This window comes from Bacillus sp. EB106-04-02-XG92, assembly GCF_058791995.1.
This window is the reverse complement of sequence record NZ_JBYTEA010000013.1, coordinates 46,466-89,962: the sequence shown is the minus strand read 5'-3', so window position 1 is coordinate 89,962 and position 43,497 is coordinate 46,466. Positions and strand designations below refer to the sequence as shown.

Here is a 43,497-nt window from a genome sequence, read left to right as displayed (position 1 = left end):
CTCTTTCTCTTACCTATCTCTCTTTACTTACATTCCTTTTGCGCTTTATTTACCTTATATTTCTCAACTTGCAACACGTTTGCGGTATCCTTGCCCTATTTCTTTCAACTTGCAACAGTATAATTTATTTCTCAACCAAGTAATTCTTAAAAAATCATGTCATTTTAAAGTTTTTAAGCTATTTTTCTCATATTTTGAATAAGTTACATACATAAAATGCAACATGTTTGCGGTATCCTTTCCCTAACTTCCCTACCATTTTCACTCTAATCCTTTATATACCAAGGGTTTAGGTACTTTTTCACTTACTTTTATACCTATCACACAACTTGCAACACGTTTGCGGTATGCATACCCTTATTTTTCTCACAAGATGCAACACTGTTTGCGGTATCCTCTCCCTACTTTCAATCTATAAATGCCAACAAGTCCTTCTATATCAAGGTTAATCCTTGTAATTCATTTTTTATGATTGTGTTCACCAACTTGCAACACGTTTGCGGTATCCTCTCCCTAACTTCCCTACAGATTTTAATATAATTCTTTATATACCAAGGGTTTAGGTACCTTTCCACTTACTTTTATACCTATCACACAACTTGCAACACGTTTGCGGTATCCTTAACACAAAAAAAATTTATGAAATTCTCCTATCCCTTGATACAACTAGCTTCATGAGCTGTTGCAAGTTGCTATTTTTCTTCTTAAAGGAGCACCTTTTGCCAAATTTCGATTTGCTATAATCAAAATTGGTATATTTTATAGTATTCTGGCATACATTTCGAATTTTGCAGAACGGAGGTGAAAAAGATGGGGAAATCATTTGTGATACGTAATCAACGTAGCTTAAATGGTGAAAAGACAAACGCAGTTTTAGTCACACTAAAATCTTGGCAAAAGCTTGTGGAAACATTTGAGGAGAAATACTACAGCTATAAAGATACATATTTAGAAGATATTCTGCAGCACATGACATACGAAGAACGTATTGCTGACGTAGAAGGCTTTGTCGAAAAAGCCAAGCCATCTTTTTCACGTCGCGCAATGTCTGCAATTGCAGAAAAAACCGGAAGAAAACATAAATTATACGGTATTACGAATGCAGATCTTGAAGTATTCTTGTACCTACATAAAAAATGCTATACAAATGGTGTCATTCCAAATGTAACAATACATATGATGTGGGAAGATTACAAGCAATATAAAGAAGAATTTGCTTATATCCAACACTCTCAATTCTATATCGCATTAAAAAAATTAAACTTACATAACATTATCTCCATTGAAAATGGCGTAGATGGCCGATATACAATTAAACTGACTCATTTTATGAATGAGGAAACAGAAAAAGCAAATCCGTACGTATATATTAGTCCGGTTGTATTTACAAAGGATTTCTTTAAGCTATCTGTAGCGGCTAAGAAGCTATTCTTAGATATGGCAATGCAACAACATACAGAAACAACTTTAAAACGTTCTTTGGACAAGCAAGATGAAAGAGGCAACAAAACTCACTTTGGTGGGATGTATCGTTTCTTACATAAAAAATATCCGCATCAGATCCGTGCGGTTATCGAAGAATTAACAACTGCATTACCATGTACGGGGAATCCCCTATTCAAAATTTGCAAAATGCAAAAAGGTGTCAAGCATACAAAACGATATACAACATTATATCTGTCTATCCATTCAGACTTCTTATGTTCGAAAGAAACTGGAGAAGAACAACACAGGGATCCATTTACACCAAAAGCTACCTATGCTCGTAAAGCGAAGTTCATTGAGTCAGTCCTACAAGAAATGAACATCGGTGAACTGTCTGCAGATATGAATAAATTCATTCATGTCTTAAAGCATACTTGTCACCGTCAAATTCGCAGTGTAATTCGCGGACTACGTGACATGGTTGATCGAAAAGAAGGATATCCAACGAAAATTGTATATACATTGAAGAAACTATTGCATCAAACATCTCAATATCAAATTCTCGATACAGCAGCAAAAGAAGGTATCTACCCTCTTATTGCCCAGCACATACCAAAAGAGAGAAATAGTGACCGTGAGCAAGCTGTCTTTAATTTTGGGCTACATTATTCTATGTACTCTCTTCATAACATTAAGAAGATGTTTAAAAATGTGCATGCACTACTGAAGCAGAAGTTTGCAGTACCAGTTACGGAAGAGTCTTATCACCGTAATTATCTAAAATACCAGGAAGAAACGTTATTTAGAAAATATGCATATGATCAGGGTGTGAATCTCCATGCATATATCGCTTTAGAAATTGAAATGCGTGAAAAGCTAAAAGTTCGCGGTCATAAAGAACGCACAATTCCAAGTGATGTGCGCGAATGGTTTATCGAGGCAATTGATAAGCTGCCACAAGAAAAACTTCGTGTTATTGAGCTACCAAAGCAATTTAATTTACTAGAGTTTATGCGTACCTTCGAACGTTTAGTACGTGCTGGTGTAACAATAACAGCTCCAGATCAGGTGCTAAATGCAATGGAAATAAAATAATAGCAACAAGCTCTCTATTTTTGAAAAAATCAAAAGTGGAGAGCTATTCGTGTTTGTTTCATTAACATCCCCTTTCTACTTCTCTATTTATAAATACCAAATCAGAAGGACTTCATGTAAAATGGAGTCTTTTTTTATGCATTTCTATACAAGTTCTCTTCTAGCTATACAAGAATCTCCACACTCCACATTGGGTATTCTTCACGTATAGTAAAACATTCGATTTTATATCTACAAAAAATCAGAAGGATATTTATAAAAATAGTGGATATGAGGACAAATATGATCAAATGTGAATAAAATTTTCACAACATCCTTGATAATACTAGTGTTATTCATTTTATCTAATAAAAATCATCAACAATAATGTGAGTTATGTGTAAATACTGAGTTATGTTAACAAATCGCTACATTTTCTGAACAAAATGTGGACAAGTTGAGGCTAGACACTGCTTTATTTACCAAACTAAAGAAAATAAAGCCTATTTCCATAGTTGGATAAATATAAAGTGATTTGTATTAATTTCTTTCCGATTTCATGTAGAAACATATGATTTTCTTTCTGTTTTTTTGTAGAATTGAAAGTCTGATAATTATTGAATCTACGGATACATTTTTTACTATTTATGATTTTTTAGGTTCTAACATCAAATTTTCCCTTGTGGGAGTAGATCTTTCCCCTATTTTTGATGACCTATAATAGTTTTATCTTTATTTCTTTTTAATATATAAGATATATATTTATAATAGATTTTATTATTACTAGTATGCTTGTTAATAAGATGTCTGACCTAATTGAAAATATTTGTAAATTCCGTTATAATAATGGTAATTAAACATATCATTACCCACATACAAAAGGACAAACCTACGTATCCCTACAAGGACGAGGTTTGTCCTTTTTTCATTTTAGGAAACAATTATCATTGGGAGGATTAAATATGACTGTACTAAAAGATACAACTTATATAGAAACGAATACACATAACGAGATTAGATTTTTTAAAGGGATTATTTGGGGATTAGTTTTTGTAGTGCCTTTTTGGAGTATTATGATAGCCCTATTTATTTTGCTTTATAAATAATAATCAACATATCCAAAACGCAAAGGGTTGTTTGTCCGTTTGTGTTTTAGATATGCCAGCAACCGTGCGTAGCAAAGGGCGGTAGCGGGTCTTTAACATACTTTCTGTTATAATATACCCAAAGAAATTAAGTGATTATATTGAACGAGGCAATTAGCATAGAAGAAACCTTAGAAGCTTTTTCTGTTTATTTAACAGAAAAAGGTCGAAAACACTCTACTATCCAACGTTATTCATACGATGTTAAGGATTTTCATAGATGGTTAGAAGTAAATGAAGTACTTTCACATATCAAATTATGGCATGAACTATCTGGAGAAGATTATCAAGCATATTTTTCGGAGTTAGAAAACAAACGTAAGTATTCTCTTAAAACAAGGCACAGAATATGGGTGGTTTTAAAGAAATTGCACATGTTTTTAGGGATAGATAGCCCATTAGATGATATTCACCTCTCCTTAATTCCGGATCAATCACTAAGTGATAATGATTTTATTACCGAAGTGGAAGAAAAGCTTTTAAAACAAACTATACTTTCAACAAAAGGGTTAACAGAACGACAAGCTAAATATCGACCCCTAATTATGGATAGAAACGCTTGTATAATAAATTTAGTAGTAAACTATGGTTTATCCTTGCAAGAGCTTGTATCGCTTAATATGAGCCATATACAGTTTGCTAGAAACACTTTAATTGTTCCAGGGGAAAATGGTATGACTAGATCTATCTCTTTAACGGGAGAGGATACAAAACAACTATATAAATATTATAAAACGATACCGGAACCAGTAAGACCACGACAATATACTGATAATCCTTTGTTCATAGCATTTGATTTTAATCTGGGAACGTATCGATGGCTGTACGAAAAGGATGCGCCAAAAGCTTTGTCTGAGGTTGCTATACAAAAGATGATACGACTTGAAGTGAAACGAGCGGAGTTAAATAGGCGTATTTCTGCCCAGCAGATGAGGAATACATTTATTCTCCGTCTTATTAAGCTAGGGATATCGGAAGATGAATTGGTAAGCAGGATGGGGTTCAAAACTAAGATATCTTTAAAGAGATATTATCAATATTTGCAGTGATTTATAAAAACACAAAAATAAAAAGGCGTATTCTAGGTATAGAACACGTCCTTTTATTTATTTATTTATTTGTTACCTTCTGTTTACTTCTTATTTTTTCTCATCTATCTTTTTAATCATAAGTTCGTTCTTGCAGATTATATCTTGAAAATGTTCTTCTTTATTTTCTTCTATATACTTCATAAGTAGTTCTTCGAATTGCACTATTATCACCTATTCTCCTTAACTTTTATTAATCCTTCTAATTCGGATACAGACAGTACATCAATGTTTAGAAAGTTTTTTAGAGCATTCCAAAACTCCCCACGATCATTTAATGATACCTGGAGAATACTTTCCCAAACATCAATCCCAACCTCGTTATACTGAGGATTTCCTTTTACAAGGCATGCTTCATGTATAGTAAACGAGAGCGGATTTGGTTTTACAGCTTGATTAAGTTCAAGCGAAGGAACCCAATCAATCGGAGCATGTAAGTGCATAAGATTCTCTAAACATTTCTTTAAAATGCTATTGTCTCCTATACAATGTATTTCACCGGTTATTGCATCCATTATGATTTTTTCACTAGGGTGAACTTCTCTAACATGAAAAGGTACTTGTTCTGCATATTGTTTATATATTCCCTGAAATGTTTCTATGGCCGTTTCTGTAGATGTCGCATTAAGAAAGCTTATTTTGTGAGCTGTAATAATTTCTAATATGTATAGGCGCAAAATTAATCATCCCCTATATATTTTCTATATTGATAGATATAATGTGTCCCCTTGCTGTTAAAATGAAGAAAGTACCTTAGGTAGTATAGGTACTTTCTTTAAATATATCCTCTATTTACTTATTAGGCTATTGAAAATGCCTCGTTTCTTAGTTTCTTAAGTATTTTTACAAAGAGATGGTTTGTCTCTTCAGATAGCAACTCCTCTGTTTCTAGTAATCGAGAAAGTCTATTTGTAAACTCTGCAGCATACAACAGCTTCGTACTCTCTAATTCATCCTGCTTAAAAAGTGGTTCATTCTTCATGGATTGAATTAAGAGCTGAATAAGCATTTGTTTGTGCTATTCTTCTCTCTTTCCATGGTACATATCCATCCCTAACTAATGACGCACAATCCGTTCAGCATCCCTTGCACCTGTTATATCTGCTCTAGATACAACAAAGGTTAGTTTGTTCCATGTTAGTTTTGCAGATTCATTTGAATAATTTGAAGGGAAAAAGAAAAAGCTCTGGTGCGTAATTTTTTGCCGCTCTTTAATCCAACGAAATAGATCCTGCTTCCCTAAATGAGTATCTATTTCTACGAAAAATACGAGGAATGGGGACGTCGTTTTTTCCTCGTTTATTGTACAATCGGGCTTGAACACCAATTCACCAAGTAATACGTGGTGTATAGGCTCCAATTCATCACGATATACTCTAATCCGATCCGTTTCATACCAGGCTTGTAATATTGCTTCGATCTCTTCTTCAGATATAAGAGTCGTATTCATCTCTTGTTGCGTATAAAGTAGATACTCTAAAAGCATTCTTCTACCTTCTACTGTAAGTCCTCCTGGTGCATAATCTCCTTTTTCTGTACGATTAAACATAATATAATCATATTCTGCATCATTATGAATTGAAAATAAATCTGAATCCCTTTTATTTTCGTTTCTAAGGAGTGTTTGCAGACTACGCCTATTCCATTACATTCCGATATCGAATATCGTTTCGAATGGAGCGTAAGAAGCTTTTCCATGATTGTAGATACGTGTATTCTGTATATCCCTCATTTATTAATTGAGCTAGCATTTTATCCTCACCACTCATCATAAGGCAAGTTCAACATCCGCTACGTGAATGTGCGGCACCACAAGCATTTCCTTGTTGTATTCCACCTGTTTTAATCCCGCATTCAAACATAGCCTGTCTATACTGTATGCTCATTTCTTCCACATCTACCCCAAAAGGTAGAATCCCTCTATCTAAAAGCAACATCCATACTTCATCACCAGTTAAGAATTTGACCAGATTAAAGCAGAATATATTTTTCATATCATTATGACGTGAAAATAAAGAATCGTTACTAACTTCATATTTTTGAATACTATGTCTTCTACGTGCACTTTCTTCATTACGAACTGCCAACGCAAGGACTCCATCATATTCTTCAAAGCAGTCTACTACATTTTTAGTTTGGGAATCTATGAGTATTTCTTTCATCTTACGTTGCATGGGTTTAACTTTAACGTATTCCCCGAAAGAATTCTCCTTCCTCAAGCGTGTGAAGGGCGTAGCCCAACGATAGGTGGGAGATGAATTTCGGTTTGGCATAGCCAAAAACTTTTGATAAACTAACTATATGAAGTTCTTTGATAACTTGATATACAAGGTTGCAGGAAGAAAATAGAGTGCGAAAACCAAGCCATTCGGTTCCTGCGTAAAATATCAACCGTACCAAAAGAGCATCCATGCGTTGGACATCTAGGGGGGGAACACCCCGAAGTAACGCTCAGGGAGACGAAAGGTTACTTTCGTCGTGGAACTGAGAAGCTCCCACTTCAAGCTTTCTAAGTGGCGAGTAGTTCACGGGAATCAGTACACCATCGTAGTCTTCTATTTCCTGTTGGTGGAAGTACACCTCTACCTATTAGTTTATACCAATATGAATCTTTTATTAATGGTCGTACACTATGTACTACAAACGGCAGGTTTTGCTTATCCGCAGTTTTTTGGATTTTCTTTAATGTACGTGAGATATAAGCAGTCATAACAGGTGTTTCCACTCCAACCTCAGAAGTTAAGATATGAATAGGTTTTGTACGTTCCTCTAGCGGCAACTCAGCAATCGCATCCCATAGCAATGTCAACGTAGCAGAACTATCTTTTCCTCCACTGTAACCTACAAAACAACAATCTCGAGATAAATAGACTTTTTTCATTTCCTCTTTAATTTCTTTTGAAATCTTTGATGATTATAAAAGTACATATATTTACGCACGGCAAGTTTGACCTCATTCGCTTTACGGAAGGAGTGTAAATGAAAACACTCCTTCCGTAAAGCGAATGAAGAAGTTTTCCATACAAGCATTATCCCAACAGTTGCCTCTTCGAGACATACTTGCCTTCATCTGATATTTTTTAAGTAATTGATTATATTGACGAGATGTATACTGGGACCCTTGATCACTATGTAAGAGGATTCCCTTCACATTTCGTTTTTTCTTTGCCTTTTTAAGTGTATCTAACACAAGTTTTAAGTCGTTTCTACGACTGGTTTCATAGGCAACAATTTCATTATTATATAAATCCTTAATAGCGGATAAGTACAAGCGCTGTCCATTGAAAATCAAATAGGTAATATCGGTTACCCATTTCTCGTTCGGTTTTAAAGCTTGAAACTCCCTATTTAGATGGTTCTCTGAAATCACATAAGCTTCTTTTTTTCCGTAATAAGGTCGTTTTTTCCTAATTACGGCTTTGATACCTAGTTCACTCATCAATCTTTGGATGCGCTTAGGATTCAAATGAAGGTTATATGTGGCTTTCAGCCACACTTGTATTCTTCTATATCCATAAATTCCTCTTAATTTTTTATGACACTTCAATATCTTTTTCTTAATTTCGATATCCTCGGATTGTTTTATTGAAGGCGTCGTATGCCGTTTTATCCATTTGTAGTATCCACTTCTGGTTACACCAGCAATATTGCATAGAATGGTTACTGTATAACCTGTTTTTTTTTATTTCATGGATGACTTCGAATTTTTTCGTTTTGGATACGACTTTCATTCCTCCTTTTACATCCCTAAGAGCTTTTTTAACATTTCATTTTCCGCTTCTAATCTTCGGATCTTAGCTTCAGAATCTTCGGGTCTAAGCCTTGGTCTACCTAAACCTGGTCCTTTCGCTTTACCGCGTTTTTCTTCTAGTCCTTTGATTCCTTCAGCTTCAAAGTATTTCACCCAACGACTTACAACCGAGTGATGAATACCTAATTCTTTCGCAATGGTTTTATAGCTCATGCCTTCTTTTAAGTATAAATCTATAGCTTTTTTCTTAAATTCTACATCGTAAGTGACTCTAATTTTTCCCATAAAAAAATCCCCTCCATAGTAAACAGGTTAGTGTTCTTTCATTTTCCTATCTACTATAAGGGGATCATATCAGTGTGAGTTGGCTCTTTCTCTACTTACCAATACAGATAGATTTTCTCCTCTTATGTTATAAGCTTTCAAATGTTTCTCTACTTCTATTTCGTCACCTAAATGGCAATAACATCACTATTTTTTAGAATTATGCATGTTTGTATTTGAAATCATTCGAAATACTTTTACATAGAAAACCGCACTAACAAGGGCACAAAGTAATATAATGCCACACACAACAATTGGAGATAACCATGTAGAAAATACAATCATAATAGGTGCAATAAAGCGCCCAATGGTAAATTGTAAATTAGATGCTGCCATATATTGTCCTCTAGCATTTTCAGGTGCATATTTACTGACAAAACTATGTACAACTGGCGAACGAATCAATTCTCCAATTGTTAATATTGCCATAAACCCGAACAGTAGCCATATATTCGTTGTAAGCCCTATTAAAAACATACCGATTCCAAATAAAACATTAGAGATAATTAAAACGTTTCGGTCGCTCCAATTCTCAAAGTATTTTGTAACAGGTAGAGAACATAAAACAAATAAAGTCCCATTCAACCCCATCATCCATCCGAAAATTTCAGTATTACTTAGAGAGAATGAACCAGTACTCCATGAGAAAAGAGATTGTGTTGGTACAAATTCTTTTACATATAACGCAAGGTAAAGATCGAGTTGCATGAAAGCTATCATAATGAATATTCCAGCAACTATATAAAGAGCGAAAATTTTATCACTAAAGATTTTCGTATAATTATTCCATTGTTCTTTAAAGATTTTCGATATTTTGTTTTTGTCCCCATTATTTTTAGAAGCTTCTGGCAACGTTTCTCTAATTATGAAATAGATTGCTATAAAATAAATAAATGTAACAATTGTACAAGTCCATAACAATTCACTTCGATAATGAAAGAAGAAAAATGAACCTAACACCGGTCCAAATACAGCACCGATATTATTAGCTGTAACAAAAGTGGCAAAGACTACTCTTCTATCCTTTTCTGGTACTATATCAGCTATCATTGCAGAACTTGCTGGACTGTATATTGCCCCGCTAATTCCAATACCGATATAGGCTAAATAATTAATCCAATGTGAATGAGATAAAGCAAAAACCGCAAACATTGCTACTTGTATGATTGTGCCTAATAGCATGACAGGTCGACGCCCTAATCGATCAGCTAAATATCCACCTAACAAATTACCTATTATGCCTACAAGAGGTATAATTGCCATTAAAATTCCGCCAATTGCTTTACCAAAAGCATCGCTATAGTATATTGCCATAAACGGAAAATACATCCAAAACAATGTATTGAACATAGTTTCGCCAATTAACCTAGTTTTTAAATTTCGGTCCCATGATAACCATTTCAACGTAATACATCCCCTATTTTAACTTGTAAAATATTTACTATACATACTATAAACTTTCAGTCCAAGGAAAATATAATAACATAAAGGGAATTTATTTTACAAATTAATATAGGAATCTAAACTTTGCGCGCGAGAAAACCTGTTTCATGTCCAGCTATATTGTGCTGCAGTTGGAAACTAGCACTCCTACCAATAAACTCAACGTTCTTAATGCGTAAAACTTTTGGTTATCAAACCCCGGATAGATAAAACAGGCATAGTCCATATGCATTGATAATGGGCCAATGAAGTCTTTTTAGGGGACTATTAAGCGCGAGAAATATTACTTTAAATACGATGCGTTTGAGGAACTAAGTCAAGCGATAGACGAGTACATTCAGTTTTATAATTATGACATTCCAAAAACGACTAAACAGCCTCAGCCCAATGGAATATTGAGGAAATTTCTCTTGTGATTTTCCCATGACTAAATTCATGATGTTTCCCCCTAATTAATAAAATAATTGCCTAAAGTGCTGGCGATACAATAACTCCAAACTTGAAGACAACACAAAAAGGGCTTCTTCAAGTCGATTAAAAATTTGTATAGCAAAATAAGCTATATATACACTAATCGGCTCAAAGAAGCCCTTTCATTATTGAAACAAGACGCAACTTGCTTCTACAACTCAACCACAACACAAAAAAGGTGTGGGAATAAACGTAATCAATTAAACAATTAAACAATTAAACAATTAAACAATTAAACAATTAAACAATAAGTATATCTGTATATCAAACTATCCTTATTTTTAATGCGAGCAAATGTAATTTATATGATAAAATATTAAAAATGAAGCTATTAATTTTAATATATAGATTAAAATTTGTTATTCAAATAAGATTATTGTAGATTAGGTGGTAATTGTTTTGAAGAATTTTGAGATATCATTATGGCAATCTCTTATTTTATTATTCGTAGTATTGTTGATAGGAGTACTATTAAGAGTAAATAATATGCCGCATTATGGTACATTATATTTTGAAAATTTATTTTTGAATTAAAAAACAACTGGTATGCAATAGTTGTTTCTTAATTGGACATTGCTAAAAACATCTCCTATATTGAAATGTCTAGAGAATCGTTTCTATTTCAGGTAAATATTCATTATATATCCCCTCTGCAGATTAATAAAAAAGACATTGAACAAATACGTCCAATGTCTTTTTCCCTCTTATATACTTGTCTTGTTTATCTTGTATTTATATATCAAGCAACTGCTTCTTTTTGGCGTTAAACTCATCTTCTGTAATAACACCCATGTCGAACAGCTCTTTGAATTTCTTTAATTCGTCTGCTATTGATATTGGAGCAGATACTGCTTGTGGTTGAGCTTCATTAGGTTTGCTTTTTAAAGCATCTAGAACTTGATGGATATGATTATTAATGGATTTTGCTGAATCTTTATCTAACGCAACTTTGAACTTTTCTTGCGGAGTATCAATTGTTATGAAGCCGAACAACATCCCTGTTTCAAAAGATATATAATTTATCTTTTTATGATCTACTGCTTTGAATTTTTCACCAGTCATTGTTTTTTGTCCGAACATAATGCGTTTATTAGTTATGGCGTAGGCATAATTACCATCATGCTTTGTTGTAGATTGATAATCATGCATTCCGATATAAGTCATATGAATTTTTTCGCCATTCATCAAGTTATCTTCTAGTACCTTGAAGTGTTTTACACCCGACTTTTCATTAAAGCCAGAACCGAATTTATTATCTATACAGAATTGATACATTCCTTCAGCGCATGACAATGGATCCTCAGCAAGTTTTGCTACCTTTGCATCGATTGTAACTTTCAATTCTTCGATAGTGTCCGTACTTACACTTACAACACCCAAGCCACCTGCTTTATGAAAGCATTCTGGGCATAGCCATGCATCAGATTGTAGTATTTTATAACGATTTAAACCAACTTTTTTATTACAAACACCACATACTACCTTTTAAAAAAAAACCATAATTCTTCCTCTAGTTATATATATTGAATAGTAGCAAACAAACCTAACATTATACGAAATATTATAATTTACAAATGTAAGTATAACACACCTAAAACACTATAGGATGCGAAACAAAGCCTTAACCCCTTGGTCCTCTATAGTTTAAAAAGAAAAAAGACATTGAAACAAACTGTTCAATGTCTTTTTTCTTTTTAAATGTTTGTATACTCAAAGTATAATTTTTCTGGTTTTCCATACATGTTAATTTCATTTTGATACACGACAGCTAATGGCTGGGACATCTCAATGTTTTCCATATAGGATAATGAAGCAGCTGCCTCTATTTTTTCTTTAATTTCATTAGGAATAACTGTATAAGATAAACTCCTCATCTTACTTCCTAACTTAGTATCGGTAGCAGCTTCATAATAAATTTCGGTAATTAAGACCTCATTATCATCTGGATTATACATATATCCTCGGTTAACTGTAATCATATTATAGTGCTCCTCTCACATTTCGTTTTCTAATTCCTTGTGCTTTTAGCATTGCAACGAGTACCTTATTTCTATATAAATTCCCTAGTGCATAATTTGTATATTCCATCATTTCTCTACTCTACTATAAATTAGTATTAAATATCTTTTTTCGTTTTGAATTCAAAAAATCTTAACAATACTAAAAAGTTAAGCTATGAATTCATTCTTTATTGTACTATTCCTACAAGAGTATAAGGACTGCCAGTAATTTTTATCTCATTACAGGTATCCTGTAGTAATCTTAATGTTTCATATCCATTATGAATGATTTTAGTTTGTTCGGTTAAACTTAATTTTTGATAGTTTAGCTATTCCACACAATCGCAATTATGTACGCTTCCTTTAAATAAAACTTACTGCTCCATAAGAAATACGAGCACATATTACTCTCACATTCTTTTTCTTAAGCCATACTTTGTAAAGTTCCATATGATACCTCCTCTAATTTAAACAAAAAAGCACAATATATGTGCTTTTTTCATTTAGCATATTATTAGCCCAAAAGGTCTATTTACAAGTGATTCCTAACTTAAAAACAACATAAAAAGGGCTTCTTTAAGTCGATTGAAAATGTGCATAGCAAAATAAGCTATATACATTAATCGGCTCAAAGAAGCCCTTTCATAATTGAAACAAGAATACAACCTGCTTCTACAACTCAACCACAACTCATAAGGCGTGGGAATAAACGGAATCAATTAAACAATAAACATACGTTTATATTAAACTATTTTTATATTGTATTCAATTGTTTTAATTGAACGAATATAAGAAGAGGTTTTATATGCAGTTGTTATATGTATTGAATAATAATGTCCCTACTTCCCCTGCTATAAATCCCCTCTTATTTTCGGTTCTCGGTGTTACTTCATGTACTGCATTTCAAAATAAAGTTTTTCTGGTTTTTGATTTTGGTCTAAATAAAAAAGTATTTCTCTAATAGTTTCTTTTTTAACTTCAATATTTTCTATATAGGACTTACTTTCATTTTCTTGAACCTTTCGGAAAATAGCAGTAGGTAGTTTTACTGCACCAAATACCCCCATTTTACTTCCTAGCTTTTTAGCTGAAGCAGCATCGTAGAAAATTTCATTTACAATTACTTCATTATCATCTGGATCGTACATGTACCCTCTTTGTATGCGTAGCAATGTATTACTCCTTTCTTGTATATTTTATTTTAATAATAACAACATCTATATATCATTGTTGTTAAAACAGGCATCAAGTAGTATTATTTCGTAAAATCTGTACTTTGTATAGAGGTAGACATGGGATAATTAGCTCTCTTAAGTTGTTTATAAATATTTCATGCTTTTTATACAATAAACAAGCCACCCTCTAAAAGAAAGCAATAGCTTGTAAGGGTGGCTTAGTTTATTGTGAATAGCTTTGTATTTAATTGCTTAATCTTTCCTTCTGCAAGAGGTTGATAAAAGGCATGTTGTAATCCTTCTACATGTAACGTTTCTCCTATACATAGTAATACTTTACCAGGAATTAGATCGAGTAGTAGTTCATTATTAATTTGCTTTGCTTGTTTTTCAGTAGAAATATAAATAACTAGGATTGTAGGGTTATTCCCTAAATCGTTCATAATAACATCCTTACCTGACTCTACGAAATCTCTCCATCTAGCGATAATTTGTCTTAAGCGATCTTTTTTATCTGTTAATAAGGTAGAGTATACAACAAAATTAAATTCTTGATTTACTCCTCCCTGCACAGCAAAACTTAAAGGAGGGGTAAAAACCCCTTTACTAATAGATGGATGCATAATATGCCCTATAAAGGAAGGAGCATAACGCAGGTGGCAAAGTAGGTCTATATCATGCCAATAGCGTAGATGAACATATTTACCGTGATTATCAAGACGCTCTGGAGCAAAGAAGAACATATTACCTTTCCAGTATTTTAAGATCTTGTAACCATTATCGGATAATGTATATGTTTCTTCAAAGATTTCCAAATCAAAACTCTTAACCCGCCATTTTTCAATTAGACGATAGTAAAGTAATCCTTGAAGTGCATCATTTATTTTCTTACGTGAGTATTTGTTCTTGAATAAATATAGTAAATGATTGAATCGAACAGATGTATGAACACCAATGAAAGTGAGTATGGCATACTGTTCCTCTGTCAAACGCTGCTTAAACTTAACCAATTCTTCATAAGAATGGAATACATAGAATTTATCCAGTCCATGTATTCGATATATTTGAAGTCCCTGTACATCCTCATTTGATAAATGAGGAATAGATGGTACATAAGTAGGCAATTGTTTCTCTATTGTACGCATAATCATTCATTAAAATTGGTAAATTGATGAATTAGATTTTTTACTCTGCCCTTGGGGATAATTTAGGATACGTACAGTTCCTTTTCTATTTTTGGCATCAATATTAAGCAGCTCGCATGTAACAATCGTTTGGTTTATTGCATCTTCTGTAGTTGGGTTGGCAAGATTACGGCTCTTTAGTCCTTTAAACTGAATACCTGGTGCAACTTCTACGAAAATACCAGCAATTGCATCTACCCCTACTATTTTACCTACAAAGCGGTCACGGCGTTTTTTTAGCTCTAATAGCTTATCCATTGGGTCTGTTTCTAGTTTCTTTTTATTTCCTCTAAATTCATAACGACCATTCTTTTCTACTACTTTATCAATGATAAGTTCTACAACATCACCAATCACAATATTCTCTGGACGTACAAAGGAGTGTGACCATTGGGAATACCTCACTCCTACGGTTACACCATGAACCTCAACTAAAACAGTTTGTGCAGATGGAATATGTCCAGAGATAGTTCCTGTGTATACTTTATTCCCCTCTTGTGCAGTTGCTTCTTCATACAACCTCTTTTGAAGTGCTAGTTCTCCCGCGGTAATAGATACGACGGCGAAGTTACCTTCTTCAGTTCTTTGGAAGTGCTCAATAATAACAGGCTTCGTCCTTCCTACTAGCCACTGAGGGTTTTTAGGAATATTGATTCCAGCCTCTGTAATGGGACAGTATGCAGTCGTATGAGTACCGATTTCAATTGTAAGTACTTGTATACGCTCTGATGTACCATTTTTAGTTGGAAATAGTTTTTCAGAAACGACAGTAATTAATCCTTTCCCTACAACACGCTCACGTTTCATACGAGCTAATTCTTCTAATTCATGCTCTCGTACTCGTTCAAATTGATTAAAGGTTATTTCTACATGCATTTCCTCTATATTGTTGTTCTCTGGTTCAAAAGCCATCCCTAGTTCTTCTGTAATTTGAGTGTTTACTTTACCTTCTGCCATCATATTTTCCTCCTAGAACGTAAAAAAGGACACACCTGTACCGTTGGAATGGTACGTAAGGTGTGTCCTTCACGTAAGTTATGCTTTATTTATATAGTTATTAATTTAAATATAATGGTATTATATAATTTTTGCAAGTATAAAATTAGTATGAGTTTAATAGAAAAATTGTAAGTAGAAATATTATTAAATCTATAATACAAGTTACATGTAATAGTGACACAAAATATCTGCCAGAAGGGTTTCGTCTAACAGTGGCATTTACAATACGTCCCTCTACTTCACGACTTTTGGCAAATCGAACAAGGCCTAGTTTCGGCAACTTTATTTTGTTCCCTACAACAGCAATATTTTCATTTGTTTGTTTTGTGGTATAAGATTGTACGTTGTTCTTCTTAGATTTAAAGCGCGTATACGCATCCGCAAGGTTGCGAACAGACGACTGAATCGCAATACTATCCACTTCTTTGAGCCAAACAAAATCTTTCTTCATAGCAGGGAGTTTGGCAGAGCATGTACCATAGGTCAAGCCTTTTCCTGTCTCTTTGTATGTGTGATCCCATAAGGATAGAAAATGATTGAATACAAAGCGGGAACAACCAATCGTTTTGTTTATTAGAATTGCTTGTGCTTGATTTGGATAGATACGAAACTTATAGGCTTTATTGACCATCATTTCATTCACCTTCATTTCGGTATATAACTATTATACACCAAACATACATTCGACGAATAGTAAAGTAATACCTTCTGTATGTCGAACAAGGGATGGCTTCCTGCCATCCCTTGTTCGAAGCCAATTCATCTCCCACCTACTCACTTGGCTGTGACCCTTCACGCTCCTTGAGGAAGGAGTCTTCTTGGCTAAAATGATAAATTCTTAGATTTTTTGATATCTACCAACCTACATTCTATTTATTTCTATTTGTGTATATTTTTTACATAATAATTAGTTTTATTTTATCATATTTTAGGTAAGATTATTGTTTTAAAAATTATATAAATTTATTGAGATGTAGGGTTTGAATATTAATAGACTAGTTTTCGATATTACCAAATATATCATCCAGACTTTTACTCATAACATTGGATATATTGGTCTTTGGTTGCTCATTTTTGTTAAGCTGTGATTGCGTATTGTTATACTTATTTTTTTGTTGGGATTTCAAGCGATTTTGTTGTTCTTTATAGCTCATGTATTTATATTCACGCTGTTCCTCATCATTTCTAATGGTCCCTATCATGTTTTTTTCTAAGTTTTGATGAACAGTAAGGCTAATGGATTCGTAAACTTTTGCAACTTCCTCTTCAAGCATATTCTCTTCAATGTGATTAACCGTTTTTGTAACTGGAATCGTACTGATCTCTACATTTTCTTTTTTTTCTTTTAAAATTGGGGTAGATTCTATATTTGTTTTTGCATCCCCTGTTATTGAAATTGAAAGTCCATTTTCTGGGGATTCTTCTATATGAGGTAATTCTACACTTATGACTTCCTCAATATGTTCCTCCGGGACTGTATTAGTTATTTCAGGACTTACACTTTCTATTGATATTTCTTCTAATACTGGCAACTCGCCATTTCGTTGTAAGGCGTCTATTAATCTCGATGCACGTGTATAAGTTATTTTAAAATTGTCCTGCAGTAAAGATATAGACGTGGTACCAGCTTTTTTTACAAAAGTTAAAACATCGTCATATAGAATATCTTTAAAGAAACTTGTCTCTCCTTGCGTAACCTCGTTGTCTTCGCCTGAAAGGGCTACTTTTTGTGAATTAGTATTCTCTATACTTTTATCAAGTAATTGGGTAGTATTAATATCTGATTCTCTTGGTAATATTGGTATACTATTATCATTTGAAATTAGAACTGTACGAGGGCCATTCCCTGCATAAGAACTTACAACTTGATTTTGTTCTAACTTCTCAATAAATCGAGCAGCTTTCATATAGCTAATTTTAAATTTTCTTTGCAGAAAGGCTGGAGAGACTTGTTGTGATTCAATTACGAATCCTTTAATTTCTTTATACAATGTATTTTCAGCCTCTTCTTTATCAACCTCGATCTGTTCGCTGACAACTGCAGAATCGTTTGATGAGATTGTACTTTCGGATTTATGTCCCCTATAATTCTCCAATGATACAATGTATTGTTGCTCACCTTGTAATTTTATTGGTATATCTTTCTCCATTTCCTCATCTTGCATAGGGAATAAAGGGACAAATTCTTTCATCTTCTCTGCATCTACATGCTTCATAGGATTTGCTTTGACGATAGATTCATTAATAAGACGGAGACGTTCATTTTCCCAATATCGTCCTATTTCCATATCTACCTGAATAACCGCTTGAATAAATTCTTCTTTTGGTACAAAGTTACTCGTAATTTGTTGTACGGGTTGGACATGATTGTCTTGTACAATACGGGCAGCACAGATGAATGCACCTTGTGCCATGATATCTCCTGGTGACATAATAACTTCTTTTGTTTTCTGATAGGTTGATCCTAATCGACTAACAGGATTCTCTTGCATAGGAGAAATACCTTGTTCGGATTCCGCCTCTTTAAATTCCTCTTTTTCACCAAACATGTCAGAGAAGATTTTTGCATCATATGGCGTTACATCTCCAAATATCATTTTGTTACGGAATGAGCCCAGTAAGGTAAACATGTATTGCTCTGTGAAGTCGAGAGCTAATTGAGATAGTGTTTGGCTAGCAATTGTTAGAATTACTTTATATTTACGAGATTGTGCGGGGAATTCTTTAAATGGCCGCACCACATAATCCGGAAACTCATCGACAATAATGTGATGGTAAGGTGAGATATTTGGCGCTCTACGGAATACTGCATTCTGCATACTTAACAATATAAATTTTCCTAATACGTTTGAAAGGTCTGCTAACTCCCCTTTCGCTGTATTAACAAGTAAAATGCCCCCCTGCTCTAAATGAACATCGAAATCAAAATCGGATGTTCCAAATAAAACGCGTCGTATTAAAACGTTAGAAGCCAAATCTTTTAAGATATTACGTAAACCTTTAACATATTCTTCTTCTCTGTCATAATGCATTGGTTGTCCGCGATATTTCCCTGATTTATAAACTGCTGGTTCTCCTTGGAAGCCTGTTTTTTCACGAATGGTATTATCAAACCATTCATCAATACCTTTTATAATTTTATATTCATTTTTTTGGTCACGTGAAGCATCCCCGCTTTGAACAAAATCATATAACTTCTCTACTTGTACCTTTAAAAGTTTATGCATACTATGGACACGTTCTACATCATCATACATCTCAATTAAGTCGTCGAAGGTAACATCTTTTTGTGGGTTGTGTAGTTTTAGTAAATAGATATGTTGTTTAAGGTGGTTACGCTGGGCCTGTTCAAAGAACGCATTGTTAGATTCAGACAAACCTTGAATAACCATTGCGAAAACCTCTGCTACTTTATCAACTGGTCCTCGCAGAATGTTTATATTTTTGGTATCAGGATTAGTTGGATCGATATAGTAAACAGAACTTGCAGGGATCTTATGTGCTTGTACCAACTTAAATACTTTTTGACATAAATCATTACTAGGTTCAATAACAGTCACACCATTTAAATATGTTCCTTTTACTTCTTCTGTATCATAATCATTCTTTTTATACGCTGTTTCAAACTTATTTATGAAACGTACCATCCAGTGTAAATCTTGATTTAACATAGGAATAATTAAACTTGATGTTTTACCAGAACCAATCGGACCAATAATAATTCCATTTAGCGTTCTATCTTTCCCCTTAATACGAACCATCTCTTTATGCTCAATATGAGGCCCAATTTCTACATCAGGATATATTTGTTCTTCTTGGCTATTAAACCATTTTTGCAACTTGTGATTTTTATATTCGTATTGTTGTGCCCACTTTAATATCTCCCCTCGGTAACGAACAATATGGCCACTATACCAAAGTGTAAACAAAATCATAAATACTGTGGGTAAAAATACAAAAATCAAAGTGAGTGTGTGAAAATTGCCTGTTAAAACCTGGCCTATTGCCTCATATTCACCAAAATTAATATGTTTTGATTTATCCGTGAGATAAGGAATAACCTTTGCATGGATCGGAGCAGTTGCAAACCATAAAAATTGGATATCAACTGCAATGTGAGAGGTAATTAAGATTAACAAATTTCCATTTTTGACATGTAAAGCAGGAATGCGGCTGTAAAACCTAAAGCTAAATTCTCCTAATAGTAAAGAGAAGAACATTAAAATAAGCGGTATATATGTAATTTCTATAGGATAAGACGGTGGTTCAAATGCATAGTAAAGTAACTTTATGTAGTTTACTAGACCGAATCCAAATGAAAAAATAAATCCACTAATTAAGGTGATTGTAGTAAATAACGGTAACCGTTGTTTAAGTGTCCCCATAGAAAATCACCTACATTTTACAGGTATATTTGAATTTTATGATGGAATGTGAAGCGATTATTGAATTCAGGTTTAAATTGCTCTTTTGATTTTTCTAAAAAGAATTTCGCCGCATCTTCGGTTTGTTTTAAATATAAATCAATACTACTTCTTTCACATAGTTGGTCATATTCTTCTTGAGAAAGTACTGCAATATTCACCTCTATTTTCTTATTTGTTGCTGTTTCAATTATGACATCGTACCAAAAGTAATTTGGCTTTCCAGGAACTTGGATATCTTGTAAAGAAACATTAAACGTTGCACCCTCTTCTGTAATATGTTTAAGTACAAGTTCTGGGTTCTTAAATGCTTCTCTTGCAGAGAGCACTCCCCCATTCGTTGTTGTTGCAAATTGTAAATTCATTATCATTTTCCACCTTTCTCCATATAAAAAAAGGCAAGCGACACCCACTGTAAAAACAGCGTGTGTCGCTTGCCTTAATTTCATATGTTCTGATTTGATTGTAGTTTTCATTATATGTTCAAACGCTATTCTAACACTTTAAATAATAAAAAACAATAAAATTATATAGTTTTATATAGAAAATAATAGATTAATATAATTCTACAAGCTTACGTCTTTTCGGATGAATGTTATTTGCGGTACGTACCAGGATCTGTTCATCCGCTTCTATAGTCACACTTTCATTTTGTAAGGATAGCAGTAGAACGTTGTGATAAGCGTTCATTAAAAGAATATCTCTAGGTTTTTCACGTTTCGGATAAATAACAACAAGTGGAACGCCTTCGACTCCTTCTTTTCTTGAAAATATGACATCGTCTAGTCTAGCAATCATCCGGTAATCATTTTCATTTCCGAAAATAAAGAAGAAATCTTGGATAACATCTTTATCTCTCTTATACGTTCGTCGAAGGCCTCCATCTATTGGTTCTTTGAACGCTTGAACCCTTTCAACAAATGCGTAACGCCAATCGGCATCTCCTACTGAACGTTGAGATAAAGATAAAAGAATATCTTGTTCAAAGTTATGATTATCATCTTTTCCAAGGATGATATCTGAAATTACATCTCCAGCATTTTTAAGTGAGCAGACGTGTATATGTAGATTGGGTAGATTCATTAACATTTCATGATATTTCCGTATGGAAAATAATAGATTTTTCATACGCACGTATGGTGGTTCAGCATCTTCGGCAAGGAACATAGATTTGTCGTACATAACAAAAACAACGGTTATATTCTCATTCATTTTTTGTGAAAATTCTATGTACTTACCTACTTTTTCAACTAAGGTAGCATTTGTCTCTTTACACATATCCATCTCGATATAGATATTTTTATCTAGATATGAAATATGTTCATCAGGAATCAAAGGCAACTGGTCATCCTCAATTGTCATATTTTGTTTCTGGTAAAAAGAACGAATATCCATTTTATATAATACCTCATTGGTTTGAGCTTTCTTTGTAGTCGCTAGAAGAGTACGGATAATGACTTCGCGTGAACATACTGTGTGAAAAGAAGTTGCTCGTGAGTACCTTCTTTTGGAACTTTTTTTAGGAATTCTCCCTATCTCCATTAAAAATTCAATTGTTTTTTCTTTTAAGGCAAATAAGGCGCGTTTCGTAATGCTGTCATCCCTTTTATCTATTTTTTTAGTTAGCAAAGCTCCGTATTGTGAGTATCGATCAAGCTTTGTAAATATGCTAGCTTCAGAACATTCTCTTCCCTCAAATGCACTATATAACATTGTGATTTGTCGTGTTGTAAGAGCTCTTTTGTAATATAAAACTGTTAACATAAAAACGTCTGCTTCTTTTAAGTGAAAATGTTTTTTGGTACCTGGACGTTTATATTTATACACTTCTCCGGACAAAGTATACACCTCTTATATTAAATTAGACTTAAAATAAATACCTATCATTTTTAATATACTATTACATCGATATAGTGGTTGTAAAATAAGAAAACATGAATAAGAGGTTTTGCTTTTCAGAGATACCCAATTTTGTACACCAGAGTTGGGATGGTAATTACACTTATAAATCTCTTATAGATTATGGGTTTATGTGGATCTATTAAACCTTTCGTATTGTTAGGCCGGTATACTACTAGACATCTAACAATAGTTCTAATGAAATTTCGTTAATAAAATAATGTTATGGCGTCCTAACATTTATTAGATAGGAATAATAACATTTTAATTGATTACAATTATTCAAAAATTATAATGAGACTTTTAATAGCAAAAAGTAGCTTTCCCTATATTTTTTAGAAAGTAAGCTTTTTGTTGGAGTGCTCTCTCTTACGTTTGTTACAGATTCAGTGTGAAAATTTAACTTATTCTTTTACGTGTTCTATCTTATAAAATATTTAGATAAAAAATTAATGAGTATGTCTACATGTGCTTAACAAAAAGGTTCCATTCACATGAAATTAATTAGTTGTTAATTTTATGTGAAGTTCTAATTGCTATCATTATTTCTACTAAATTAATAATACTTTTAGTGTAATGTAAGTATCACTTTGCTGTTAATAAGATAAGAACTTATTGTTAATAATTCAATTTACAGAAATGTTCCTTTTTCATAGCGATGATACAAATTTTTAGCATTATACTATTTGAATGTCTTAGTATAAGAGATTATTTACAGGAATTTTAAGGACTATTGCATTAGTCAGCTTAACCGCTGGCTCTCTTTTTTACATGTTAATTATAATCTGAGATGATTTCTGTTGTTCATATGAAATTAACAGCCTCTTCTAATGGCTTTCTAAGAGTGACTGAAATTGACATGGAATTGTATTCAAATGAGGCACAGAGCATATTTTTTTCTGTCAACATATACATTCATGTGAACTAACAAGTACTAGGTAAAGAACAGCGCATTAACATAACATTAACAATTATCGTCCTTATAAGAGATAAATCCCTTCAAACCAATTAAGTAATAAAAAAACTTAGTGTGAATTGTTATAAGATCTTCATGAAATCCCTTTAGTAAAATATATACACGCGTATGATAGTAGGTGCTTGGATATTGAATATTTTAGATGCGATTTATATAAGTTGTATAAATAAGATTTATATATAAAACCTATTTATACAGCTTATATAAGGTGATATTAATTAATTGTTATAAATAAAATTTGATATATCATTGTTATAACAGTGTTTATATATACGACTTATATATAAAACTTATATATAAGTCGTATATATATTTTTGTAAGTTTCATGTTAATAAAAATGAGTGATTTTTCAAGTGTTTTTATCAGTTTTTTCTATAGTGATTTATTACAATTAATTAAAATGTAAATCACATGAAATTTAAGATTGATATAACATGTATACGCGTTATATATACGCTGTATATGAAAAGCCTTATAAATCATAGATTCTTTATATGTTTATTGATACAAGTCTTATATATAAGACCTATATATAAGTTTTATTTATAATGACTTGATATACGACGTGTAATGATGTACTATGTTCCTAGGAATAATTAACCAATGTTTTAAGGGGGGGACAACTTGAACGAGGTTTTAAGTGAAAAATATCAAACAATCAAGTTTGCAGATGAAGTAGTAAACATGTTTGCTGATATACTTGAACAAGATGAAATACTCTACAGTGTATTTCTATACATAGGAAACGTAGTAAATAAACAATTTCAAGAGACAAAGTACATGAGGGGCATATCGATTAATGAAATAGTGGAAAATGTAGTTATTGATAGGAGAGTAAAGAAGAAAAAAGGTAAATCCTATTCATTAGAAGTTGAACGTACGAATATATCTAGACGTTCAGCCGAAATAAGTGTAAGTACACTATCATCAATGTCTTTAATCTATGAAAAGACTATGCACCCATATAAATTTTTAATCTCAACTTATAGAGGGCAACAAGTACTTATTGAGTTAGGGAAAAGAAAAAAGGTAAATAAGGAGAGATAAAATAATGGCAAAAAACTTCTTGAAAAATGAAGTAGCAGTTAAAATGACAATGGTTGGATTTGGTCAAGCTGGTACTAGAATGGTAGATAAATTTGCGGAATATACACATACAGATGGCACGGCAGTATATAATTGCTTAGCACTAAATAGTAATGATGGAGATTTAGCTGAATTAAAAAATGTACCAAAAAGTAATCAAGTTTCACTTAAATTAGGTGGTTTAGGTAAGAACCCTGAGCGTGCGGTAAAGGTTCTTGATTCAAATGAGGAAGCAAAAGAAAAATTAAAAGAATTTATTACTGAACGTGTAAGACCTTCTGATGAACTTGTTCTATTCTTTGCCGGTTTAGGTGGAGGAACAGGAACTTCTACAATTATTAAAGCTATTGAAGAATTTTCGGCTTTTCATAACAAACCAGTAATCAGACAAGAATTACAAAAAGTTGCGAAGCAATATCCAATGTCTGAAATCAAAGCAAATCAAGCAAAGTTTGCGAGAATTGCCTTTGAAAATGCTATTGAGCGCAAAGATTTTATTAAAATGGGGATTGTCGTAACACTTCCCGTTCGAGCAGATGGGCCCGATGTATTACGACAAGTAAATAAATTTTCACAGGAGATTTGGAAATTAGCAAATGATAAATCCAAAGGTGTAGCCTTTGTAGTATTTGCTGATAATCAGCACTTCTACGATGAATTTAAGGGATTAAATGAAAATGAGAAAAAAGGTATCGCCAATTCACGGGATTATGCAAATCAACGCATTAGTGAAATTATTCATGAGCTAAATACCGCTGCCAATGGATCTGGTACATCTGTAATACTCGATTCTCAAGACTTTAAGCGTATTTTACTTGAGAAAACAGGCTGTTTAGTAATTAATAAGGTTTCACGTAATATGAACCAGATAGAAAATAGCCATGCAATTATAGAGATGTTCCAAGAATCATTAAGAGGTAGCTCTTTCCATCCTCCAATTGATTTGATGAAGAAGAATAACGACGGTTCTGTAGAAGCATCAAAAGTACATCATTTTGGTATGCTTGCTATCTTAGATGAGCAAAAAAATATTAATGATTCCTTTATGGATGATGCTAAGGTAGAAGTTTCAAATAATCTACCTATAAACGGTACAGTTTTTAACGGATATTTGGTAAGTAAAAATGATTTCTTAGGAAGTGTATATACGTTCTATAAAACTGATGCATTACCATCGAGACTATCTAAAGGATTAGTTGAAGAATTTAATGAGTTTAAAGAAAGACAAAGCCAGATTCAGTTTACAAAGTCTCAAATTAGTACTATTGAGAGTATTGATGAGGATGAGGAGTTAGGTTTTGCATTTGGAGATTTTATCGATATGGGTAGTGACGAAGAAAATAATGCTGGAGCAAATGAAGATGAAGATTTATCAGATTTTCTAGATCCAGATAAGATGTTTGGTACTACAAAATAATAAAAAAGTCTGGACTAAGTTCCAGACTTTTTTTGTTATTCCACAGAATTCATAAGAGATTTTATATAATCAATTATATTATCCTGTATATACTGTTCAATGAAAAGTTGTTTTTTACCCAAATCTTCCTCTTTTTTAAACCATCCTACCTTTCTGGTACGTTCATCTTCAGCTTTACTATTCCACAGGCCTTCTGCTTGTTTTCTTAATTCCTGTCGTGCTCTGTGTTCAATAATAAAGTTATCAAGTCTTTCTTGACGTTGACGTAATTTTAGAGTTTCAGCATCCTCTGGTTGCGGTAATTGTTTAAGTATACTGTCTACCCTCTCTTCATAACGAGACTCAATATGTTTTATTTTTTCCTCTAACTGTTTAGTTACCATTTTTTCAATGATTTCTGCAGTGGCCTGAAGGTTTAATTCAGTAGACACTTCATTTGATTGATTTTCTGGTGATACAGGTCTCAAATCGAATTGATGTGGTAATAGGTCAATAATTGCATCTAAAGACCATTTCTCATCCCTTTTTTGTTTAATAAATAGAGCAATTTCAAGATCTAATGCATTATAGAGTTTTTCATTTGTATTTTGGGTTCTTAACGTTTCGTGGAGCCCTTTTTCTTCTAAAATATTGAACCAATTATAAACGGTATTGTGATGACGTCCAACTAGTTTAGAGAATTCAGTTATTCGCCATGCTTTTTCAAAAATATTATCATCTAATATGTCATCATCGTTAATTTGATGGTCTTGTGATTCTTTTTTTTGTTCAATCATTGTAACAACCTCCTTAAAAATCAACTCATGAACACTCAATTTGGAATTAACATGTGAACTGAGATTAACATGTTAGGTATTACTTCGCTAATATGTATGTAAATCCCTATGTATTCAGTAACTCACATGAAATATAAAATTAACATGTAATTGAATGTTTGTTAACAGAATATTGACTATTGATATAAAATACGCTTGATTTGTTGATGCTATTGTTACCCCAAAGTATATAAATGGCAATGTTCTATCAATGGATACCCCTATTCTTTATGTTAGCAAGATCAATGATAGTTGCCATGAGATTAACAAAACACGTTACTTAATACTAATGATAAGGAAATATAGGTATTTTGTAAATAAGTTATGAGGAGATAATCAATGACAGTGCAGAAAAATAAGCCGACGTAAGCTAGGGAATTTAAATTGTAATGTATAATAGCTAGAAAAAAAGGTAATAATATTACTAAATTAGTAGTTTTTATGAGAGTAAATATAGCTAGGGATTTAAGATTAGAATTAATGTGAATGGGCTTTGGGGTCTAATGTTTACTCTATGTCACGATCAATATGATATTTACGAGTATTTTTAATAGTATATGGAATATTTATGATAGATTTATGTCGATGTGTTAGCACCTATGATTTTTGAACAATACGAAGATGTGATTGGCTTAATTCCCAACAGGATAGCTTTTGTCAAAGTTGGAAATCATCCAATTTGAACAGAAATCTAACCCCTACTGACATTAACATGAGATATGAAATTGACATAGAAAGGGATTTTGAAAGGCAACTATCAATGTCTTGTTAACCGAACTATCATTAGTTATCGTTGTATTAGAGGTGTTCCTATTAAGCGCCTTATTTATATGAGGACAAATATAAGAAAAACTTATTCAAAATGACTGGATATGTCTTTTAACACCCTGTAATATCGCTTACTTTAGTGGAGAAACTAACATAAAGTTAATTATGTACTTGATTCCGTTATGGATATCTACACTCCTATTATTAACATGAAATTGATATTTAAACGCATCACTATAATTCATTGTCAATTTCATGTTAACCTAAAGATGGAATGTTAATACAGTAGTTTTATATTAATAATTTATTTATTATAAGTTCAAGTTACAGAATTAATAGCTATTAACAATATCCCTAATATAAACTGTTTTTTCAAGGTTGTTAATGAGTATTTATGCTTATTGTATTAAAGGTGTTAACATGAAATTGATATTTAGAGCTAGTTTTCTCATTACATGTCAATGTCTGTTGATGTGTCAATGTTAGTGTGTATCACAAAGGGGCTTATTCTTGCCCATATGACATCAATAATGTTTAATTGTGTATAAAGATTATAGTTTTATATACAAAAGCGCCAGATCTCTTGAAGTGATCATCTAAATATGGTAGTACGCTAAAAGGTTTAATTGACATATAAAAGTTAGTTTAAATGAGAGTGGCGAGGATTCCAATGGATAATCCCTTAAATCTACACTACTATCATTAACATGAGGTTGATATTAAAATATCTTACTATATTCTATTGTCAATTTCATGTTAACTAAAATAATGAAATGTTAATACGATAGTTTCATATAGGTTATTGATAACTTGAACTTTGTACATGATTAGAGGTTTTATATCTTGTGGTAATTATATAATTTATTTATTATAATTTCAGGTTACAGAATTAAAAGCTATTAACAGTGTTTCTATTAAAAAAGTGCTTTCCTATTGTTTTTTATAAATATTTATACTTAATATAGCTAAGATGTTGATATGAAATTAACATTTACCACGGGTTTTGTTGTTACATGTCAATGTCGGTTGATATATCAATGTGAGTGAGTTTTTCAAGGAGGATTTTCTTATTCAAATGATATCAATAATAGGGATAATGTAGTTTTGAAAGTTCAAATGGTATATAAACATCCTGGTATTTCGTACAAAAGCTCCAGGTCTCTCGAAGTAATCATTTAAATAAGTGATACGTTAAAAGATTTGAATGACATGTAAAAGTTAGTTTGAATGAAAGTGACAAGGATCTGAATGTATAAGTGCTTGATTTCGTGTGTATAATTAACATGTAAACGATTATTGGTTGAATCTGTTGCAAATACCTGCACCACTATTATTAACATAAAATTGAATTTAAATACTTTACAATATTCTATTGTTAACTTCATGTTAGACAAAATGATAAAATGTTAATGTGATAGTATATTAATAGATTGAGATTTGCATTTGATTAGAAGTTTTATATTTAGTTAATAAGTAATTAATTTATTAAATGTTTATATTACAGGATTAATAGCTACGAATAATATTACCCTTAAAACGTTTTTTTAATTATTAATGATTATTTGTACTCATTGCATGGAAACTGTTGATATGAAATTAACATTTCTTTTCGGTTTTTAATTGACATATCAATGTCAGTTGATATGTCAATGTGACTTCAGGGTGCGGAATTGGTTTTTCTTGTTCATATGACATCAATAATAGAGATAATGGAGTTTCGAAAGTTGAATAATATATAAAGATTATAGTGTTTTTTATGAAAGCTCCAGATCTCTTGGAGTAATCTTTTGAATATAGTGGTCTGTTAAAAGAATTTATTGAAATGTAATAGTTTTTCTACATTAAGATGATAAAAATCTAAATGTATATTGATATTAACAGATGGTTATTTATAATTTTTCTATTAATAATTGTATCTTATAAGATGTTAATGATATTTAATATATATACTTATTCTATTAAAATGTTGATATGAAATTAACAATTCTCCTTGGATTTTTCTTTACATATTAATGTCGGTTTATATATGACTGTGAGTGTAATTAATAAAATGTGCTTTTATTGTTTACATAATATTAATATGGGGGTGATTGTATGTTAAGCAGTTTTAAAAATTTAATCGTAAATAAAATTACGAGATTTTGCTTTAATTATTGCAGATTTTAAGTAAATAATCTTCTGTAGATTGTATTATTCTAAAAATTGTTTGATTAATATAGAAGTTTATGTAATTAACTGTATTTTTGAGTTTAGATACATGGAAGTATAGAGAAAGAAGAATAGATATATGTGCACAAGGATGTAATAAAGCTATTGACTTTTAAAAATTATAGCTTTATTCTTATGTGTGAATGACAATTATTCAAGATTAATATACAAATTAATAGATTTAATTTCTAGCTAAACGGACACACCGAAGGCACATAACCTGCCATTGGTGTGTCTTTTTTTGTATATATAACATTTGAGAGGGAGAATCCAGGCTATGAAGGAAATTGTAAACCTGAGTAAAAAGAGATTTACAAAGTATTGTGAGGATAATACAACATTTGAGGAAAGTATTAATCGAATGATTAATCATTACTTTTTGCAGTTAGGTAATAGAACTAATATCTTACAAGCAAGAGAATTTAATAACGAAGTTGAAGAACAAAAATTTAAAAATAATGTAAAACGTTTTGAAACTTTATTCCCAGCAGCAGCTAAGAATGCGTTTTTAAAAGGGTATCAACTTTGCCTAGAGTTTATATATCATCCTGAAACACAAATTCCAGACAATTTATATACTAATCCTAACTTTATAAAAGATATTCCTTTTGCCTTAGCGAATGCATCTGAATTTGAATTATACGAAATTATTCGCACAGATGAAACACAGGAGTTTTGTGTGTTTGCCGTACGAACATATGAGGGGATTCATCCATTACTAGAACAAGTATTCTGTGAAATCGCATTCGCTGGTGCTGAATGTGCTTTTGAACATGAGCGATTGGAAAAAGGTTTTGAATTAGAGAAAGGTGAGATTACCTCGTTAATCAAAGCTCCTATAGATCGTCTTTTTGCTATTACGCCTTCAATTAATGGAGTTGTTGTGCATGCAGAAGAGCATTGTGAGATCTGGAATCTAAATTGGAATAGTAAAGTAACAATTGACGATCCTTTTATTGAGGTTGCTGAGGTTACATTTATTTATCAAACAAAGGATATGATTCAAAAAAATATTGAAGATGGTGTTTTATACTACAGCATTCTTTATCTTGATACACCTTTACATGAAATACAAGATCGATTAGAAATACGAGTAAAACTAAATTCTGATTTTGGGGCACCACGTCCAATGGAACAAGTTGAAATGGAGTATATTCTGAATGAGATTATTGGGAAAGTTCATCTTCAGGCACAAATTCCAATTGAAAACATGATTTTAATCCAACGTTAGAGTTTGTAGGAGGTTAAGTATGGTGAAAAAAATTGTATTAGCTATTAGTGATACTGTATATACGGCATATTTACGTGAGGATTTTATTGGTGCGGGATTTGAAGTAGCTGATAGTGATGTGATGCACATCAAGTATCTAGATGAAATTCTAGATACTGAACAACCCAATATTTTATGTATTAATGACAAACGATTAAATATTGATGCGGGACATGAAGAGAAACGAGAACTAATTATTTTACAGAAGCTAAGAGATATTCGCTTTAATCGAGATATTCGTATTGTGGTATTTACAGAGCGTGAAAATGATGATGAGTTTTTGGCGAAACTGATTTATCTTGGTATCTATGATATTTTTAACTCTCGTAAAATTGATATTGATAATAAAGTCATTCCGCAGTTGCTACAAGAATCGGATATTAAAAATGTAGCGGAAATTATAGGAGCAAGTCAGGCACCGCAACAAACAAAGTTGCCTGAGGTTCCTGTTGATGAGGAAGAAGAGGGCGTATCAAGTGAATTAGAGGAAGGTGGCAACAGTGAACCTGCCTCTAAATCCAACAAACTATTTAAAAACAAACAAAAGCGTAAGTCTGTTCCAGAGGAGACGCCCAAAGCACCTATTATAAAAAAACAGTATAAATTGGCTTTTGAGCCGGTATATGAGAAACAAATAGGTATTGCTATTCCAAGAAGAACAATTGTTGTGGCCAGTATGAACAGAAGAAGTGGTGCTACTTTTGTTTCGCATCTTTTAGCAGCTTATTTAAATGAACTACGGATTGATGTGAACTATATAGAGAATTTATATGATGATGGCTATACGTATCCGTTACTAAAGGGATATACAGAAGCACCAGAAAACTATCGTAGTGAATTTATGCTACAGCGGTATAAGGAGATGCTACAGAAGGAATCTGATATATTATCAATCCCAAAATGGAAGCAAGGCAAAATAAATTATATTGTAAAGAATCCTATAGTGGACCAAGAGCTAAAAAAAGAAACAGAGCATGACTTTGACCATTTTATTAAGGTATTATTGGCTAACCAAGAAGCGCCTATATCTATTATTGATGCGGGGTACGATTGGGATAAAGATTTATACCATGAAATATGCGAAATGGCAGATTATATCTTCTTTGTAGCAGAACCAGATCTGCATCAATTGCTAAAGATAGCACATCCTCTTACACAAAAGGAGAGAAAGCTTGTTTCTTACTTAGCTTTAGAGAAAACGAGGATCATTGGGAATAAGTTTTCTCCTGCACTTTTAAAGCAGGAAGTAGTAGAAGAATGTTTTGGAGATAAGTTATTAACGGCTCTACCACCATATTCAGTTGAGGATGTATTTGAATCTCAACTGAATAGCAGTACGTTACTATCTAGTCGGAACTATTATAAAGAGCTAGAGGGGAAAATGAAGGAAATAGCAGAGCTAATGCTACCAAATCAATTGTTGAATCAAAAGAAAGGTTCCATTTTAAGTGGGTTTCGATTTCGGAAGTCTGAAAGTTAAGGGAGGATGAAGAGGAGTGCAAAAGTTTATTGTTGCAGCAAGTATGTTGCTGTTATTTGTAGGGTGTCTATTCTTTGTAACTGATATGGTGATTGGAGATACAACACATACTGATAATAAATCTTCTTTAGAAAGGGGCGGAGAGATAGCATTGGCTAAGTCTGTAAAAGTAGGTACTCTTCGTGCAGAAGAAGAACTAGCTATTGATCCAGAAAAAGCGAAACAAGAGTTTGAAAAGGCGTATAACAGTAATGCGGATTTTAAAGATCCGGCATCAAAACGTAACTTCATTGTCCATGCTGTACAAGAGAAACCAGCAATGATTGCTGTCGAAGGTGATGCAGAAGCTGCTAGTTATTTTAAGCAATTTAATGAGAAAAAAGAAACGATAAAGAGTATAGCAAGAAGTATTATTATCTACGATGCGAATGCAAAAGAAAAACAATTAGGTGGAAACGTAAAATAAAGAAAAAGAGTAGGTGCATTAAGAATGCAAAATACAGTAACTACGGCTCTATTCCTTTCCCTTTCTTTATTATTAATTAGTCTTTTACCCGAAGGCGTTTTGTATGGAATACAGTTGGTAAAGGCACATAACTTTGCTGCTGATATGGTAGAAATCGCAGAGAATAAGGGTGGATTTCAATATGATTACAATGGGAAAAGGGTTGATTTAGTCCCTGGGATAGAGAAAAGAATGAAAGAAGAAAAGATGGATGGCTGGAAGTATGAGTATACAAAGGGACGGATTGATCATAATCAATCCCTTTCTTTCAAAGTGAAAGCAGAACACCATTTCTTCATATTTAAGCTAATTGGGGTAGAGGGTGTAAAAGCTCCGATATGGGCGGGTAAGGAAGGATTGGGACAAGTTTATTTTAAATAGTGGAAGTAAAAATTCTAAGGTTCATACTTAAAAACTATGCTTTTTAGTATAGTTTTTTGCCAGAAATATATAAAATGCATTACAAGTCTTTTTTTTATAAAAATATTACTCTTGAAAACAACAGTTATATAAATTAATTAATTTATATGTTAAATTATCTGGATTTTACGTTTAAATTCGGTACAATAAAAGAATCTATGAAAAAACTAATATATTTGGAGGAAAAAACAATGGCAAATAAATTTTTAAAAACAGCAACAGTACTAACAATTATGGGTACATCACTATTAGGAGCAGGAGCATTTACAGCAAAAGCGGCTGATAACACAGATTCATTAAAGTTCAATGATGTTCCAGCAAATCATTGGTCTACAAAAGCTATCTATGATCTAGCAAACCGTAAAGTAGTATCAGGATACGGAAATAATGTTTTTGGTTTTGGTGACAATGTAACTCGTGGACAAGTCGCTCGTATGATATATGCATATGTAAAACCAATAGATGCAGATGCTAGTTTTAAAAATCCATTTACAGATATTAAAGGACATATGTTTGAAAAAGAAATCTTAGCACTTGCTAAAGAGGGGCTTGTTGCTGGTTATGGCGAGGGGAAATTTGGTCCAGATGACATTCTAACTCGTGAACAAATGGCGCAGGTACTTACAAATGCTTTTAAATTTAAAGCAACTAAAACAAAAACAATATTCACAGACGTGGATAAAAACTCTTGGGCATATAATGCAATTAATGCATTAGAGGAAAATGGTGTTACAGCTGGTACAGGAAGTAATAAATATTCACCTCAAATGCATGTAACTCGTGAACAATATAGTCAGTTCTTATATAACTCTATTAATGCAGTAGAAAAAGAGGCTAAGCCAGAAGTGAAGCCAGAGACAAAGCCTGAAACGAAACCAGAAGAAAAACCAGAAGTAAAGCCAGAAACAAAACCAGAGACAAAGCCAGAAATTAAGCCAGAGACAAAGCCTGAAGTACCAGCAGGTTTAGATGAAAACCTAGTACAACCAGATTTTGATTTTCATCCATCTGCGCTAGAGAATCCTACTGTGAAAAAACAATTAGCTCCAGAAGCGCAAAATATCTTAAAAGAGATTAATAGTAAATATAACACGAATTTAAAATACACTAACTTAAATGGTGCTGTAACTATTCTAGATAAAGGTATGTATTACCCAGAAGGTTCATATGCCGGCGGTCAATTTGTAGTAGAAGGTGGAGGAGATACTTTTAAAATTGGATTTTTAGATAATAATCCAGCAACTGTAGAATTAACAAAAAAATGGGTTACTTACTTAACGGGGTTAGACTTGAATCAGGAGATTCAAAATGCTGTTGATTCAAAAACAATTAATAACTATCAGAAAGGTAATTTTAAAATTCGTATTGGAAAAACTATGATTCGTGATACAATGTCTATTTTAATTGAACCTAAATAATCTTATAATAGGATTATAAGATTAAAAATTAGATATTATATTTAATAAGATGCGGAAAGGACACACCTAACGTACCAGCTAATGGTATAGGTGTGTCCTTTTTTGTTTTAGGAGGGAAACTTATGAAATTTAAAAAAAGTTTGTTGATACTGTGTACCTCAACAACATTAATGATTCCAAGTATAGCGAGTGCGAAAAATGCTGATGTTCCTTTTTATAACGGAACAGATGATACCTCTCTTACTTCTAGATATTTGCAAATGAAAGGTAAATTTTATCGTTTTGGGAGTATTTATGCACCACCTGGCATAGATTTAGCGTACAAAGGAGATCTTAATTACCCGGCTGTTTACAATGGCTCCTTTAGTTTTGAAAACCCACAAGCAAACTTAGTACAAAGAGAAGACCTAAGTGAGCCTTATGTGCGGATTTCGAATGAAGGTTATTGGAATAGTGCTATCGTAGTTGGGGATCGTATGATAACGGAAAAAGAGCGAATTACTCACTCTATCATTTCTAATAAATATTGGGGTAATTCGCAATTTGTCCTAAATAATATAGATTCGCACACACTATCTAATGGTAATTCACCAGTATCATATGGTCTGTTTTATTGGATTCGCGATATAGCTTATCTTTCTGGTGGATATGCAGGTGCTGGAGGTGTAGATGGAGTGAATAAATATAGCCTATGGTATGTAAGAACTAGTAAACCTGAAATAAAAGAATTTAAAGTCTCTAGTGGCACAAAAGATACACCTGTTAAATTCATGTTTAACGGCTTCGAATATGTAAGTAAAGATAAAGGATATAAAGAACGTGGCCCTAAATTGGATGAAGGCAACCCGTATTCGCATATAGCAGGTGAGCGAAATCGTGTGAAATGGATGCTAGATATTACAAAAAGTGGAGAAAAAGTTCATCATCAAGAAAATTATTTACGTTCAACGCCACAAAAAGATAATCAAAAACCAAATGAAGGCGATGCAGGACGATTTACGAAAGAAGATATAAGGTGGCAACCACAAATGTGTGGTCGTTATACTGCAAAATTGAAAATCGTTGATGGGGTTCAAAGGGATTCAAATGAGAAAGTAGTTGATTTTATTGTAGATGGAAACTGTGGTACAGAAGTAACACCTAACCCAGATCCAGGTGATGAAGATGATTTTAAATATAAAATTGATTTCTCAGCTGACCGAATTGAAGGAGAAACAGCAAGGGAAGGAAAGAATATTAAAACAAGAGTAGATGTATCGCGCGATAATTTTAAGCCAGAACGTGACCAATATAGAGTAAAGGTAAATAATAATATTAATAAATCTCAGCAGGAAGTATATAGTGCTGAATCCGATAGAGATAGTGCACAGTCAAGTTTAAGTTATTGCCGTCGTAATCCAATTCATGAGAAAGATGAAGAGGGCCATGACTACTATATTGATAGAGACTGCTCTTGGGAAGAAAACAGACTGGATAATGCTGCAAGCAGGTTAGATAATGCAAGACAAAAACTAGAAAAAGAGAAGAATAAAATTAAAAAGTTAGATGTACTAGAAACGAAATATGCAAATCCTGAAACAGTAGTCGTGCTCAAGCATAACGGACAACAAGTTGCATCACAAAAGGTACGGTTAACTGAGGGAGAAAAGAAAACCTTGAACCTTGGCTGGCAACATAAGGGGAAAGGAACAATTCAAGCGGAAATTAACCCTGCAGGTAATCGAATAGATATTGAAGAAACCACTTATAAAAATAACCCTATTAAAACAGCTATCTATGCACCATCATATGAAAATGGGATGTGCGGTCTAACGAGTGTAAAAGGTGTGGTAGAATCAGTAAGTGAACGTGTATCAAAAGAGGACACAATGGGAGAAATGTTTTATGAAACATTAAGTGGAAGTATAGATAATTTAGCACCATCTAAGCTTCATTCTGGCTATGGGTTTGCGTATGAAGTAAACGGAAAATATAAAAATGACTGGAATGCAAATTATCCTGGTGTATTTGCAAAAGTAACGGCACAATATCCTTTTGCTGATGAAGGGTTAAAAACTACACAAGAATTAGACAGTGTTTTTAATACTGGCCTAACATCAAAATTCTTACCTAAAAATATGTATTTGTCTGAAATAACAGGACATGTCTTTGATAGTAAAAGACCGACTAAGTCTCTATACTGGGATGGTCAAGAAAAAATTATTGATGGTCAACGCAAATGGTATACACCAATGAAGACAAAAGATGATGTATATACATTTAATGTAGAAACAGCTCCAGCAGGTGTCAATGAAATGAGTCTATGCTTAACTGAGCAAGTAGAAATTAAAGGTGTTGCCTATGATGATTTCATAAAAAGAAGAGTATTTCCGAATGATCCATTTCCTGGAGGGAGTGGAGTAGGATGGAACTGGGTAGGTAAAGAAGAACTACTTCATAAACTGACTGATTGGTATTACATGAAAAATAGGAAATAAAATATATAATTAGATGAATCAACACAATAATATATCCATCTTAAACTAGTAGCTGAATGGACAAACCAAAGGCACATCCCTTAATGGGATGTGCCTTTTTTTCGTAGAAGGGGGAATTAGAAATGGATAAAAAGAAAAAACAACAAGTGAGACGTGCAGTTTTTATAGGGGTTGTTGCAATGATTGTATCTTTGTATATTGGAAGTGAGTTGCAAGATCGGAACGGGAAAAGTTATGCCCCTGCAAAGTATTTTGAGACGGGGACAAAGCTTGTTTCGTTCTAACAGAATAAATAATAAGATAAAAAAGAGACAACTGTTATACAATGCTGTCTCTTTAAGGATAGCAATTGACCACCCTCAAATATTTAATTACGTTAGAATGATTTCACCATGTTTCAGGGTTGATTAATTACTTGAAAACCCTGATATTAAAACGTTTTTAGACTTTTTTATTTTTAAAACCAGAGCTTTAGCATGGTGAAAATAATATTTTTTTAGAAATGATTGACATTAAACTCTATATATCATAATATTGAATTGTTATATTAAAGAAATCAAATCCAACATTTTCATATAAACTTTAGATTAGCTAAAAGGACACACCTAAGGCGCATAATGCCATAGGTGTGTCCTTTTTTGCGTTTAAAGGCTATATAAGGAGGAATACAAACATTGAAGCCATCTAAGTTTCAAAAGAAGCAGATTGCTGCGGTAGGTTTAGCTGCTGTAACAGTAGCGGGTATCTATGGATACAATTATTTTGCAGTAGAAAATGCAGTAAAACCAACTAAAATTGTTGTAGCCGCAAAGGATATACCTGCACATACAGAGATTAAAGAAGACATGCTAGTGGAACGAACAGTACCTGGTGATGCCATTCCACCGAATGCATTACGTGTAAGCAAAAGAGATGTTGTAGGGAAGTGGACAAATGATGGGCAACCCATTACCGAAAATAGCTATCTCTTTAAAAACAAAGTAGTAAAGAAAGAAGAGTTACCGGACTCTTCCATTTTAAACTTGAAAGGTGGAGAAGTTGCTTTCCCGTTACTCGTTGATTTGGAAACAAGTTCAGGGAATAGTATTATTCCTAACACATATGTGGACTTGTATTTTAAGCAGGTTGTGAAAGAAGTGGACAATGAGAAGGTTGTCTTCGGTGGGCTGTTCCAACGTGTACGCGTGACTGCTGCAAAAGATAGCAATACAGAAGATGCATTTGTGTTAGAAAAGAAAGAATCAAAAGAGGAACAAGAAGACAAACAAAAGCCAAAAGTAACGCGATTATACACACTGGCTGTTTCACCTGAACAACTTCAATACTTAAATCGTGCAAAAACACTTGGAGACGTCATTCCTGTTGCGGTCGGACAAAAGGTGGAACAAACAGGGAAAGAGTTAGAACCAGCTGAAGGATTCTCACAAATATCTGATCAAAAGAACATTTTAGACTATGTAGAGAAGCATTCGACAAATCCGATTTCTAAAAATGTAAAAGAGTATGTAGCACAGTATCTGAACGAATCCAAGTAAGAAAGGGGTTATTAAGATGGAGCGGCAAGTAAGAATTATTGCCTTTTATGCGACAAACGAAAATGTAGGAAAAAGCACATTAAGTATTGCGATAGCAAATGAGTTAGCTTATTTAGGGAAAAAGGTACTTTATGTAGAAGCAGACCAAGTAAGACCAAGCTTTGCAGTTGGAACTGGTCTCAGCCACGATAGTAAAAACATATTAGAGCTTGTAAGAAAAGAAAATGAATACAATCTCTTGCAGTATATTTGTACCAAGCAAGATTTATTAGAGAAAAAAGTGAATCCAAGGTTGATGCAAAAATTGCACGATAAGATGGATTTTCTGGTGTTTCCATCAGGTTATAGCTTAGCTCAATTCCCAGAGATCCAAAACAAAGAATTCTTTGTAACGACATTTATAGAGTCACTTGTAGATACAGAATATGACTATATCGTTCTATCAGTACCAACTGAATTATCCGAGGTGCTGAGTTATCCAATCCTATATCAATCAGATCTTGTTGTTCATGTATTAAATGGAAATCCCCGAGGTGCGTTAGCTATTAAGCGAGAATTACAGCTGATTGAAGATGCAAAGCTAACAATGCCCCGTATGATTCATGTTTTGAACATGGCAGATGAAAATTATGTAGAAGATATTGAAAAGCTTTCTTCTCAAAAAATAGCAGTAACCATTCCGTATGACAGGGATCGCACGAGTTACGAATGGGGGATGCAATTTGGTTCCCCTCAAATTAATACAAAGGTCCATCAAATTATGGAAGCAGCTGGTCTTGGTATTCCATCCCAGCAATCCTCTATGAAAAAGGGTCTCTTTGGTTTACGAAATTAAAAGGGGGACAAGGAGTATGTGGGGCTATTTACAGGAAAAACAAATCGCCTTAAAGCGAAATCGAGTTGATCTATATCACTTTGGTTACATGATTCGTTCCAAATCGGCTCGAAAGTTAGGAACAACTACAGCTCAACAAATTAAAGATATAACAGATGAAATTCGTTCGTTTTTAGTAAAAGACCATCGTGATATCCTCAGTGAATCCTTTATGAATAAAGAAAAGAGAGCAGCTGTAGAACAAATTATTAAAAGCTTTCTATTAAGCAATCAAGTCGTCATTTCAGATGTACCTTCTGAACAGTTACTGAATATGGTGTGTGACGAAATTGTGGGGTTTGGGATTATAGAACCTTTAAAAGAAGATAAGGATGTAACCGATATTTATATCAATGGCACAAAAGAAATTATTTACGAAAAAATTGGAGAGGGAGAATGTACCTTCCCTTACCGATTTGAGACGGAAGAAGAAGTGAAAGCTTTAGCCTATAAGATGGTAAACAGTACATCAGAGTCATTAAATACGGCAAAGCCATATGTGGACTGCGTGTTTCCGTATATCCGTATCAATATTGCGCTAGATGAACTTGGGGGACTCGGAACAACAATAACGATTCGTAAGAATGCGGATCACCTCCGTGCTTCTGAAGAGCGTATGCTATCTACTAATCAAGCGTCAAAAGTGATGTTGGACTTTTTGGCTGCAGCCGTGAAATCTAAAATGAATATTCTAGTTGCTGGAGCTACGGGTACAGGGAAATCAGAGTTTATGAAATATCTTGCCTCTCACATTCCGAAAGGAAAGAAAAAAGAACGTACTCTGGTAGTAGAAGATAACCCTGAATTATATTTGCATCGCATTTTTCCAGAACATCATTTTGTTCCGATGCAATGTAGGGCATCGGAAGTAGAAGAAAATACAATCGATTTTGATAGATTGTTAACAAATGCTTTACGTCAAGGACCAAAGCGATTAATTGTAGGGGAATCAAGGGGGAAGGAAGCGTTAAAAATGATTAACTTCTTCCAAACAGGACATCCTGGTTTCACCTCTGTCCATGCAAGAAGTGCAAAAGAAGCAGTTAGACGTTTAATGCTTATGTGCCTGCAAAGTGGTGCGAATATCGATGCGCAGTATTTATATGAATTAATTTCTCAAACATTCGATTTGGTTGTCTTTTTAGAAAAGAAAGATGATGGGAATCGCTATATTACAGAGATGATTGAATTATTGGATTATCAAGATGACATACAGTTCAATCAGCTTTCTCAATTTATTCCGTCAGGTGAGGAATACGATGAAATAAATGAGAGAGTAGGAAAGATTCATGGAGATCATATCGTTACAGCAAAAATGTCAGCCGAAATGGAGAAGAAATTCCGTTCTTCTACTGTAAACCCAGCTCTTTATGCACCATTCCTTTCACAACAGGAGGTGCAGTATGCATAGTTTGTTCGCCTATGGGTGTATATTTTTAATCTTTATTAGTGTAGTATTTCTCGTTTTACTTTTTGCGAAATCTAAGGGTTCTGCTCTTTCTCAATTTGTACAAGAAAATGAGAAAGAAGAAAGGCGTTTGGAATTAAGGAATATCAAAGGGATACGAATGTATCTGCCACAATCCGTTATCCAAGAAGCCCAAAAGTACGAGTGGAAATTGACGAAAAGCATGTACTGGGTATATACAATTCTTTCTGGAATGAGTATTGCAACAGTATTCTATTTTTCTTTTGGAAGAGATCCTTTTACACTGATTACCGTTTTATGTGGATTTTTAGTTCCGAGATTTCTTCTCTATCGAAGAAAAAAACGTTACTACTTGGTTGTCATTGATCGTCTTTCTATCTATATGAAGGCTGTAGCGAATGCACTTCAAATTAGTAATAACGCAAAACGGGTGTTAGTTCAGGTTAAACCAATGATGCATGAAAGCATTCAAGAAGAAATAGAAAAAGTTTCTCTTTTATTAGAAGGTGGAACTACAATGCACCGTGCATTTAGAGGATTCAATGAAACGTTTAACTTTAGGGAATTGGTATTTTTCCATGAAATGTTGGAAGTGTGTAGCCGAGAAGGCGGAGCAAATTCAGTGCAAGTCTTACTAGATATTGCAGAAGATTTCGAAAAACAAAAGCTATACCTGGCAAGATTACGTTCAAGTTTGTCGCAAGCACAACGTGCCTTTGTACAGAACTGCTTAATCGTCATTGCCATGCCGATTGTGATTATGTTGATGTCAAAAGAAGCATATGGATTTTTAGCAGGTTCTATGATGGGGAAAATCGCATTAGCGGTAAATATGTTCATTGTATTTTTCTTAGCAACCCGCGTAGAAAAGATTGCAAATTATAACCCGACAGAAAGAGGAAAATAAAGTGACTATGATTTTAGCTGTAGTGATATTCGTTGTCATGTATTGGGTATTTTCTACCTTTCTACAAAGTAAAAAAGATAACGGTAGTCTACTTACAAACTATGTAGAAAATGCAAGACGAATTGAAAAGAAGAATTTAAATCAAATGATGCTCGCTCCTTTTCAGTCATTATCACATAAGTATCTGACAGAAGAAAAGAAAGAGCAGATTCAGAAAAAATTAGAAGAAGCTGGTTTGGATACGAAACCAGAAGAATATTTGAAAATGAAGGTTGCGTATCCCATCATTTTCACTTCTGTTTTCTTGATATGTACAGTGTTTCATGATTACTACCTATTTAAAGTGGGAGTTTTGATTTCACCACTGCTTTATTTCTATCCTGATTATTTATTAAAGAAAAGAATCAAGCAGGCGATAGAAGCAAGGAAATTTGAATTACCAGAGTATCTAATTCCGATGTTGCAGCTGTTAAAAACACATACAACATTAGAAGCAGTAAAAAAGGCGCAAATATATGCAGGGAGACATCTTCGACCATATGTATCTACACTTACAGCGGAATTAGAAATGTATGCGGGTTCGGATCAACCATTTCGTAACTTTGCAGCAGCTTTAAATAGTCCAGAAGTCAATACCTTTACGATTGCATTGCAACAAGCACAAAAAACGGACAAGGTACAGAGCCTTCGTATTATGGACGCGCAGATTAAAATGATGCGAGAGCTAAAACATGAGAACTATAACCGTCTCATTCAAAATAAGCCAATGGAAATGAATAAATTTAACGTTGCAGTTATTGGCTGTATTGTGATTTATCCAATGGTTATTGTTATTCAATCCTTAATGCAAGGATTTGCAAGTATATAAGAAGCTAGTATCCCAAATTGAATAAGAAGAGGAGCAATACACATGTTAACAAAAATGAAGAATTGGTTAAAAAACGAAGACTCACAATTATCATCAGAAAATGGTATGTTAATTGCCTTGGCTGTAATTATTGTATTAGTGATTGGCCCGTTTGTATGGAAAGCAATTCAAGGCGGGTATGACACAATTCTAGCTCGATTTACAAAAGCATCAAGCAATGCAGATGTGAATACTTGGAACAAATAATAGAATTTATAAATAGATAAGGGAGTTCTAATCATGTTAGCAAAAATGAAAAATTGGTTAAAAAACGAAGACTCACAGTTATCATCAGAAAACGGTATGTTAATCGCCTTGGCTGTAATTATCGTATTAGTAATTGGGCCATTTGTATGGAAAGCAATTCAAGGTGGCTATGATACAATTCTAGCTCGATTCACAAAAGCATCAAGCAATGCAGACGTAAATTCTTGGAATAAGTAATAGAAGATTTAGATAGGGAATTCCTTATTTATTCAATTCTTAAAATCAATATATAAAGGAGAAAGAATAATATGTTGGCGAAAATGAAAAATTGGTTAAAAAACGAAGACTCACAGTTATCATCAGAAAACGGTATGTTAATCGCCTTGGCTGTAATT

Annotated in this window: 35 protein-coding genes and 4 pseudogenes; 20 read left to right on the top strand and 19 right to left on the bottom strand. The window is 33.1% G+C overall.

Features of this window, described 5'->3' with window-relative positions; genetic code table 11:
• Positions 1 to 810: 810 nt before the first annotated feature.
• The 3 genes from AC3WVA_RS24370 to AC3WVA_RS24360 all read left to right on the top strand — a co-directional run bounded on the left by AC3WVA_RS24370 (position 811) and on the right by AC3WVA_RS24360 (position 4,693).
• Entirely contained in the window at positions 811 to 2,520 is a 1,710-nt protein-coding gene (locus tag AC3WVA_RS24370; protein ID WP_195756894.1) for a hypothetical protein, read from the top strand.
• Positions 2,521 to 3,461: 941 nt separating this feature from the next.
• Positions 3,462 to 3,605 carry a hypothetical protein gene (locus AC3WVA_RS24365; RefSeq protein WP_000217297.1) on the top strand — a complete coding sequence of 48 codons (144 nt, stop codon included), beginning with the start codon at positions 3,462 to 3,464 and terminating at the stop codon, positions 3,603 to 3,605.
• 131 nt (positions 3,606 to 3,736) lie between these two features.
• Positions 3,737 to 4,693 carry a tyrosine-type recombinase/integrase gene (locus AC3WVA_RS24360; protein WP_176539125.1) on the top strand — a complete coding sequence of 319 codons (957 nt, stop codon included), beginning with the start codon at positions 3,737 to 3,739 and terminating at the stop codon, positions 4,691 to 4,693.
• Positions 4,694 to 4,783: 90 nt separating this feature from the next.
• Here the strand turns inward: AC3WVA_RS24360 and AC3WVA_RS24355 are convergent, their stop codons facing one another.
• The 9 genes and pseudogenes from AC3WVA_RS24355 to AC3WVA_RS24315 all read right to left on the bottom strand — a co-directional run.
• A complete protein-coding gene (locus tag AC3WVA_RS24355) occupies positions 4,784 to 4,906 on the bottom strand; it encodes a hypothetical protein (protein WP_255285134.1) in 123 nt (40 codons plus the stop codon).
• On the bottom strand, positions 4,903 to 5,409 hold the full coding sequence (locus AC3WVA_RS24350) for a hypothetical protein (protein WP_098521810.1): 507 nt from the start codon (positions 5,407 to 5,409) through the stop codon (positions 4,903 to 4,905). Before AC3WVA_RS24350 ends, AC3WVA_RS24355 begins: the two co-directional genes overlap by 4 nt.
• Positions 5,410 to 5,531: 122 nt before the next feature.
• Positions 5,532 to 6,906: pseudogene (locus AC3WVA_RS24345) on the bottom strand (adenine nucleotide alpha hydrolase family protein).
• A 335-nt stretch (positions 6,907 to 7,241) separates the two neighbouring features.
• Positions 7,242 to 7,613: an adenine nucleotide alpha hydrolase family protein gene (locus AC3WVA_RS24340; protein ID WP_411470227.1), complete on the bottom strand. Its 372-nt coding sequence runs from the start codon at positions 7,611 to 7,613 to the stop codon at positions 7,242 to 7,244.
• Positions 7,610 to 7,762, bottom strand: coding sequence for an IS3 family transposase (locus AC3WVA_RS24335; protein ID WP_166689539.1), 153 nt, complete (start codon positions 7,760 to 7,762; stop codon positions 7,610 to 7,612). The genes AC3WVA_RS24340 and AC3WVA_RS24335 overlap by 4 nt, the downstream gene beginning before the upstream one ends.
• Positions 7,695 to 8,393 (bottom strand): annotated as a pseudogene (locus AC3WVA_RS24330) (IS3 family transposase); the annotation flags it as partial. The gene AC3WVA_RS24335 and the pseudogene AC3WVA_RS24330, both read right to left, overlap by 68 nt.
• A gap of 78 nt (positions 8,394 to 8,471) precedes the next feature.
• Positions 8,472 to 8,768 carry a transposase gene (locus AC3WVA_RS24325; protein ID WP_078183867.1) on the bottom strand — a complete coding sequence of 99 codons (297 nt, stop codon included), beginning with the start codon at positions 8,766 to 8,768 and terminating at the stop codon, positions 8,472 to 8,474.
• Between the two features lie 186 nt (positions 8,769 to 8,954).
• Positions 8,955 to 10,211 (bottom strand): MDR family MFS transporter, encoded by a 1,257-nt coding sequence (locus AC3WVA_RS24320; protein ID WP_429604391.1) that lies wholly within the window; start codon positions 10,209 to 10,211, stop codon positions 8,955 to 8,957.
• 122 nt (positions 10,212 to 10,333) lie between these two features.
• Positions 10,334 to 10,452 (bottom strand): annotated as a pseudogene (locus AC3WVA_RS24315) (amidohydrolase); the annotation flags it as partial.
• A gap of 64 nt (positions 10,453 to 10,516) precedes the next feature.
• On the opposite strand from AC3WVA_RS24315, the gene AC3WVA_RS24310 reads away from it, so the two are divergent.
• A complete protein-coding gene (locus tag AC3WVA_RS24310; RefSeq protein WP_098347633.1) occupies positions 10,517 to 10,666 on the top strand; it encodes an IS3 family transposase in 150 nt (49 codons plus the stop codon).
• A gap of 787 nt (positions 10,667 to 11,453) precedes the next feature.
• Here the strand turns inward: AC3WVA_RS24310 and AC3WVA_RS24305 are convergent.
• The 9 genes and pseudogenes from AC3WVA_RS24305 to AC3WVA_RS24265 all read right to left on the bottom strand — a co-directional run bounded on the left by AC3WVA_RS24305 (position 11,454) and on the right by AC3WVA_RS24265 (position 22,342).
• Positions 11,454 to 12,155 carry a PH domain-containing protein gene (locus tag AC3WVA_RS24305; RefSeq protein ID WP_492322246.1) on the bottom strand — a complete coding sequence of 234 codons (702 nt, stop codon included), beginning with the start codon at positions 12,153 to 12,155 and terminating at the stop codon, positions 11,454 to 11,456.
• A 260-nt stretch (positions 12,156 to 12,415) separates the two neighbouring features.
• On the bottom strand, positions 12,416 to 12,700 hold the full coding sequence (locus AC3WVA_RS24300; RefSeq protein ID WP_098521813.1) for a hypothetical protein: 285 nt from the start codon (positions 12,698 to 12,700) through the stop codon (positions 12,416 to 12,418).
• Positions 12,701 to 13,605: 905 nt separating this feature from the next.
• Positions 13,606 to 13,893 (bottom strand): hypothetical protein, encoded by a 288-nt coding sequence (locus AC3WVA_RS24295; RefSeq protein WP_097842103.1) that lies wholly within the window; start codon positions 13,891 to 13,893, stop codon positions 13,606 to 13,608.
• Positions 13,894 to 14,114: 221 nt separating this feature from the next.
• Positions 14,115 to 15,041 (bottom strand): hypothetical protein, encoded by a 927-nt coding sequence (locus AC3WVA_RS24290; RefSeq protein ID WP_098521814.1) that lies wholly within the window; start codon positions 15,039 to 15,041, stop codon positions 14,115 to 14,117.
• A 9-nt stretch (positions 15,042 to 15,050) separates the two neighbouring features.
• Complete coding sequence (locus AC3WVA_RS24285) at positions 15,051 to 16,037, bottom strand: RNA-binding protein (protein ID WP_098521815.1); 987 nt, start codon at positions 16,035 to 16,037, stop codon at positions 15,051 to 15,053.
• 187 nt (positions 16,038 to 16,224) lie between these two features.
• Positions 16,225 to 16,713 (bottom strand): annotated as a pseudogene (locus tag AC3WVA_RS24280) (helix-turn-helix domain-containing protein); the annotation flags it as partial.
• A 361-nt stretch (positions 16,714 to 17,074) separates the two neighbouring features.
• Complete coding sequence (locus AC3WVA_RS24275) at positions 17,075 to 20,464, bottom strand: DNA translocase FtsK (RefSeq protein ID WP_492322227.1); 3,390 nt, start codon at positions 20,462 to 20,464, stop codon at positions 17,075 to 17,077.
• A 17-nt stretch (positions 20,465 to 20,481) separates the two neighbouring features.
• Positions 20,482 to 20,868 (bottom strand): hypothetical protein, encoded by a 387-nt coding sequence (locus tag AC3WVA_RS24270; RefSeq protein WP_048530099.1) that lies wholly within the window; start codon positions 20,866 to 20,868, stop codon positions 20,482 to 20,484.
• Between the two features lie 190 nt (positions 20,869 to 21,058).
• Complete coding sequence (locus tag AC3WVA_RS24265; protein ID WP_098521693.1) at positions 21,059 to 22,342, bottom strand: replication-relaxation family protein; 1,284 nt, start codon at positions 22,340 to 22,342, stop codon at positions 21,059 to 21,061.
• A 1,661-nt stretch (positions 22,343 to 24,003) separates the two neighbouring features.
• Here AC3WVA_RS24265 and AC3WVA_RS24260 point away from each other — a divergent pair.
• Positions 24,004 to 24,426 carry a hypothetical protein gene (locus AC3WVA_RS24260; protein WP_016089810.1) on the top strand — a complete coding sequence of 141 codons (423 nt, stop codon included), beginning with the start codon at positions 24,004 to 24,006 and terminating at the stop codon, positions 24,424 to 24,426.
• A gap of 4 nt (positions 24,427 to 24,430) precedes the next feature.
• Positions 24,431 to 25,882: an FtsZ/tubulin family protein gene (locus tag AC3WVA_RS24255; RefSeq protein WP_097841296.1), complete on the top strand. Its 1,452-nt coding sequence runs from the start codon at positions 24,431 to 24,433 to the stop codon at positions 25,880 to 25,882.
• Positions 25,883 to 25,917: 35 nt separating this feature from the next.
• Here AC3WVA_RS24255 and AC3WVA_RS24250 read toward each other — a convergent pair whose 3' ends face one another.
• Positions 25,918 to 26,658 (bottom strand): MerR family transcriptional regulator, encoded by a 741-nt coding sequence (locus AC3WVA_RS24250; RefSeq protein ID WP_227601851.1) that lies wholly within the window; start codon positions 26,656 to 26,658, stop codon positions 25,918 to 25,920.
• 3,292 nt (positions 26,659 to 29,950) lie between these two features.
• Here AC3WVA_RS24250 and AC3WVA_RS24245 point away from each other — a divergent pair.
• The 14 genes from AC3WVA_RS24245 to AC3WVA_RS24180 all read left to right on the top strand — a co-directional run bounded on the left by AC3WVA_RS24245 (position 29,951) and on the right by AC3WVA_RS24180 (position 43,339).
• Positions 29,951 to 30,904: a hypothetical protein gene (locus AC3WVA_RS24245; protein ID WP_098521692.1), complete on the top strand. Its 954-nt coding sequence runs from the start codon at positions 29,951 to 29,953 to the stop codon at positions 30,902 to 30,904.
• A 19-nt stretch (positions 30,905 to 30,923) separates the two neighbouring features.
• Positions 30,924 to 32,423: a hypothetical protein gene (locus AC3WVA_RS24240; protein WP_098521691.1), complete on the top strand. Its 1,500-nt coding sequence runs from the start codon at positions 30,924 to 30,926 to the stop codon at positions 32,421 to 32,423.
• Between the two features lie 16 nt (positions 32,424 to 32,439).
• A complete protein-coding gene (locus tag AC3WVA_RS24235) occupies positions 32,440 to 32,889 on the top strand; it encodes a hypothetical protein (protein ID WP_158318327.1) in 450 nt (149 codons plus the stop codon).
• A 24-nt stretch (positions 32,890 to 32,913) separates the two neighbouring features.
• Positions 32,914 to 33,309 carry a DUF4320 family protein gene (locus AC3WVA_RS24230; RefSeq protein WP_097841301.1) on the top strand — a complete coding sequence of 132 codons (396 nt, stop codon included), beginning with the start codon at positions 32,914 to 32,916 and terminating at the stop codon, positions 33,307 to 33,309.
• Positions 33,310 to 33,539: 230 nt separating this feature from the next.
• Positions 33,540 to 34,766 carry an S-layer homology domain-containing protein gene (locus AC3WVA_RS24225; protein WP_492322226.1) on the top strand — a complete coding sequence of 409 codons (1,227 nt, stop codon included), beginning with the start codon at positions 33,540 to 33,542 and terminating at the stop codon, positions 34,764 to 34,766.
• Positions 34,767 to 34,888: 122 nt separating this feature from the next.
• Positions 34,889 to 37,243, top strand: coding sequence for a hypothetical protein (locus tag AC3WVA_RS24220; RefSeq protein WP_492322225.1), 2,355 nt, complete (start codon positions 34,889 to 34,891; stop codon positions 37,241 to 37,243).
• Positions 37,244 to 37,365: 122 nt separating this feature from the next.
• Positions 37,366 to 37,527 (top strand): hypothetical protein, encoded by a 162-nt coding sequence (locus tag AC3WVA_RS24215; protein ID WP_048530121.1) that lies wholly within the window; start codon positions 37,366 to 37,368, stop codon positions 37,525 to 37,527.
• Positions 37,528 to 37,917: 390 nt separating this feature from the next.
• Positions 37,918 to 38,778 (top strand): Flp pilus assembly protein CpaB, encoded by an 861-nt coding sequence (gene cpaB, locus AC3WVA_RS24210; RefSeq protein WP_492322224.1) that lies wholly within the window; start codon positions 37,918 to 37,920, stop codon positions 38,776 to 38,778.
• 16 nt (positions 38,779 to 38,794) lie between these two features.
• A complete protein-coding gene (locus AC3WVA_RS24205) occupies positions 38,795 to 39,613 on the top strand; it encodes a CpaE/TadZ family protein (protein WP_098521686.1) in 819 nt (272 codons plus the stop codon).
• A gap of 16 nt (positions 39,614 to 39,629) precedes the next feature.
• Positions 39,630 to 41,063 carry a TadA family conjugal transfer-associated ATPase gene (locus AC3WVA_RS24200; protein WP_492322223.1) on the top strand — a complete coding sequence of 478 codons (1,434 nt, stop codon included), beginning with the start codon at positions 39,630 to 39,632 and terminating at the stop codon, positions 41,061 to 41,063.
• Positions 41,056 to 41,988, top strand: coding sequence for a type II secretion system F family protein (locus AC3WVA_RS24195; RefSeq protein ID WP_492322222.1), 933 nt, complete (start codon positions 41,056 to 41,058; stop codon positions 41,986 to 41,988). Before AC3WVA_RS24200 ends, AC3WVA_RS24195 begins: the two co-directional genes overlap by 8 nt.
• A gap of 1 nt (position 41,989) precedes the next feature.
• Complete coding sequence (locus AC3WVA_RS24190) at positions 41,990 to 42,856, top strand: hypothetical protein (RefSeq protein WP_492322221.1); 867 nt, start codon at positions 41,990 to 41,992, stop codon at positions 42,854 to 42,856.
• Between the two features lie 42 nt (positions 42,857 to 42,898).
• The gene (locus AC3WVA_RS24185) at positions 42,899 to 43,102 is read left to right on the top strand and encodes a hypothetical protein (RefSeq protein ID WP_000956355.1); all 204 of its coding nucleotides are present in this window, start codon (positions 42,899 to 42,901) and stop codon (positions 43,100 to 43,102) included.
• Between the two features lie 33 nt (positions 43,103 to 43,135).
• Positions 43,136 to 43,339: a hypothetical protein gene (locus AC3WVA_RS24180; protein WP_000879955.1), complete on the top strand. Its 204-nt coding sequence runs from the start codon at positions 43,136 to 43,138 to the stop codon at positions 43,337 to 43,339.
• Positions 43,340 to 43,497 lie beyond the last annotated feature (158 nt).

Excerpts from the sequence above, each read along its gene's own strand:
- AC3WVA_RS24370 (WP_195756894.1), top strand. The coding sequence starts at position 811 with ATGGGGAAATCATTTGTGATACGTAATCAACGTAGCTTAAATGGTGAA.
- AC3WVA_RS24365 (WP_000217297.1), top strand. The coding sequence starts at position 3,462 with ATGACTGTACTAAAAGATACAACTTATATAGAAACGAATACACATAAC.
- AC3WVA_RS24340 (WP_411470227.1), bottom strand. The coding sequence starts at position 7,613 with ATGAAAAAAGTCTATTTATCTCGAGATTGTTGTTTTGTAGGTTACAGT.
- AC3WVA_RS24335 (WP_166689539.1), bottom strand. The coding sequence starts at position 7,762 with ATGCTTGTATGGAAAACTTCTTCATTCGCTTTACGGAAGGAGTGTTTT.
- AC3WVA_RS24325 (WP_078183867.1), bottom strand. The coding sequence starts at position 8,768 with ATGGGAAAAATTAGAGTCACTTACGATGTAGAATTTAAGAAAAAAGCT.
- AC3WVA_RS24300 (WP_098521813.1), bottom strand. The coding sequence starts at position 12,700 with ATGATTACAGTTAACCGAGGATATATGTATAATCCAGATGATAATGAG.
- AC3WVA_RS24290 (WP_098521814.1), bottom strand. The coding sequence starts at position 15,041 with ATGCGTACAATAGAGAAACAATTGCCTACTTATGTACCATCTATTCCT.
- AC3WVA_RS24285 (WP_098521815.1), bottom strand. The coding sequence starts at position 16,037 with ATGGCAGAAGGTAAAGTAAACACTCAAATTACAGAAGAACTAGGGATG.
- AC3WVA_RS24275 (WP_492322227.1), bottom strand. The coding sequence starts at position 20,464 with ATGGGGACACTTAAACAACGGTTACCGTTATTTACTACAATCACCTTA.
- AC3WVA_RS24270 (WP_048530099.1), bottom strand. The coding sequence starts at position 20,868 with ATGAATTTACAATTTGCAACAACAACGAATGGGGGAGTGCTCTCTGCA.
- AC3WVA_RS24255 (WP_097841296.1), top strand. The coding sequence starts at position 24,431 with ATGGCAAAAAACTTCTTGAAAAATGAAGTAGCAGTTAAAATGACAATG.
- AC3WVA_RS24250 (WP_227601851.1), bottom strand. The coding sequence starts at position 26,658 with ATGATTGAACAAAAAAAAGAATCACAAGACCATCAAATTAACGATGAT.
- AC3WVA_RS24245 (WP_098521692.1), top strand. The coding sequence starts at position 29,951 with ATGAAGGAAATTGTAAACCTGAGTAAAAAGAGATTTACAAAGTATTGT.
- AC3WVA_RS24240 (WP_098521691.1), top strand. The coding sequence starts at position 30,924 with ATGGTGAAAAAAATTGTATTAGCTATTAGTGATACTGTATATACGGCA.
- AC3WVA_RS24230 (WP_097841301.1), top strand. The coding sequence starts at position 32,914 with ATGCAAAATACAGTAACTACGGCTCTATTCCTTTCCCTTTCTTTATTA.
- AC3WVA_RS24225 (WP_492322226.1), top strand. The coding sequence starts at position 33,540 with ATGGCAAATAAATTTTTAAAAACAGCAACAGTACTAACAATTATGGGT.
- AC3WVA_RS24220 (WP_492322225.1), top strand. The coding sequence starts at position 34,889 with ATGAAATTTAAAAAAAGTTTGTTGATACTGTGTACCTCAACAACATTA.
- AC3WVA_RS24215 (WP_048530121.1), top strand. The coding sequence starts at position 37,366 with ATGGATAAAAAGAAAAAACAACAAGTGAGACGTGCAGTTTTTATAGGG.
- AC3WVA_RS24205 (WP_098521686.1), top strand. The coding sequence starts at position 38,795 with ATGGAGCGGCAAGTAAGAATTATTGCCTTTTATGCGACAAACGAAAAT.
- AC3WVA_RS24200 (WP_492322223.1), top strand. The coding sequence starts at position 39,630 with ATGTGGGGCTATTTACAGGAAAAACAAATCGCCTTAAAGCGAAATCGA.
- AC3WVA_RS24195 (WP_492322222.1), top strand. The coding sequence starts at position 41,056 with ATGCATAGTTTGTTCGCCTATGGGTGTATATTTTTAATCTTTATTAGT.
- AC3WVA_RS24185 (WP_000956355.1), top strand. The coding sequence starts at position 42,899 with ATGTTAACAAAAATGAAGAATTGGTTAAAAAACGAAGACTCACAATTA.
- AC3WVA_RS24180 (WP_000879955.1), top strand. The coding sequence starts at position 43,136 with ATGTTAGCAAAAATGAAAAATTGGTTAAAAAACGAAGACTCACAGTTA.